A 43,952-nucleotide genomic window follows, 5' to 3' on the forward strand; every position below is an offset into this window, starting at 1 on the left:
TCGTCGTCGAATGCAGCAGTGACCAGCACCGGACCGAAGATCTCTTCCTGGACGATGCGCATGTCGTTTCGGCAGTGGGCGAAGATGGTTGGCTCGACGAAGAAGCCAGGGCCATCGACCGGTTGGCCGCCATAGACCAGCTCGGCACCTTCCTGCTTGCCGGTTTCGATGTACTCGGTCACGCGCTGCTTTTGCAGTGCCGAGACCAGCGGGCCGATAAAGCAGTCAGGGTCCAGGCCCGGGGCCATTTTCAGGGTGCGCGTGTAGGCGATCAGTTCACGCAGGAATTCGTCATAGACACTGCTGTGAATATAGGCCCGTGTGCCTGCATCGCATACCTGACCCGAGTTGAAAAACACGCCGTTGGCGACCGCTTGTGCAGCCGCCGGAATGTCGGCATCGGCAAACACGATGACGGGTGATTTTCCGCCGAGTTCGAGGGTCAGACGCTTCATTTCGTCCAGCGCAGCGCGGCCGACGGTACGGCCAACCGGGGTCGAGCCGGTGAAGGTCAGTTTGTCGATGCCAGGATGCGTAACCATGGCCGCACCGACCACGCTGCCGCGACCGGTGACGATGTTGATCACGCCGTCCGGTATTCCCGCTTCCTGCACCAGTTCAGCGAAACGCAAGGCCGACAGTGAGGTCAGCTCGGCGGGTTTGACAACCACAGTGCAACCTGTGGCCAGGGCCGCACCGAGTTTCCAGGCCATGGTTTGCAGCGGGAAGTTCCACGGCACGATGGCGCCGACCACGCCTACCGCTTCCTTGCGGGTATAGGCCAGGTAATTGCCCGGCAACGAAGGCTCGACGGTGCGCCCGTGGAGCTTGGTGGCCCAACCGGCGAAGTAACGCAGGGTATCGACGGTGCCCTGGATATCCACGTCCTTGGCGAAGGCAACGGATTTGCCCATGTCAATGGACTCGATTTCCGCCAGTTCAGCGGAGTTCAGTTCAATAAGGTCCGCCAGGCGCTGCATCATGCGCTCGCGTTCTGCCGGTTTGGTCTGACGCCAGGCGCCGCCGTCGAACTGGGCACGGGCCGCTTGCACGGCGCGGTCCAGGTCATCGGTGGTGCCCATGGGAATACGGGTGATCAAGCCTTCGGTCGAAGGTTCGATGACGTCGGACGTCTGGCCATCGCTGGCTTCGACCCAAGCGCCGCCGATAAACATTTTCTGGACCTTGCTGAGAAAGGTCTGGGTGGCTTCGCTGACACCGAATTTTTGCAGGTATTGTTTGACGATCGTGTCCATTTTTATTCTCTCTGCACGGCAGTCTGATACTGCGGGGCTTGGTGGTTTCGATGATCAGACCGGGGTCGTTTCGCTCTCGGCGGCACGCACCTTGGCCCGCTCGTGGAAGATGAAACCGATGCTGTTGAGCAGCAGTTGCGCGGCAAGAATCGACGTCATGCCGGTTGGGTCATAAACCGGTGCCACTTCCACCAGGTCCATGCCAACGATGTTGCCTTGGCTGCGTTTGGCCAGGGCCTGGATGATTTCCAGCACTTCGTAGTAGAGGAAGCCGCCGTGGCTCGGGGTGCCAGTCCCAGGAGCGATGGACGGGTCGAAACCGTCGATGTCGATCGTGATGTAGTAGTTGATGTTCTGCGGAATCAGCGCCAGGACACCTTCGACCCCCAGGCGGCGCACATCACGTACCGAGAGAATCTTCGAACCTGCCTCGTGGGCCGCTTCGTAGTCATCGCGGTTGGAGGACGACACGTTGCGAATGCCCATTTGGGTCATGCCTACGATGTGGTTCATTTCCGACGCGCGGCGCAGCGGGTTGCCGTGGCCGTAGCGAACGCCGTGGCGCTCGTCGACGAAATCCAGATGTGCATCGAAGTGGATGATATGGATCGGACCGCGGCCTTCGAACGCCTTGATCACCGGAGCGTGCACCGAGTGGTCGCCGCCGAGTACAACCGGCATGACACCGGCATCGAGGATTTTGCGCACCGCGTATTCGGTGTTCCTGTTGCTAGTGGCCATATCGGTGTGAACGATATCGGCGTCACCGACGTCGACCATGCGCACGTCCGACGCGGTCAGGTACATCACGTCATCTTCGTGGTCGTAAGCGCCAGCGTGGCCGAAGGAAAACAGCGTCGACGCTTCACGAATCCCTCGTGGTCCAAAGCGTGCACCGGACCGCCACTGGGTGCCCATGTCGTTGGGCACGCCGAGCACCGCGACGTCGGCATCCAGCGCGTCCCAATCGGTGCACACAGGGGATTTGCCAAAGGTGCAATGACCCACGAATGGCAGGTTCAGGCGACCGGATTCATAACCGTTGTTCGACATTTCTAGCCTCTCCATTTTTTGTATTCGGCTTGGCGGACTGCCAGGCGACCGCCGTTGGAGTGACTATGGGCGCAGGTTTTCTTGGAAAAAATGCTAAACATCAGATATTCATATCGGCATTACCGATGCATCCACACGCGGGAGCGCCCCAGTGATTCAACTGCACGATGTCGATCTGAAATTGCTCAGAGTGTTTGCCACAATTGTCCGCTGTGGCGGGTTCTCCGCCGCGCAGGCGGCGTTGAACGCCGGGCAGTCGACCATCAGCGAACAGATGACCCATCTGGAAACCCGACTCGGGGTCAAACTGTGCCAGCGCGGCCGCAGTGGCTTTCGTCTGACCGAGCAAGGAGTGGCAATCCATGAAGCCACCCAACGCCTGCTCTCGGCGGTGGAAAACTTCTGCATGGACGCCGACGTGCTCAAGCAACACATCAGCGGCAAGCTCAACCTGGGGATCATCGACACCACGATTACCGACCCCGACTCGCCGATCCCGCGTACCACCCAACGTTTCGTTTCCAGGGGCCATGACGTGCACCTGAACGTCTACGTGGGTACTCCGGCTGAACTCGAAGAGCGGGTGCTCGACGGCCGACTCCACCTGGCCATCGGGCACTTCCCGATCCATGTGCCCGGCCTTCAGCACTCACCGCTGTACCAGGAGGCGCTAGGGTTGTATTGCGGGAGGCGTCACCCGCTGTATGGCAACAAGGCCGAAGGTGACGAATTGCTCGAAGAGATCAGCTCGGGGCGGATTGTCGTGCGCGGCTACATGCAGCAATACGACCTGGAGCACCTGGGCGTCAGCAAGGCGGCAGCCACCGTGGACAACATCGAGGCGTCGGCGATCCTGATCATCTCCGGCGCCTACGTGGGCTTTCTGCCCGAGCACTTTGCGACCCAATGGCTCAAGTCCGGCGAGATGCACCAGCTGGCCCCCGCCAGCATGCGCCTTAGGTCGCCGTTCGACGTGATCACCCGACGCGGCACCGCACCACCACCGATCCTGCAAGCCTTCCTGGAAGACCTGGCCACCAGTGCGCGTTCAACCGGTAACGCATGACGTGACGCTCGCCATATCCAAATTTCGACCGGCATATTGATTTTAGTTCGCCAACCTTGCAGGCCCGCCATGCGCATCCACGTCACCTTCATCGACCGCGTCGGTATCACCCAGGAAGTCCTGGCCTTGCACGGAGGACTCAGTTTCAACCTGGACGCCGTGTAGATGGTGCAACCGAACCTTTACATCGACGCGTCAACCCTGGGCTCCGATGTGCTGGAAGAAATGCGCGACGCCTTCCTCGGGATGAGCGGCGGTTTAATGTTGATGTCCACTTTTCCAGAGTGCCGGTAAACGGGAATGGCCTTTTATGGTCGATGGGCATCGCCTCACTCTCGGTAGCGCTGTAGCGAATCGGTATTGCGCCGGACGTCAACGCCAGACGGATGACTTATCGGGTATCGCTCGATACCCTTACCTACCGTCGCCTGACGGTTTCCAGGTCAAACCCCACTTCACCCAGGCGAGCATGTCATGAAATCCCCCGCAGGTTTGCTGCTGTCGGCTATCGAGTTGGACCGTGCCAATGCCATTCCCCTGTACCGCCAACTGTATCTGCAGATTCGCAAACAGATACTTAACGGCAGGATCCAGGGGGGGGTGCGCCTGCCGTCGACCCGGACCTTGAGCAACGAGTTGGGATTGTCGCGGATCACCATTCTCAATGCTTTCGATCAACTGATTGCCGAAGGTTTCCTGGCCTCGCGCACTGGCGCCGGTACGTATGTCGGCACTGAGTGGGAAAACCGAGGTATCGAGGATGAGCAACAGCGCCAGCCACCTCGCCTGTCCGACCTGAGCCAGTCGATGCTGTCGCTGCGCAGCGATCATTTTCGCGGGGTTTCCTATGCCGATTGGGACCCCGCGGCCCCGACCTCCTTTCTGCCTAGCCACAGCACCTATGACGCATTCCCGCAGGCGATCTGGCGGCGCCTGATGAACCGTCATCTGCTCAAGCCAACCAAGACCATTCTGGGTTATGGCGAGTTGCAAGGCTTGCAGGCGTTTCGCACAGCGATTGCCGAATACGTATTCGATGCTCGTGGCATCGACTGCAGTGCCGGGCAAGTGGTGATCGTTTCCGGCGCGCAGCAAGCGTTCAACCTGCTGGGCATGCTGCTGCTCAATCCGCAGGACAGCGTCTGGATGGAGGATCCGGGGCACATCGCCGCGCGCATTGCGTTGCAGGCCCAGGGGGCTCAGGTGATTCCGTTGCGTATCGATGAACAGGGGATCGATGTCCAGCAAGGACTGACCGAGTGCCCTGATGCCCGAATGGTGTTTTGTACGCCTTCACGCCAGCATCCTTTGGGTGTCACCCTGAGTTATGCGCGGCGCCAGGCACTCATCGACTGGGCCGCGCAGCATCAGAGCTGGATCATCGAGGACGATTGCGACAGTGAGTTTCGCTACAGTGGCCGACTCCTCCCGGCGCTCTATGCAATGGACCAGATGGCTCGGGTGATCTACGTCGGAACGTTCAGCAAAGTTCTCTTTCCGTCACTGAGACTGGGTTACGTGATTCTGCCGCAGACCCTTGTCGAACCCTTCTGCACCTTGCGCGCGGTCATGGATCGCAGTCCGCCCACACTGCTTCAGGCGACAACTGCGGACTTCATGGGTGAAGGCCACTTCCTGGGGCACATACGCCGCATGCGTGCGCTGTACAAGGCGCGCCAGCAGGCATTGATCGAACAGCTTGAAAAGCAGATTGGCAGCTTTTTCAGGATTACCCCTACGGAAGCTGGCATGCACCTGATCGCCTGGCTGCCCCCCGAACTCAGTGACACTGACATTGCCCGGCAACTGGCCCAACACAACATCCACACCTACGCCTTGAGCGACTACCGCATCAAGCATTCCCTGTCACCGGCCCTGTTGATCGGCTTTGCCGGCACGCCTGAAGACCAGGCCCGGGAGCGTGTCGAAGCGCTGGCCCGGGCCTTGCGCACATTGGGTTATCTGCCGCCGAGCACTTGATGCCAGGCAAGTGGTCTTATCAATTAACTGATAATGGATCTATCGAGAGTTCCTGACTGGCGCGATAAAGGCTGCGCCGGTAGACCCGGTGTCTGAACCAGGAACGACTCTAATGAACAATAAGATCCAGGAACGATTCAACGCCTTGCTGAGCCATAAGGTGGTCGAGTACGGGGCTGTTCCCGTGCTGACGGACGCACTGGCCCGGCGGCTACTTGGGCGTCTCGGGCAATTGCGCCTGTTTGCCCACGCCTACCCGCTGCTGACCAATCTCACCCATGGTCGTGTCACCCCTGCCGATCTGCTGGACTTCGCTTACCGGCATGAACTGCAAGGCCTGAGCCTGCACTTGCTCGACGGTGAAGAGAATAGCCTGAGCCAGATGTCGCCCGTGCAGCTCCATGCGTTTGCCGCCAAGGCCAAAGCGCTGGGACTGGATGTGCACCTGGAAATCAGTAGCACGCTGAAAAAGGATGTCGATCAGGTGATCGCCATCGCCAGGGTCCTAGGGGTGCGCAATATCCGTGTTTACTCACGCTATGAGGGCACCCTGTCGCGGGTCATGGACATTATTGAGACCGACCTGCACTACCTCGCGCAACAGGCCGACGAACACGATCTGTACTTTGACTTCGAGCAACATGAAGAACTCAAGAGCGGTGAAATCGCGCAACTGCTCAACCGCCTCAACCACCCTCGCCTGCATGCCCTGTTCGACTTCGGCAACATGATCAATGCCTGCGAACAGCCCCTGCAGGCCCTGCGCAACCTAGCGCCGCACATCCGTCAGACCCATCTCAAGGGTGTGCGCATCGTCCCCGAGCAAAACGGCTTCGGCCATTACGGCGTTTTGCAGGGCAGCGACGAGGACGATCTGCCCAGCGCCCGCATGCTGTTCGAGCTGTTGATGCTGGGGGAACCAACCCCGCAGGTGATCGCATTCATTCTCGAGCAAGAAAACCACTACGTGGCCCCGGCCTTCCGTCAGAGCCTTGAGGCGGCCGATCCCTTCATTGCCTACCGAGAGATGAGCGAAACGCCGCTTCCGAATGGTTACTCGCTTGAACGAATGCTGGCCGATGAACACCGTTGGGCGAACAACCAGGTCGCCTATGTCCGTAGCTTGCTAGCCGAATTGCGCACCTTGGCCGAACTGACCCTGGCCACCCATTCCAACGCCTGAACCTGACGACCCGATTACGCCCGGAGAACAATAATGACAGCTCAAAACAAGGCCAAATGGCTCAGGTTCCTGATCCTCATCCTCGGTGGCGGCACCATCTACAAGCTGGCGAACCTCAAAGACGCTTTCTATGTACCCATGCAGGAATTCATGGGCTTGAGCCACACTGAAATCGGTATGCTGCTGAGCGCCAACGCGATAGTCGCTACTGCACTGTTTGTGATTGGCGGCCTGCTCGCCGATCGCTACGACACGCGCAAACTGATCCCTCTCGGCCTGATCGGGACCGGTAGCCTGGGGTTGTACCTGGCGACCTTTCCGCCTTTCAGCAACTTGCTGATCGTGTTCAGTCTGTTGGCCATCTGTGCCGACTGCCTGTTCTGGCCATCGCTGCTCAAAGCCATCCGCAACCTGGGTGACGATAAGGAGCAAGGCCGACTGTTCGGCCTGCTCGAAGGCGGGCGTGGCGTGGTTGATACTCTGGTGGCCTTTTCCGCCCTGGGTGTGTTCGTCGCCATGGGCTCGGGTGAAACCGGCCTGAAATCGGCGATCCTGTTCTACTCGGTCATCGACATTCTGGCCGGCACCCTGACCTGGTTCCTGCTTAAGGGCGGTAACACGCAGTCGGTGACCAAACCGAAGAACGGTCTGGCGAACCTGATGGAGGCGATCAAGGTACCGGGAATCTGGCTGGTCAGCCTCAACGTGTTCATGGTCTACATCGTCTACTGCGGCCTGACCTATTTCATTCCCTACCTCAAGGAAATGTACGGGTTGCCCGTAGCTTTGGTGGGCGCCTACGGCATCATCAACCAGTACTTCCTGAAAATCCTCGGCGGGCCTGCCGGCGGTTTCATTGCCGACAAGCAGTTCAAGAGCACCAGCCGCTACCTGAAGTGGGCATTCCTGGCACTGCTGCCGCTAATGGGCGTGATCATGCTGATTCCAAAAAGCCCGGGATTCATCTATGCAGGCATGGCCGCCACCCTGTCCTTCGCCCTGATCGTGTTCTCCATGCGCGGCGTGTTCTGGGCCCCCATGGGTGAAGTTGGCATTCCCCAGCACATTACCGGCTCGGCCTTTGGCATCGGTTGCCTGATCGGCTATGCACCCGGCATGTTTGCCTATGTCATCTATGGCGCGATCCTCGACCAATTCCCCGGTCAACAGGGTTACAACTATGTCTTCTCCCTGATGAGTGTGCTGGCTATTGCGGGCTTCATGGTGTCCAGCCTGCTCTATCAAGCGGTGCGCAAAAAATCCATGGCCACTGGCGGGATGAGCGCGGCGCAAGCCTGATCATCGCTATGGAATCCAGAAGGAGGGATCGTCTACCACGCCAATCCCTCCTTCTGGCTACAACTCAGGAATGAACTGGCGATGAATAGCGCGCAATCGGGATAACGCGTTACAGCGGCGGAACTTTTTTCATCTATCGAGTTCTGCCGCCCCCTTGGAAATGTAGAGCGGGACCTTATCCTATGATTTCGCGTTGTGTATGGACCAAGCCCGACGAGCCAGGCCTTAGAGCCCTTCACCGGCAATATAGAAAACCGCGCCTTGCTGCACCTCAAGACCATTTTATCGTTTATCGGAAAGAAACCCGTCTGTTGCTCAGTTAGGCGACTTCTGCCGCTCCCACCCTTGAGCAGCGTTGCTCTTGAGTGAATGACATTGCGCCTGCTGCGGGCTTTGGTGTGTCAGGGAGTGTGTCCTGGACTCCCCCGTCGACCTTCCCCCGGCATCCCCGACAATTGGGGGGGGAGCAGTCCAGCCGGGCTTGCAACGCTCATCAGCAGTCTTACACCTTGAAACAACAGCTACAGTCATGGTAAATGATAAGAATTATCATTAAGTTCATTCCAATGGCTCAAATCGCGCTCGCTTCTGCCAATGCTCGACAGACGGTATTGCACAGCCTTTTCGGTGACCACCATGGTTGGTTGTTGAATCGTCTACGTGCGCGGCTGGGCTGTTCCCATGATGCTGCTGACATCGCTGCTGAAGTATTTGTTCAGGTTGTTGCATTGCCTGAACCGCAGGCAATCCGCGAACCTCGCGCACTCCTTACGACAATCGCCAAGCGATTGATGTACGACAGTTGGCGCAGGCGCGATCTGGAACGCGCTTATCTGGAAGTGTTGGCTTTGCAACCCGAAGCATTCGAACCCTCCCCTGAAGTCCGGGCACTGGCGATTGAAGCTCTGCTTGAAATCGACGCCTTACTCTCAGGCCTTTCGTCACGGGCCCGCACTGCATTTCTGTGCAGCCAGGTGGACGGTATGAAGTACGCCGACATTGCCGAGTTGATAGGGGTATCGACAATTCGGGTACGCCAATATGTAGCCAAGGGTTTGAAGCTGTGCTGCCAGAATCTGATTCACGAGTGAAACGCGCACCTTCTGCCATCGAGGAAGCCATCGAATGGACGGCCTGCATGCGTTCAGGCGAAGTCCTGGATGATGAACAAAAGGCGTTCGAAGCCTGGATCGCCAACGCGGCGAATGCGCAGGCATGGGAGAGAGTGCAGACCCACCTGGGGACAACCTTTTTACCGCTTGCACGTAACTCGGACTCGAAGGTACGCAGGGTTCTGCAGTCGCCAGATCCGCAACGACGCCGCTTGCTTCGGGGCGCCCTGGTTCTTGGCGGAGTCGGTGTCGGCGCGACACTGATTGGCCGGCAGAGCAAGCTGTTCACAAGTATGGGGGCCGACTTGAGTACAACCACTGCGCAACGTCGTGACTTCAAACTGCCGGATGGCAGCACGCTGGTTCTGGACGCGCGCAGTGCGGTGGATATCGATTTTACTGCCAGCCAGCGAAACGTGATGTTGCGTAAAGGGAAACTGGTCATAGAGGCCAGCGACGATCCCAGGCCACTTGTTGTGCGCACATCACATGGATTTGCACGCAGCTCTGACGCACGGTTTATGGTCTCGCTGCAAGACGACACCACTCATGTGTGGGCAATGACTTCCAGCCTCTGCGTGGGTCTGCTCGAGGGGCAATGCTCGTTGCTCAAGAGCGGAGCGGGTGCCCGTCTCAATTCAAGGGCTATCCAGCCACTTGCCGCTAATCGCAAAGGGGAAACCAGTTGGGAGAGCGGCAGGCTCAGTGTCGATGATTGGGCGCTGGGAGAAGTCATTCAGGCATTGCAGCCCTATCGGCGCGGGGTGTTACGCATTGATCCGGCGGCCGCACAGCTTCGTGTCTCCGGTTTGTTCTCCCTGGATAACAGTGAACGTGCACTGGCCTCGCTGGAGCAAATCCTGCCTGTGCGCATAGAGCAATACCTGGGGTTTTGGACCCGGATCGAACTGCGCGGCTAATTATTTTCAAGTGGCCCTATATCGCTTTTTCAATCTCGTTGGACATAGGAATTAACCGCTAATAAAAGCGGAGCCGCCAACACGGAGTTACCCATGTCCAATCGCTTTAACACTGCGTTCAGGCTGACGCCTGTGTGTTTGTCTTTTTTGCTTATCCTGGGTCACGCTTCGACCAGCCACGCGCAATCACCTGCAACGGGCAGCGCATCTCAACAACACTTCGACTTGCCTGCAGACACCCTGGTGGGGACACTCGATCGCATCGCCCGCCAGAGCGGCAACGAAATCATTTATGCCCCGAATCTCGTCGACGGGCTCCGTGCTCCGGCCATCAAGGGAACAATGAATGCAGAGCAGGCTGCACAGCTTGCGATTGAAGGCAGTGGATTGTCCGTACGCACGACTGCGGGTGGCGCCTTGACGCTGGACCCACTGGGTAGCATGACGTTGCCGGCGCAGGCGATTGTTGGAATGCAGACCGAGGCACCGACCGTATCGGTAGGAACCAAAGTCCCGCTGCATCTGCGAGAGGTGCCTCAAACGATCAACGTCATCGGCCAGGAGCGTATTCAGAAGCAAAACCTCTACACCCTCGAAGATGCACTGGGCAAGGTGGGCGGTGTCACCGTTCAGCGTATCGACGCCAGCCGCCTGAGTTTTTTCTCCCGCGGTTTTGAAATGACCTCACTGCAGTTGGACGGTACGCCGACTACCATGGACAACAGGGTTTTTTTATCGCCCGACCTGACCATGTACGACCGCGTTGAAGTACTCAAGGGTCCATCTGGCAGCCTGACTGGCGCCGGCGGTCCTGGCGGCAGTATCAACCTGGTGCGCAAACGGCCGTCGGCCGAGACGGCGGTTTCAACAGAGATCAGCGCCGGCTCCTGGGATGACTACCGTGGCATGGTCGATGTCACCGGCCCGCTGACAGAGAGCGGTAATGTACGCGCACGCCTGGTGCTCAGCGAGCACAAGAAAGGCTTCTACTACGACGGTGGCGGCAAGCGCGAATCGAATCAAGCCTACGGCATCGTCGATATAGACCTGACGCCAGATACGGTCTGGACCATTGGTGCCAGCAACCAGAACACCGACATCCGTGGCGCCCAGCGCTCCCTGCCTGCCTATCGCTACACCAACGCTGCCGGTGAGGCCGCAATGTCGCTGCCAAACGTGTCGCGCAAGAATTTTTACGGTGAAGACTGGAACCGGGACTATTTCTGGAGCACCGCTGTTTTCACCGAAATCGAGCACCAGCTGGGGGATGGCTGGAAAACCAAACTCTCCCTGCGACACGCCGACAACAACTACGACTTGACCCAAGCTTACGCACGCAATGGTGGGGGCATAGACCCCGCCGACAATCTGGTGTCCATGAACTCGATCATGTTTGATTATCGAGAGAAACAAGACGAGGCCGACATCTACGTCGACGGCCCGTTCAACTTCCTTGGGCGTGAACACACGATGCTGGTAGGCGCCAACTATTCGCGCTCCGAGTTTGCATCGAACGGCGGTTATTACTCGGACTTCCTGGGTGATGTCGACCTCTACGACCCCCAGCCTGACTTTGCCTATCCGGCCTTTGCCGAATCGGACAAGTTGCCGACCAGCGTTGCCAACACCCGCGCAAAAGCGATTTACAGCAACGTCCGCTTGAGCCTGGCCGACCCTCTGACGCTGGTGCTTGGCGGGCGCGTGACCTGGCTTGAGATGCACCGCAGCCAGCACCAGCCCCAGGCTGGTTCACCGGCGCAAAAGAACGCAGAGAGCGTGTCGCAGAAGTTCACTCCGTTTTACGGGCTGATCTACGACCTCAACGATAACTACTCGCTGTATGCCAACTACTCCGGGGTATTCCAGCCGCAAGCCGTCAGCAACCTGGACGTTAATAACAAGATACTCAAACCACTGGAAGGCAAGCAGCACGAACTGGGGATCAAGGCCGAATTCCTCGATGGCGCGTTGAACGCCTCGCTGGCAGCGTTCCAGATCGAAGAAGAGAACCGCGCGATTCCGGACATGAACGATCCTAGTTTTCTGGCCGTGGTTGCCAGCGGCAAGGCTCGCACCCGCGGATTCGAGGCTGAGGTGAATGGGCAAATGACCCCTGACTGGTTCCTTAGCGCGAACTTCACCCATACCTACAAACGTTATGACAGCCCCAACGAGCAACTGCAGACCTACCTGCCGAAAAACATGCTGCGGGTCTGGAGCCTATACAAACTGCCCGGCGAGTTGGAAAAGTGGAGTGTCCAGGGTGGTGCCAGCATCGTCAGCGAGACCTACAACAAACTGGATGTCCCTGGCATCGGCATGGACGGCACCAAACTTCGTCAGAGCGGGTACGCCTTGTACGATGCGGGCATTGGCTATCAGATCACGCAAAATCTCTCTGCTGATCTGCTCGCTACCAACCTGACCGACAAGAAATATTTCCAGCGCATCAACACCTTCCAGGACGGGAATATCTTCGGAGACCCCCGTGCTGTGTCCATAACCCTGCGCGCCAAGTTTTAATTGCAGCAGCCCATCAGTTACCCGGCATGGTTTTTTTTTGAGTCGGCCACAGGGTCCGCGATCAGGGAGGCAGTGGTGAGACGAACCGCAGGAAAACATCCGGGGCTACTGCGCAGCGTGTGGCTGGTGCTGGTGTTGCTGCTCAGTTACCTCTCATGCTGGGAACTGAACCGATTCTTGGCGTTGTGCCTGGTGCACGCCCATGTCCAGCCCAGTGAAGCGGTGCTGATCAGTTCGATCGCCTGCTTTGCACTCTTTCCTTGGCTGGTGCTGTGGCTGTTCAGCGCACCGCGTGGAACGCGCAATTGCGTACGGGTGGCGAGTGCATCGCTTGTGATGTGGACAAGCACTTTTTTCATGGAGGCAGGCGTCTGATGTTCACCCGTGTTCGTCAAGCGCTGCTGTGGATGCATCGAATAATCGGAATCGGTTTTTCCGGACTGCTGCTGATCGCATTTTTCATGGGCAGCCTGGCGGTGTATGACCGTGAGCTGGACAGTTGGATGTTGCCGCAGATTCGCCTGGCATCGGTTGACACCCCACTGTCACTGGACCAGCGAGTGGTCCCCCACGTTGCCAGCTTGACCCAGGGCAAACCGCTGCTGCAGTGGTACGTGGAACTGCCTGACAAGCGCCGACCGGTGATTCGATTTCAAGCATGGACCCAGGACCGTCAGGGATTGAGTCGCTTTTTGGCGCCAGGAGAAGACCGAGTGCTGCCGGAGGCCGGAAGCCGCGGCGGCGATTTTTTTTACCGGTTGCATTACACCCTCAACATCAACTTCTGGAGCATCGGTACGCGTCTGGTTGGCCTTGCCGCCATGCTGGGGCTAATCGCGCTGATTGCTGGCGTATGCATCCATACACGCCTGTTTCAGGACCTGTTCACGCTACGGGTAGACAAATTACCCAGGCGGTTGTTGGACATGCACAACCTGACCGGTGTGTTTGCCCTGCCTTTTCACTTCATCATCCTGTTGTCGGGGCTTTTGATCCTGTTCCCGCTGTACCTTCCTGCCGGCATCCTGGCGGTGTATCAGGACCAGCCCTATCAGTTTGGCCAGGAGGCGGACGCAGCGTACAGTCGCCCGGCACTGGGTACACCGGGGTCATTGGCCTCGCTGGATCAGATGATGGCGCAAGCGCGATTGCATTGGGGCAATGGTGAACCGGCGTTTGTCAGGGTCTGGCACCCTGGAGATGCCAATGCCTACGTTGAGGTCAGCCGCTCGTTGGCTGACCGCATGAGTCAGGATGGGCAAACCCTGTACTTCGATGGCGCCAGCGCACATCTGCTGCACGAATCCCGATTGCCTGCAGCGGCCGCGACCTTCAAGTTTCTGGCCGGGTTGCACGTAACCCACTTTCAGCAACCGTGGCTGCGCGCCTTGTATTTTTTTGCAGGTTTGAGTGGTTGCGTGATGCTCGGCAGCGGCCTGCTGTACTGGCTGGAAAAGCGCCGCCTGCAGCAGGCTGCCGGGCGGTGGAGCGTGGTATCGATGACGCTGTTCAGCAGCGCGATGATCACTGGAATGCCATTGGCCACCCTGGCCATGCTGGTGGCCAATCGATTGCTACCTATCGGCCTGGCTGACCGTGCGAACTGGGAAATCACCCTTTTCTACTGGGTCTGGTTACTGGCGATCATGCATACCCTGTGGGCTATCCGGCGTTCAGCACAATCGCGCGCGCCCTGGGCAGAGCACCTGCTGGTGATCAGCGCAATGGCGCTGCTGGCAGTGTTCTCCAATGCCTGGAGCACGGGCGACCATCCATTGCAGTCGATGAAGCGGGGGCTCCCGGCGGTGGCGGGCGTGGATCTGGCATTAATGCTCATCGCGTTGCTCGCGGGAGTCATTGGTTGGCGCCTGCTCCGTCGCAAGCGCCTGACAAGGTGAAAAATGGCTGACTGGCTATCGGATATCGCGGCGTTCGGCTTAATGATAATGGGGCTCAGCGCGCTAGCACTCAGTCAAATCCCCCACTCTCGCAGGATCACGCTTACCCGCAAGAGTCCCACAACACGAGTATTGCGTTGCGGCGCAACGCTGTTACTGGCCTTGAGTCTGCTGTTGAGCCTGACAAACCAGGGAGTTGTCATGGGAGCGGTAATCTGGACGCTGGCGATTACACCGTCAGGTATTGGCGTGACGATGATCCTCTGCTGGTACACACATCAGAGAAAAGAGTAGTCAGGCGCTTGCAGCTTAAATACCTCAAGAACACTTGAACCGCTCTTAAAAAAAGCGCCAGCACAACAGGCACGTCAAGACCATCGAATCACTGCAGCGACCAGAAACAAAAAACCCCCGAAGCCATCAGGCATCAGGGGTTTTCTATGTAGTGGTGCCCAGAGACGGAATCGAACCGCCGACACGGGGATTTTCAATCCCCTGCTCTACCGACTGAGCTATCTGGGCAAGGCCGTAATTAAACGTTCTTTACAGCAGAGACGTCAAGCAACAAATAAAAAAAGATCAATGAATACCATCGGTTACGATTATCCGCCGTTGGGATACAACTCCCCGTCAACCAGCCTGGACACTGCACGGTGCAAGCGTTTCAACAACGCCTGGATTCTGCTGGCAGACTCTGTACTCAAGGGCTCACGCAACAAACCGATTTCGCACTCATTACAGGCCGCCGCTAAAGCGACAGCGCCTACCGTGGCAAAAGAGCCATGCATACGGTGTACATGATTGAGCAATTTCGATGTATTGGCTTCTTGCAAAGCCTGCTGCGCCTGCGCCAGATCTTGATGCATGGTGGTGATAAACAATCGGTGCATGCTCGGTGAAAGCGTAATCCAGTCTTCAAGATCATCTTTTTGCACAACCTCTTCGCCAGCCTGCAACGTGGGCGGCTGCGGTTGTGCTGACCGGGAACAGTAGACTGACAAGGTCTGGCGCAAGGTTGTCAGACTCAGCGGTTTGACCAGCCAGACGTTCATCCCGGCCTTCAGGCATTGCTCTCCCTCCTCTCGCATCGCATTGGCTGTGACACCAATAATCGGCACCAGAGGGTCAAGCTCGCGCAAGCGGCGTGTCAGCTGATAGCCATCGAGCCTGGGCATGTTGACGTCGGTGATCACCAAATCGAACGACGCCTCATTCCAGCGCAACAAGGCTTGCTCACCATCCTCAGCCAACGTCACTTGCACGCCCAACGCCTTAAGCTGCTCCTTGAGAATCTCCCGGTTGACGGGATTGTCTTCCGCCACCAGAACGCTCAGGTCCAGGCGCCCAAGGGGTCGCTGCACACTGGAGATCGTCTGTTGCACGGTGCCGTGTGCAACCTGCATCAGCGTTCTGGCAATGGCACGAATGTCATAGGCATTGATCTCCCAGCCACGCTCTGTCTTTTGCGGCTGGCTACGGCCCGTTTCGGTTGCAATCACACGCTCACCCGACCAGGGCAGCGAGAGCTGCGGGTCAGGATCAACATCCAGCAAAATGGCCTGGCTGTCCGGGGTATCCGTTGCCGGAAATACTTGAGCACGCGCCCCCCAACGGCTTAACCAGTCGACCAGAAGCTGTCCGATATCATTGCGCGGAGTACGCACATAGACACTCACACCCTCAAGGTCGATATCGGCGCTGTTATCCAGCGAGCCTGCAATAACCGGCAAATTCGTATGCAACGAGAAACTGCTGCCCAGCCCCGGCTCACTGACCACCCGCAACGTGGCACCCATCATCTCGCTCAGTCGGGCACAAATAGACAGGCCCAGCCCGGCCCCCCCTGCACGCTCACTGCCACCCACCTGCGAAAAGGGCTTGAACAGGCGAGTCAGTTGCTCCTCGCTGATCCCCACGCCGGTATCGGAAACCTGCCACTGCAATGACGCCTGGCCGTGCTCAATACCGACCACCTTGAGCCTGAAGACAACCCAGCCGGTCTCGGTGAACTTGATCGCGTTACTTAGCAGGTTGTCGATGATTTGCCGGATACGCACCGCGTCTGCGCACAAGAGTGGTGGCAAGGTCGCGTCGGCACAGGCGAATATTTTCAATCCCTTGTTGCTCGCAGCAGCCGAATAACTGCGCACGCAATCTTCGAATAAATCCAGAGGGCAGAATGTTTGAGCATCGACCGCCATTTGTCCGGACTCGATCTTGGACACGTCCAGCACATCGCTGATCAACTGAAACAAAACCGCTGATGAGCGCTGAATGGTGTGCAGGTATTCATGCTGGCGCTCACTCAGGGGCGTTAGTTCAAGGAGTTCAAGATTGCCAAGCACCCCATACAGAGGCGTGCGAATTTCATGGCTCATGGTGGCCAGGAACAGGGTTTTAGCCTTGCTGGCTTCGTCGGCCGAACGACGTGCCTGCTCCATCAAGTTGGCGTCATCCACATGCCGGGTGATGTCGTTGAAACCGCAGAGCACTACGTCTTTGCCTTTGTAACGGGTGAAGGCGAAACAGGCCTGAAGATGACGTCCCGAAACTTCGAGCTGTATCTCGCCCAACTCGTGTTCACCATAATCGCGCTTCAACAAGGCAATGAGTTCAGGGGTCCCCTGCCATTGCTGCGCCCGCTTATTTTCCAGTAATACGATCCCGGTACCGCGCTCAACCACACACAGGCCTACGGGTGCGTTATCAAGCATGACCCGGTTGAATTCTTCGCTTTCAGTCAGGGATTGGTTGGACCGCTGTGCGGGCTCGATAATTTGCATGCGATACCAGCGGTTGACGCGCCAGCCAATCAATACAAACAGCAGAAGCAGGCCAACAGCTCCCGCCAAAGGCCATTTGGCATAGCCAAAAAAATTCTGATAGCTGATTGCATACAACCCAATCCAGGGCGTAGCCCCACCCGAACTCAACTTGAAGCGCAGACCGTTGCGGGTAATGCTCAAGCCCAGCGGTAACTCCTCGACGTCCTGAACCTCACCCAGCAACACATCACCCGCAGGCGAGATCAAAGTCAGGCGACTGTTGGTGGGGTGCATCAACAAACGCTCCAGATCACTGATGTCGCTGACATCCAGCAAGGCACTCAGAATGACCGAGTCATTGCCCTCACCCCCCGGCGGCATAAAGTGACGGGACAGGTTAAGACCGATAGCGCCCACAATGTACCTGCGCTTTTGAATCAGCCCCTGTGGGGCTCTTAACCAGATCAGCTCATCACCGCCGAGCTCATGGCTGTGCGCTACAAGCTCATCGTACAAACGCTTGGACACGTCGAAAAAGTTGTTTTTGAGGAGTATGGGGTACTGCCGGGTGCCATCAATTCCGGGCACCGCAATGGTGAATTGATCGCTGGGAGAAAACACAAATACCTGCGGTGCCACATAGTGTGAATCAGACCAGTAAGCCGTGAACAAATCGGTCAACTGCACACCAAACGAGTAAACACCCTGCATATCTTCATGGGTGTACTTGTCTCGCTGGCTCACCGTGAAGGGCAATGACTTGGCCGTGTCGCGGTTCTGGAACAAACGCTCATCCCCCTGACGGATGAGTGCCAGGTGCGAGCTAGGCTGGTTGTCTATCAGCAGGTTTTCGTTGGACTGGCTGTAGCTCTGTGCGGCAATACGTAAAAAGGCTTCATGTTCATGAATGCTTTCCATCAGCCGTGCGAAGTGAAAATCGGTCTTCTCGCCCTCTTCCTTCAACACCCGGTTCACAGCCCAATAACTCATGCTCACCAATAGCAGGGCAAGCCCGGTCAACAGGAGCAGCAGTTTGTTCAGTCGCAGTGAGCTCAGTGCCAATGCACCGAGGCGTGCCTTTTCTTGCTTCATGATTATTGCCGCTCTAGCAGGAACTTTGCGGGTCAAGGATACAGAGACAGCCAGAACAGGAATCGTCTGATGGGGTCCAGCCACTTCTAATTGCATCCTGTGTAACACCTGCTGCGGCAAGCCGTGAACAGGAGGGGGCAATAAAAAATGGGTAACACACATCACACGTCTGGAGAGGTCATCTCACATGTTTCAAAAAATCGGTAAATACACTGCGCTTTGTGGTTCTTCGCTACTGATCGCCATGGCTGCCGCTACCGCGCAAGCCGCTGATGGCCAGGTTGAGTTCACTGGCACCATCAACGACAACGCTTGCACCATCAACAGCGAAAGCGTGAAAAAAGCCGTTGATATGGGTCAGGTTCGCATCGCCGACTTCCCGAACACCGTGGGCGCTGTCGCCACTGCCGGTGCCACACCGTTCTCGATCTCGCTGGAAAACTGCAGCGGTTCAACCCTGAAAAACGCTTCCATCAAGTTTAGCGGCCAGCAGTCCGGCACTGATGCAACCGTGCTGGGCATGACCGGTGAAAACCAGGTGAGCGGCGTCGGCATCCAGATCAACGATGCCCGTACAGGTAACAAGTTGCCATTGAACACTGCCAGCAACGATTACGTATTGCGTCCACAGTCCAACACGTTTGACTTCACCGCGTCCTATGTACGTCTGGTTGCCGACACCGAAGCGTCGGAAGACACCCCAGGTGTACGCGGTATCGGTACCGGTAAAGTCAACGCATTGGCCAGCTTCGACGTTACCTACAAGTAATTCATGTTTTTAACGAGAGAGCTCGCGGCTTATCGCGAGCTCTGGCGTTAACAAGAGGACACCTTCATGCGTTTAAAAGTTGCAGCCTTTTTGGCTCTGGCAGCGGGCTTCTGGCTGCCTCAGGTTCAGGCAGGCGTCAATGTGGGCTCCACGCGCGTTGTGTATCAAAGCAAGGAGAAGGAAGCCAACCTGGTACTTTCAAACTCGGGCGATGACGGCGTGCCCTATCTGGTTCAGTCGTGGGTCAGCCCATTCGACAATCGCGATGCAAGCGCGGACGAATTTATTGTCACCCCGCCCCTGTTTCGCCTGGACGCCAAGGGCCAGAACATTTTGCGGGTGATTGCCACCAATGCGCAGAACCTGCCCAGTGATAAAGAAAGTCTGTTTTTGCTCAATGTCAAAGCCATCCCAGCCAAGAGTGAAGAGCAGCGTAATCAAAACGTGCTGCAAATCGCACTCAAGACCACGATCAAATTGTTTTATCGCCCCGCAAACTTGAAAGGCACATTGCCCGAAGCGGTAGAGAAACTTCAGTGGGGTACGCAAGGTGGAAAACTGACGGTGCATAACCCGTCGGGTTTCAACGTTGTGGTCAGTGAGCTGTTGATCAACAACACCGCCAGCAAAGACATACCCGAAGTGATCAAGCCGGGCAGCACGGTGACCACCGGCACGGCCATCAAGAACAGCGACTCGCTGGTACTCAGCTACATCAACGAGTACGGCAGCACGGTCAAGGCAGCTCCCGTTACCCCGCACTGATGACTGAATAATCCGTCGACTGGAAGGACTCCCTCATGCTGCGACTGCGCATGTGCGCTTTCGCGCGCAGAATAAAGTGTTGGAGCATCGTCACCCTGGGCGCTGCAGGCCTGACATCGAACGTGGTCCATGCCGACTACAGCTTCGATTCTTCCTTTCTGGAAATTGGCGGCGGTAATGCTTCGACCGAAGTGGCCGAGCAAGTAAAAGCCATGAGTCAGGGGCAACTGCCTGGTATTTACCGGGTTGACCTGTCAGTGGACGACCGGCTTGTTGAGCAACGCGACCTGCATTTTATTCGCGAGACAGCGAGCCAGGTTTCGACTCCAAACGGCCTGTTCCCCTGCTTCAGTCTTCAAGGCCTGACAGATTTGGGTGTTGATCCGGCACGTCTGAAAAACGCCGACATCAGCACTGACAATTGCGTGTATTTCAACCGTGACCTTACCGGGGTCACCTATGACTACGACTTCAACAAGCAGCATCTGAATCTGCAAGTTCCCCAGGCCTATATCGGCAGCGTTCCTTTCGAGACACGCCGCAAAACCTGGAGCGACGGCGAGCAGGTGGCTTTTGCCAATTACAGTTTTTCCGGCAGTAACTACGAGAACCAGTTCGGTAGTCGTCAATCACAGTTCGGCAGTGTGCACAGCGGGTTCAATAGTGGCGCGTGGCGCTTTCGTAACTTCTCCACCTGGCAAAAAAACACCCAGATCGATGGTAACTGGAAGTCCGTAGACACGTATGTGCAGCGTGACCTGGGTAACCTGATGGCCATCGCCACGGTGGGTGAGAGCGCAACCGACAGTGATTTGTTTGACACTATTTCTTACCGGGGCGTGGGTATTGCCTCTGATCTGGACATGCTGCCCGACGACGCGCGCAACTTCGCACCCGTAGTGCGCGGAGTTGCCAATGGCCGCTCGCTGGTGACGTTGCGCCAGCGCGGTTACGTGATCAGTGAGCAATGGGTACCTTCAGGCCCGTTCGCCCTCAAAGACCTGTACTCGACCTCCGGCAACGGCGATATCGAAGTCACCATTGAGGGTCCCAATGGCGAGCGCCAGGTGTACATCCAGTCGTTCTCGTCCGTGCCGTACATGCTGCGAGAAGGCCAGCAAAGCTACGCCGTGACCGCAGGCCAGTATCGCCCGGCCGATGGCGCGCAGAACTCGCCAAAGCCAGAGTTTGTCCAGGGCACCTATCGCCGCGGGCTGACCGAAGGCACCACACTGTTTGGCGGTAGCATCGTCAGCGAACAGTACAAATCGGCGCTGCTGGGTTTTGCCCACGACTTTGCGGGCTTTGGTGCCATTTCACTGGACGTGACCCATGCCATCAGCGACGACATGGGCACCGACGCCAAGACTTTGAGCGGGCAGTCCTATCGCTTTCGTTACTCCAAGTCCATTGACCTGACCGATACCAGTTTCAGCCTGATCGGCTACCGCTACTCCACCAGCGGTTATTACAGCTTTAACGAGGCGATCAACGCACGCTCCAACAACTCACTCGCGCCCTATGCGGATGAAATGCAGAACAGCAGTGCAATGTTTTCACCGTACTTGACCGGCCACATGAAAAGCAGCTTTACCGCCAATGTGTCGCAACAATTTGGCACCTATGGCGGCATGTACGCCAACCTGACCAAAACCGATTACTGGAACCGGGCCAAGAGCAATACGTCCGTTCAGTTGGGCTACAGCTTCAGTGTCGGCAGCGCCTCTTACAACCTGGGCCTGGCACAGAACAGCGGCACCGGTGATGACATTCGCAGCGTATCGCTGAGCGTCAGCCTGCCGTTGGGCAACCCGGGCAGCAGCAGCCGGATCGGTTTCAGCACCAACCAGGATTCGGGCGGTAATGCCAGCCGCAACGCCACCTTCAGCGGCTCGCAGCTCAAGGACGATGCCCTGTCTTACAACCTGGGCATCAACCAGCAAGTCAGTGATGACGATCGTGTGCTCGGTGGTTCGGTGGCGGCCCGTTACAACGCGGCCAATGCCATCTGGCACGGTTCATACAACAAGGATCAAAACACACGCCAGACGGACTACGGCGTGGAAGGTGCGGTGGTGGCCATACGCAACACAGTGATGTTCACCCAGCCATTGGGCGAGACCAACATCATCGTTGCCACACCCGGTGCCGCCGATGTGGGCGTGCTGACCAAAAGCGGGATCAAGACCAACGGCAGCGGCTACACGATTATCCCTTCGGCCCAGCCGTACAGGAAAAACAAGGTATCGCTCAACACCGACTCGCTCTCGGACAACACCGATATCGCCAACCTGGTCCAGGAAGTCACCCCCAACCGTGGAGCCTTTGTGCTGGCCAATTTCGAGACCCACAACGGCCGTCGCCTGCTGGTCACCGTCAGTGCAAGCAATGGCAAGCCAGCACCTTTTGCCGCAGAAGCGCAGCTCTATGACCTCAACGGCACCTTGCTGAGCAGTGCGATGGTTGCCGACAAGGGCCGGGTATTCATGACCGGCGTACCCGACAAGGCGCGGCTGATGATCAACGTCAACGGCCAGCCGTGGTGCACCAAAGACCTGGATCTCAATACTTACAACCTGTCAGAGACAGGCATCGGACAACTGCACGTCAGTTGCGATGCAAAACCTGCAGACACCCCAAGGACTCCCGATGCGTGATTCAACCGTCAAATCATCTCGCCTGAGCCTTTTCAAAGGTAGCTTGTTGCTACTGTGCATGCTGCTCAGCCTGGTCAGCCAACAGGCCTTTGCGTTGATCCAAAACAACCTCGCGTGCACGGCTACGGGTACCACCGGCATTATTCAACTGGGCGATCTGGCGCCATCAACGAACTACACCGCCAACATGACTGCCAACTGCCGGGTTACACGTTGGTACCCCTATGGTGCTTCATTGCAGCACAGCCAGTTCTACAACTCTGGCAGAGGCAGCAAGGTTCAAGTGTTCCATACCAACTCGGGCTTGATGGTGCCTGAGCTTCCGATAGGGACTGCGAGCAGTACATGCATGCCTTCAAGCTGCGTTCAATTATTTGTAGGTAACACCTTTTCCTACAATGTGCTGCTTCTTGGAACAGCCCCCGTGACCCCCGGCGACTATATGGTCAGCGTTTCGCTCACAGACACCTCAATCCGAGGTTATGAAGCCTACGGCGACTACCTGCAGACGGTCATTCTCAGCTTCCGGGTCATCCAGCCCGCCTGCTCGATGGGCTCGGCAAAAACCCTCAACCTGCCCTTCGGCACACTCAGCAGCAACGACTTTGCCAGCTCCCAGCAAATCGCCAATGTCACGATGAACTGCACTCGCGGTACTCAGGCGACTGCCACGCTGGTGCCTACCCAGGCCGCCATCAGCGGCAGCCCGGGGGTCTCTGCCACCACCCTCGCAGGGCTGTCGATGGCGGCCACCTGGGCCGACAACAACACCGCAGTCACCTTCAACAGTCCCCGTACGCTGCCGCTCACAACCGGTACCAACACCATTCGCCTGGGCTTTCGGCCACGTCTGAACACCAGCGTTTCGCCAACCGGCAATTTCTCCAGTCAGTACACCCTCAACATCACCTATCTCTGATCAGGCGCAGGAACTCAACCATGAAAATATCCACGTCGATGACCGCTGCACTTTTTGCGGGCTTGCTCTGCACAGCCGCCAACGCCGCCACTGACACCGTGACCATCAACCTGAGCGGGACTCTGACGCGCCCGCCCTGCACCCTGACCAGCAACAAGACGCTGACCGCCAACTTCGGCAGCCTGCGTTATGACCAGGTTGCCGATGCCGGGCTGATAGATATCCCCCTCATCATGACCTGCCCGGCCAACTCGGTTCTGGCCGTCAGCATTCTGGCTGCCCGCACGATTCAGGGCTCAACCACACAAGCGGCAACGGGCAAAGCCAATCTGGGTTATTCACTGCTCTGGAACAGCGACAGCACGGCTGCCAACATTACCGGGGTCAAACGAAACCTGACCAACCAGAGCGGTACGGTCGACCTGAGCCTGAAAGCAAAATTGATTGCTCTGGGCGCGCTGACTGAGGGCGCATTCAGCACCTCAGCGGTCATCAGTATCGAGTACCTGTGAGGTGTCCATGCTCGCCAGAGTGAGCCTGTGGGTGGCACTGCTGTCTACTGCTGCGCTGCTGTACAGTTCGGCCAGCCGCGCACAGGATGGCGCCCTGATTGAAGTGCTCGGCACGCTGATAAAACCGCCCTGCACGGCTAATTTCCCGACGTCGCAGAATGTCGATATCCCCAAGACGAACCTGAATTCACTGAACTCGGACATCACCGACTGGACCGATGTGACCCTTGATTTCCAATGCATCAAGGGCAGTCAGGTGCACTTGCGCTTCAGTGCGGGCAATGGCTCTTTTGACAGCAACACGCTGCGCACTACGCTCGACAGGCTGGGCCTCAGAACACGCTTGAGCGACATGAGCAGTACGTTGAAAGTGGTGGATTTGAAGCTGGACGAACAACTGATATTTCCGGTTGAAGGCACCCGGCTCAAACTTCAGCTATCTGTACGCCCCGTAAAAGCCGGGCAAGAACTGCCAGCCATCGGTAGCTACAGCTCAACGCTGTTGATGGAAATGATCTATTTGTAACGCCGAACAATCAGGCGAACAGGTTGGCTTTGACACACAGGATCAGCAGCGCCTGATCGTTGTCGACATTAAGCTTGCGCATTGCCGAAATCTTCAGGGTACTGATGGTTTTAATGCTGCGATTCAAGCTCTGGGCAACCTCACCCACACTCACCCCCGTTGCGAACAGGCGCAAGACTTCAAACTCCTTGACCGTCAATTGGCTGAGCATTTGCGAAATACCCGCTTCATCCTCACTTGGAGCACCCTCAAGGGTGTCTTGCTGATAATGCCCATCACGGTAAAACGCATCCAGCGCGACCAGGATTTGCTCAAGCCCTGCGCTCTTGGAAATAACCCCGCTGATGCCTAACCCATACAACCAGCTCAGAACCTGTGGATTGGAGATGACCGTCAGGATCAATACGCGCGGCTCGGGGAAATGTCTGCGCAGATACTCCACCAACCGGGTACCGTCACCGTATTGCTCGTCACCCGGCATGTTGTAGTCAGTAATGATGACGTCAGGGTTCAATTGCGAAATCTTGTCGATCAACTCTGAGGAGCTCATGGCCTCGCCCACGACCTTGAACCGCGAGTCACGCTCAATAATTTCGCGTACCCCCATCAATACGATCGGGTGATCGTCAGCCAGTAAGACTTTCATTTGCGGCATGGCGTGCATGACTCCAGGTCGGCAGCGACTACAGGTTCCACAGATCGGCCTTGATGCAGTAAGTGATCAAGGCATGGTCATTCTGTACCTCCAGCTTGCGCATCGCCGACACTTTCTGGGTGCTGACCGTTTTGACGCTGCGCTCGAGTTGCCGGGCAATGTCACCCACACTGCTTCCTGCTACAACCAGGCGCAGTACCTCAACTTCGCGGGGCGACAGCGTAGAGAAACGCTCATCGATAACCTTGACGTTGTTCAATACGGACGTGGCAGGCACAGCAGGTGCGTTGTAGGTCCGATCATTGGCCAAGGCATTGAGTGCCTTGCCGATTTCTTCACGGATATGGCTTTTGGCAATCACCCCCGCCACCCCCATTTCCAGCAAGCGCGAAATAATCAGCTGGTTGCTCACCATCGTCAGCACCAGGATCTTCACTGCCGGAAATTGCTCACTGAGGTACTCGATCAGTTGTAGACCGTCGCCATAGATTTCATCACCTGGCATATTGAAATCGGTTATCACCAGGGCAGGTTGATGCAACGACAGCTGCTCGACCAATTGCGAAGAACTCAGCGCCTCGCCTGCCAGAATGAAACGTTCATCACGTTGAATCACTTCCCGAAGCCCCAGCAACACCACTGGATGATCATCGGCAATCACTACCTTTAACTCGCGCATTGCCTGGCTCCAAGTAATAAGGGCACGCACAACTTTGCAGGAACTGGTGTGCTCCTGCAGAGGGCGGTGCCCATCAGTGATGACTCAAGCTATCCCCATGATGGCTTAGAGCTATCCTCGAGCAAAAGAGTTTCAAAGTCGGTGCACGATACGGCTGCGCAAATCAGAAAACCCTGCGCCTGGTCACACTCGATACTGCGCAGGAAGGCAAGCTCTGCCTGTGTCTCCACACCTTCTGCAACCACGGTCAGGCCCAGCTTTTGACTTAACTCCACGAGACTGCGCAGTGCCGAAGCCAGGTTTTCATTTTCAACACAGCCATGCACCAGCGAGCGGTCTATTTTGAGCTCACTGAAGGGCGTTGAAACCAGGTTGAAATAGGAGCTGAACCCCTTGCCGAAGTCATCCTGAGCCAAACCAAAGCCCATCATGCGCAAGCGACAGGCGCCAGCGTAGTAATTGCTGAGTTCTTCAGTGGTTGAGCTTTCCATCAACTCAAAAACAATACTGCGCGGCTCTGCGCCATCCGCCACCACGTAATCGCGCAAGTTGTCGGCCAGGTCGTGGTTATCCAGCAAATGCGTTGGCAAGTTGATGGATACCGGGATATCCCAGCCTTGCTCGCGCCATTTCCTTTGCGCCACCAAGGTTTGCTCCAGCATCAGCCACAACAGCCGCTCTTCCAACCCCTGGGCAATCAGGATGGAGAGAAAGTCTTTGGGCAATAACAGGCCAGCCTCGGGGTGCGCCCAGCGCACCAGTGCTTCAGCACTGAGAATATTGCCGTTGCGCAGTGATTTTTTGGGCTGGAACCAGGCCTGGATCTGGCCATTACCCATCGCCATTTCGATTTTATGCGGGTCGACCTCTATGGCCAGCGCGGGGTTCAGTTCCCCATTGACCCGAAAAATTGCCATCCGCTCTTTCAAACGCATCACTGCATTGAATTCGACCGGCTTGGAGATCAATCCGACGACGCAAATCCCCAGGTTTTTCGCCGCCAGCCCCGCACTGATCAGCATTCGACGTGATGAGGCGCTCATCAGCGCAAGTGCCGGTCGTTTTTTCAACCCGGCAACTTTCTGGATCAATTGCACGCCATCCATGCCGGGCATCAGTAAATCGCTAAGCAACAAGTCATAGTCATTGCGCGCCAGGCACTTCAATGCACCCTCGCCGTCCCAAACAGTGTCAACTGCAAAGCCACCCACTTCATTGAAAACATTCAGCAGGTATTCATGCTGAAAAGGATGATCCTCAACGACCAGTACACGATAGGGTTTCACTGGACCCTCCTTTAGAAGTGTTGAAGACAGTTGTATAGGGCATGTAACGTAAAAGGCTTGATCAGGCATTGATTCATCCCGGCGCTCAGGCAGCGCTCACCTTCGTCACGCATGGCATTGGCTGTAGCGCCGATGATCGGCTGCGTCATATTCATCGCCCGCAGTCGGCTAGCCAGCTCATAACCATTCATTCTCGGCATGTTGACGTCAGTCAGTACCAGATCAAACTTGCCTTCCTGCCAGAGCTCCAGCGCCTGGATGCCATCGCTGGCCAAGCTCACGGTGCAACCCAGTTCTTCGAGCTGATCACGCAATATGAGCTGATTGATCACATTGTCTTCCGCGACGAGAATGTGTAAGTCGAGTTTGAGCTCGGCCTTGGCGGCGCCAGCCTCAAGCGGGCCCCCGACGTGCCTGCCCTGAGCCTTGGAAATGGCCCGATAAACGTCCTGCAGACTGTTGAGGTCCGCTTGCCAGCAAGGGTTTTCTGAAGTGTGGACGGCTGCCAGATCGCTGGCGGCTATCACCAAGGGCCCTCTCCATGTGGGCTCCAGTGATTGCTGGGCAGAGCCTGGATGCAGCTCCAGCATGACCGAATCATCGGCGACGGCGCCCTGTTTGGGCGCCCCTAAATGCGCCCTTGCGCCCCAGCGGCGTAACCAGGCGCAGTAACACTCAGCCAGCTCGCGCAAGGGCGAAACCACATACACCGTACTGGGCAACAGCTCGCCCGGGAGGCCCAAACGCGTAGCATCCTTGACCTGTACCAAGGGTAGATGCAGGGTAAAACTGCTGCCCAAGCCCGGCTCGCTGACCAAACGCATGGTACCGTTCATCAAGTGCATGAGGCGCTTGCAGATGGACAGTCCCAAGCCTGTTCCGGCAACCACATTTTGTGCCGACTCCACCTGATAAAAAGGTTCGAACAGATGGGCCTGTTCTTCATGGGCGATGCCTTTACCCGTGTCCGAAACCTGCCAATGCAGCATCACGCGCTCATCATCGCGGCTGTCCATTCTGAGGCGCAGAACGATTTTTCCGTAGTCAGTGAATTTCAGCGCGTTGTTGAGCAAATTGTTCAAAATCTGGCGAATGCGGGTGACATCGCCACTGAGCCATTCAGGCACGGTCGAATCAATCAGGGCAAACAACTGCAGCCCCTTGGCCTGGGCCGCGCCACTGTAGCCTTGAACCACTTCCTCTATCAGCTCCATCGGGTTGAACGTGTTGAGTTCAAGCTGCAATTGGCCTGCTTCGATTCGTGACACATCCAGCACGTCGCAAATCAGCTGCAATAAATTACCGGATGAGCGCTCGATGGCTTTCAAGTAGTTGTTCTGCTGCTCGTTGAGGTCAGTACGCGCCAGCAACTCGAGCGTACCCAGTACGCCGTACAAGGGGGTACGGATTTCATGACTCATGGTCGCCAGAAACAAGGTCTTGGCTTCATTGGCCCGATCCGCCAATTGCCGGGCACGCTCCAGGGTCACTTCAATCTGTTTGCGTGCGCTGATGTCGCTGAACGCACAAATCAGTACGTCCTGACCGTTGTAGCGCGTCGGGGCAAAAGCCAGGTACAGAAGACGACCATCCGCCATTTCAATTTCATCGCTATTGCGCGAGTCCTGCTGATCGAATGCACGCGCAATCCAGCAATGACATAACTTGCCACGCTCGCTACTGCCCCCCAGCCACTGTTGCGACAATGAATTTTCAAGCACCACCGTGCCGTCTGTGCGGCGAATGACACATAGCGCAATAGGCGCAACCTGCAACACGGCGCGACTGAAAGCCTCACTTTCAATCAGTGCCTGAATGCGGTTTTCGCCCGGGGTAATCAAGCGCCGATCAATACGCATGATCAGCAAGTGCAGCCCTAAACAGACCGCAATGAATAGCAGCACACACCCCAGCAAAGGCCAGCCCAATACGGGCAGCAAAGAGTGAATATCCACGGCATAGACAATTTGCCAGCCTGAATAGCCCAGTTTTTTCCTGATGGCCAAGCTGTCTGGAAACCAGCCAGAGCCAATAAAGCCAAAAGAATTTTGGGGTTCGAGGGTGTGCAATGAATCCACCAGGGTGGATTGTGCCGCATTGGTGAAAATGATCTGCCCCTGACTGCCCAGCAACATAAAGTCGCCTGCGCTTTCACTGCGCAATGCCTCCACCAGATCCGGCACCTCGACCTCAATGCCCAACCAGCCCGAGGCTGTATTGCGGCTATCGAGCCGTGTGAACAAGTAAAACGGCGAATCCAGCACTTTATTGTCAGTCAGCCACAGATCTTCATCATTGGAATCCCCACGACCACCTTCATCTGCCAGCCGCTGCAAGACAACATTGGGCAGGGGTTCCTGACGGGACGAAAGATCAAACAGACGCACCACTTGGGGTTCATCCGTTTGCGGTACATAGAGCAGATTGACTTTGCTTTCGTGCAAATAGTCCATCATCCGCCGGGTAAGCCAAAGGCTCCAATGGCCGGTTTCACTGGCCAGACTGATGTTTATCTCTTCTTCGGGATCAACACTGACAAACGCTTTGTCTCCGTTTTTATCAGGCACAGTCGCCAGCATCAGACTCTTGAGCAAGGTCTGACGGCTGACGAAAAAATCCTGGGCATTGAACACAGCCTCGTTCATAAAGCTGCGGCGCTGGGAAACCTCTTCATTAAAAACCGAACGCAGATAAACGAACGAACCTGCAAAGACCGCAACGATCAGGCCAACGGCAAATAAATGGAGAAGTTTTCGAGCGGCTTGGGGGGTCGATTTCATGCCGCAAGCCTGAGGCTGGGGCATGAAAAAAATAATCAGACAATTCCTGAAACCGCGCAAAACCTGTAGTCACTGACGAGGAACGAAGGCTGCGATCAGCGACTACAAGGGCAGACGTTTTTTCTACAAAGTCCGCACAGCACTCAAGTCCATACGCCCGTCCTTCAATGGCGGGCACCAGTAATAGCCGCCATTAAGCGGGCGGCTGTAGCGATACAGCCCGTCGATGATGCCGTCTTCCATACCGCTCATACGACGCAGCTGAACTTCAAAGGCGTTCAGGGTGCGACCGAAGGCGACGAACATCAGGCCGGACTTGCCGTTTTCTGTCCACGGCATGGAGCGGCGCACGATAAAGGCTTCTGGCGAGAAGCTTTCTTGTGCCGTGCGTTTGACGTGGGCGGAGTCTGGAGCATCGTCCAGTTCTTCGTTGTCGCTCATGCGACGGCCCATGATGTTGTCCTGCTCCTCGGACGGCAGTGCGGCGAAGCCGTTCAGGTCATGCTGCCACTGCTGGATGGCAACAAAGCTGCCACCGTCCAGCCCTGCGCCAGCGTTCGCAACGATAGCGGCGTCGACAGCCGCTTCATCCACCGGGTTTTCTGTACCGTCTTCGTAGCCGGTCAGGTCACGGTCGGAGCCGTAACGGAAGCCTTCGGTCACTTGCAGCAGGTTGAAGGCAGGCGCCAGCGCCGCTTCGATGGCCTGGCTGCGATGCAGCAACTCACCACGGTCATCGCCCAGCAACCACAACCACAGGGCGTGTTGGGTCGACGGGTTTTCAACCATGGCGTTGAGTGCCGGAAACACGCGAAGCCCCGGGACTTTCGCGCCAAGTGCCAATACCAGCGGCGAGCCCAGACCCGCCACGACGCTTTTGCCGTCCACCCACGCAGACAAAACGTCCAGTGCAGCCGGCAATGCTTCTACTGACTTGAGGGCGAAAAACATATAGCGCGCCTGTGAAGGCACCGGTTTGGCAAGAATGCCTGGCTGGTAAAAGCTCATAGAAACTCCTTTTGGAAAGGAAAGAGTTTACCCCTCACCGGCATCTTTTCGGACAGCAGCGGTTATTTTTATCGCACAGATGACGCTTGGCTCAAAACCCATCGAAAAATCAGCGGATGAATGACTGCGCCTCGCAAGTCGCTCATGCTGGCGGTATCACAATCATAAGAAACCGAGGTACTTCCCATGGCCGCCGAGATTGCAGACAGCCGTTCTGCCCGCTTTGCCCTTCGCTGCTCGAACTTTGCCGAGCGCTGGTTCCCCGACTCGTGGGTGTTCGCCGCAGTTGCGGTGATCACAGTGACACTGGCCACTTTGTTTATGGGCGCCAAGCCCACCGATGCCGCGATGGCCTTTGGTGACGGATTCTGGAGCCTGATCCCGTTCACCATGCAAATGGCCTTCGTGGTCATTGGCGGCTATGTCGTGGCCAGCTCGCCCCCCGCCGTCAAGCTCATCGACAAACTGGCACAAGTGCCAAAAAACGGGCGTCAGGCCGTGTGCTGGGTGGCGCTGATTTCGATGGTCGCCTCGTTGCTCAACTGGGGGCTGTCGCTGGTGTTTGGCGGCTTGCTGGTGCGGGCGCTGGCACGTCGCACCAACCTGCGCATGGACTATCGCGCCGCCGGGGCTGCGGCCTATTTGGGGCTGGGTGCGGTGTGGGCACTGGGCTTGTCGTCTTCGGCCGCTCAGTTACAGGCCAACCCGGCCAGCCTGCCGCCGTCGATTCTTGCAATCACGGGGGTTATCCCCTTCACCGAGACGATCTTTCTTTGGCAATCAGGCGTGTTGCTGGCAGCCCTGGTCGTGGTGTCGCTCATCGTAGCCTACGCGACCGCGCCCGGCCCTGAGTCTGCCCGTGACGCTGCGGCCTGCGGCATTGACCCAAGCTTCAGCTCGCCAAAGTTGCCCCCGCGCACACGACCCGGCGAGTGGCTGGAGTACAGCCCGCTGTTGACCATTTTGCTGGTACTGCTGGCAGCGGGCTGGTTGTTCCATGAGTTTTCGACCAAACCTGCGATCAGCGCCATCTCCGGACTCAACACCTACAACTTTCTGTTTTTGATGCTCGGGGCTTTGCTGCACTGGCGGCCGCGCAGTTTTCTGAATGCGGTGACCAGCGCCGTGCCGACCACCACCGGGGTGATGATTCAGTTCCCGCTGTACGGTTCGATTGCGGCGCTGATGACAGTGGTCAAGGGAACTGACGGGCAAACCCTGGCCCATCACATCTCGACATTTTTTGTGCAGATCGCATCCCATGACACCTATGCGCTCTTGATGGGTGTCTATTCGGCGATTTTGGGGTTTTTCATTCCGTCGGGGGGCGGCAAGTGGATTATCGAAGCGCCCTATGTGATGCAAGTGGCCAATGACCTGGGGTACCACCTGGGTTGGGCTGTTCAGATTTACAACGCAGCCGAAGCGCTGCCCAACTTGATCAACCCGTTCTACATGCTGCCGCTGCTGGGCGTGCTGGGCCTGAAAGCGCGAGACTTGATCGGCTTTTCGTTTGTGCAGTTACTGGTGCACGCACCCCTGGTGCTGTTTTTGCTGTGGGCGCTGGGGACGACCCTGACGTATACGCCGCCAGTGATGCCGTAACCAAATGTGGGAGCGGACTTGCTCGCGATTCAGGCGGCGCGGTCATGCAGGAAAACCGCGTCGATACCATCGCGAGCAAGCCCGCTCCCACGGGTCAGGCATGCAACCTCAGATCGAACCCAGTGGACGCAGACGATACTGCGGCGGCAACTGGTCAAGACCGCTGATCGTGGTGTTCAGGCTTTTCCAGCGACCGTCCTTGATCCCGTAAATGCACCCGTGAACTGACAGCTTCTGCCCGCGATGCCAGGCATTTTGCACAATGTTGGTGTGACCGACGTTGGCCACTTGCTGGATCACGTTCAGCTCACACAGACGGTCTACCCGCTCTTCCTCGGTCGGCAACAGCGCCAGCACTTCGCGGTTTTCGTAATACAGGTCGCGAATGGAGCGCAGCCAACCATCGATCAGGCCCAGTTGCTGGTCCTTCATGGATGCGCGTACGCCGCCACAGCCATAGTGGCCGGTCACCAGAATATGTTTGACCTTCAACACATCGACCGCGTACTGGATCACCGACAGACAGTTCAAGTCAGTGTGCAGCACGACATTGGCCACGTTACGGTGCACAAAGAGATCACCGGGCAACATGCCGACAATTTCGTTGGCCGGTACACGGGCATCCGAACAACCAATCCACAGGTACTCAGGCGTTTGCTGGCGAGCCAGCTTGGCGAAGAAGTCAGGATCTTCCTGCTTGATCGCATCGGCCCAGCGCTCGTTGTTATCAATCAGATCTTGTAGTTCGTTCATGCTGTGAAGCCTCAAGAGTTGATGCGCTGCTTTGACAACCGACCTGCGGTCGAGGTCACGTCGTTCATCAATGTCATTCCGGCGGTCGGTCGGGTGGAATCTTCAACAATGGCTACAGTCATCGTATTAAGGCCCCATACGATGAGGAATTACCATGAATGATTCACGCCGCCCTTACGGGGCACCGCAACCCGCGCCCATAGACGATATAGAAGACGCCATGGGCTCCGTCGAGCCACTGAATTTTGATGACGACGACACGTACGAGCCCATCAGTGACCTGTTTATCAACGATGAAAAAGTCAAACACAGGGCGGTGCTGGATGATGAACTGGACTTGGGCCTCAATGACGACGACCTTGAGCAGGAGATGCTCATCCGCGAAGACGGTGCCCGCGATGCCAAGGAAGCCGCCCAGAGCCCGAACGGCGCTGCTGACTGGGATTTGAGCCTGGTCGACGAGGACGAAATAGGCGCCGGAAAAGGGCTGGATGAGGCAGAACTGGCGGAAATTGACCCGGTAGGACGCAAGCCTTGAAAGGTAAACCCTGTGGGAGCGGGCTTGCTCGCGATCGGATCAACACGGTTTGCCTGATAAACCGCAACGCCAGCATCGCGAGCAAGCCCGCGCCCACCTAACGACTTTTCGCCGTCAGTCGACCAGGGTGCAGGCCATCACCACCGCATCTTCACGACCACCTACCGCAGGGTAGTAGTCGCGGCGGCGGCCGATTTCGTTGAAGCCATAACGCTCATACAACTTGAACGCGGCCGTGTTGCTGTCACGCAGTTCGAGGAAGCATTCACGGGCTTCGTGCTGGTAGGCAATGGACATCAGGTGCTCAAGCAACTTGAGTCCCAGGCCTCGGCCCTGGCTTTCGGGCTTGACGGTGATGTTCAGCAAATGAGCTTCGTCGAGGATGATTTGCACCACGCCATGCCCCACTTGCTGCTCACCTTCAAACATCAGCCAGATGTGGTACTTGCCCAGACCGTCGAGAAAAATACCTCGGGTCCAGGGATGGCTGAAGGCGGCGTATTCAATTTTCAATACGGCATCAAGGTCCGCCTCGGTCATCGGGCGGAACGTTACGGCATCACTCATCGTTTTGTTTCCAGCGCGCCATCAGCTGGCGCATGGCTTGCCACACATCCGCTTTGCGTTGTGGCTCATCCATTAAAAGTTCAAGACCCGGCAACGCCCATGCGCAGCCCAGTCCTTCGATGTGGAGTTCGCGGTTGAACGCCTGTGCATCGGTCTCACCGGCAAAGCGCACGGCCGGCAGCCCCACCAGCCACAAACAGGCGCACTCGGCCTCTTCGAGGCGGGCCATGACAAAGCCCTGCACGAATTCGCGTGCAGCCTCAGGCCCCTGATCGACATTGCCACGGCGCAGCAACGGCCAGCGCACCGGCTCGCCAATGATCTGCGGACTATCGGGCAGCCCCGCCGCGCGCAGCATGTCCTTCAACAATAAATAGGCCGGATCACGACTCTGGAATGCACTGCCTGTGGGTAACTCCACCAGCACCAGGCATCGCCCGGCACGCAGCAATTGCAAGGCAAAGCGTGGCGGTGGCAGTTGCACGACCTTGGCCGGCACAGGCGCCGATTCAGCCTCAACCACGGGTTTGCTGACAGGCCGGCTGACCGAAGGCCGGGGCACTTCGATTTTTGGACGCTCCGCAGGTTTGCCCGGCGCGACCGCAGCCTTGACCACAGGTCGCGTGATGACAGGCTCGGCCGGTGGTTCGGGAAGTACCAGCAGCTCTGGCCGCGAAGGGGCGGCAAACGGCAGTTCAGTGCGCGGCAACCAGCTGACCACTTGCATGGCAGTCAAAAAAGCGCGGCGGCGGGACTCGTTCAACAAAGGTCGGCCATCTGTGGATAACTAAAGAGGGGGGATTCTACCGCCCTTCTGCCCTTCCCGCCTGCAGTTGATCCGCCAAGTGATGACTCGACCGCACGTTGCAGTACAATCGCGGCCTTTACTTGCCAATTGACTGGCCCTCCCATGATCGAACCCAAGCGCGTTTTACGTGCCCTCGCCGAGCACTGGGCACTCCTTGAGCCTTTGTGTGAACACTTCGACCAAGGCACCTTGAGCCTCAACGAACTGCGCCTGCAACTGGCCGCTCATCAGGTGGACAGCACACCACAAGACATCACCACCGTGCTCGACAGCTGGATCCGTCTGGACATACTGGTGCCAGTCGCAAAAAGCCCGAACCGCTTCGAGCTCAACGCGCAAATCCACGATTTTCTGGCGTATCTGAGGCACGAACATCGCCTTGGCCTGTGCCTGGAAATCGAAGCTTACCTGCGCCATCTGGAGCGTTTGGCCGGATATATCCAGGATGCGTTCGACATCCGTGACGGCCATGATCTGGCACGCCAGCTGCGCCTGCTCGACATGCGTGTACGTGATGTACTGAAGAAACTGGCGAACGATGAGCAAGCGTTGGTCGCCGTAGCCGAGCGGGCCAAGACCAGCGACCGGCAGATCCCGCTGCGCCAGCGCTACGCCGAAGTACTGGCGACGTGGGATGAGTATGTCGAACCCATGATTCAACTGGTCAACGCCGACGGCGCTTTTGAGCAAGGCGTACGCAAGGTTGAAATCGTGCTGCTGCGCATGCTCAGCGAGCAGCAACGACTCGGCCACCTGGTGGACGACGACATGCTGTTGCGCACCCATGCGCGCATCCTCGAAATGCAGACCAGCGCCCAGATGACCCTGCGCCATGCCCGTGAACTGCTACTGCCGCTGCGTGAAGAAGCCCGCCGGCATAACGCCGTAACCCGCGGTGCAGCGCTGGCGCTGGCAGCCATCCGGCGCAAGGGACTGGACGCGGTGCCTCAAGCCTCGATGCCGATGTTCACTCGCCCGCAAAGCACCTTCTTGGGCAGCGCCAGTCAGGTCGAGGCTTATGTCTATGCCCTGGCCCGCTTCGAGCCCAAACCCGCGAAATTCCCCAAGGCCCATAAAGTCCACCGGGGCGAAACACCCAAGGCCCCGCGCACGGTCAAGGAAATGCTCGACCGCTGCAGCGACGCGCTGCCGATGCCGGACTTGATGAACTGGCTGCTGGCACAAGAGCCGGACGGCGACACCGACGAATTGCTGTACTGGTTCTCCCGCCTGTCCCGTGAAAAACGCTTCGTGCGCGAACGCCTTGAGCGTCGCGATTACCACACCCACGAACATCGGGTCAGCCTGCGCTCATTCGCTTTGCTTTCTCACAGCGAAGATGCGACCCAGACCTCTGCGAGCCCCCTGCATGCATCTTGATCTTTCTGAACTGTCCCAGCTGGCACCGATTTTTCGTGAGCTGTTCAAGGGCTATCACGTCAGTCGCCGGGATCCTGAACTGTACGCGCAACTGTCGAACTTCCAGGATCAATACCGCACGCTGTTCAAAGCGCTGGGCTTTGAACTGGTGTGTGACACCCGCGGCTTCTATTACTTCGTACCCGAGACCGCCACTGCCCAGGTGAACAAGACCGCACAGCGTCTGGCGCTGTTCACCTTCATCATCGTCGAGCATCTGGCCGATCAGGGCCGCGACCCGATTGCCGTACTCGACGGAGGCAGCCTGGGCCGCGACGAGTTGCCCGCCTTGCTTGAAAAGTACCGCGACCTGTTTGTACAGGCCGAAGTCACCACCCATGAAGAGCTGGAAGAAAAGATCATGCGCCGCATGACCCAGCTCGGCTTTGCCAGTGAAGAACCCGGCATCTACCGCTTTCTGCCACCGATGCACCGGTTTCTGGATGTGTGCCTGTCGGTGCAGCAAGACCGCGATCTGGCAGCCAGCCTGCACAGCATCCTGCCTTTGCCGACACCGGTTCTGGTCGATGACGACATTGACGACGAAGCGGCTCTGGCCCGCGCCATCGCGGATGAACAACAGGAGATGGACGCATGAGCCAGGAACGCTACGGCATACGCCGCTTTGCCTTGCTGAACACCGCTGGATACAGCCTGGGCCTGTTCCCGCTGGAACATCCGCTGTCGGTATACGGGGCGAACAACCTCGGTAAATCCGCATCGATCAACGCTTTGCAGTTCCCGATTCTGGCGCGCATGTCAGACATGAGCTTTGGCAAATACAGCCTGGAGCAATCGCGGCGCTTCTACTTTGCCTCTGATACCAGCTACATCCTGGTCGAAGTCTCACTGCCCCACGGTCCCCATGTGATCGGTGTAGTGGGACGCGGGCCCGGCGGTGGCTTCGGGCACCAGTTTTTCGCCTATGCGGGCAAGCTGGACCTGGCTCACTACCAAAAAGACGACACCTGCCTGCGCCAGAAAGAACTGTTCAATAACCTTGAGCGCAATGGCCTCAAAGCCTACGAACTCAAGCCTGATGAACTACGTCGTTTGCTGGTGGGTGGGCATACCTCTATTCCGCTGGATCTGACACTGATCCCCCTGCGCTCCACAAGTGAACAGAGCCTCAAAACGTTCCGCGCACTGTTTATCAACCTGCTGCATATGCGCGAAATCACCGCTGCCAAGCTCAAGCAGCTGTTTCTCGATGCGTTTGAACACAGTCTGCGCTCGGGTAGCGTTGACTACATCGCCGCGTGTGAAGAAGCTTTTCGCGATGTGCGACGTATGGAGCAGGACTACAACGCACTGGTCGGCGCCGGGCCCTTGGTTGAGTCACTGGCTGCCGGCGTTCGTCAGCGCGACCTGTTGCGCGGCAAGCTGCATCGCCTGTCGCCGCTGCTGGACTCTTTGCTCGGCACCTGGCAGGACTACGCCGGGGCTCGCAAGGAAGAGCTGCTGATTCAGTCCGAGCACTACCGCAACGAGCAGGACGCCCTGCAAAACGATCAGCGCAGCAGCACCCAGGAGCTGATGCGCCTGGAGCGGGAAATCGCCGGTACTCAACGCTGGCTGGGCGAGTTGTCGGTGCTCAAGCACCGCTTTGCCCTGGTTGACGACGTGAAGGTACTGGAGCAGCAACTGCTGAGTGCCAAGGACGCCCATGACGAACTGGCAGGCGCGCTGGCGCAATCACGCCAGTTCAGTGCCGAGGATCTGGACGAGCGTTTGCGCGACCTGGAAAAACGCCTCAAGTCCGTCAAACAACAACTCGATCACGCCGATAACAACAGTTATGCCCGCCTGCGCGAAGAGTTTTCGCAGCAGGATGTGGAGCGCCTGATGCGCCTGTTCAACAGCGCCCTGTTCAGCTTGCCGTTGGGCGAGCACGGGATTGCGCTGGATGACAGCGATGCCTGGGTCAAGTCGCTGGAATTGATTCTCGACGGTTTCAAGGGCGAGCGCTTTGAGGCCCCGGGCCTGTCCATCGACCTCAGCCACATTGAGCCTCCTGCCCTGCAGGCGCTGGCTGACCGGGCGGCATTGCGCGAGCAGAAAGAGCGTCTGGAAAAAGAACTCAAGCAACTGAAAACCCAGCAAGCCGTCACGTCGGATCGCGCCGCGAGCAAAACCGAAGCCGAGTCGTTGTATCAGCAAGTGCTGGATGCGCAGAAGGCCCTTGAAGACTTCCGCCGTAGTCAGACGCTGGGTGCCGAGGAAGGCGAAAAGCTTGAGCAACTGGCCCAGGCCGAAGCCGCGCAAGACGAGCTGAAGCGCTCCAGCGATGCCTTTACCGAGCGCGTGCAGCAATTGTCTGCCAAGTTGCAGTTGGTCGGGCGCCAGATCGGTGACATGGAAGCCAAGCAGCGAACCCTGGATGACAGCTTGCGTCGACGCCAATTACTGCCCGCTGACTTGCCCTTCGGTACGCCGTTTATGGACCCGGTCGATGACTCGATGGACAACCTGCTGCCATTGCTCAACGACTATCAGGACAGCTGGCAGGGCCTGTTGCGCTGCGATGGCCAGATCGAAGCCCTGTATGCGCAGGTGCGCCTCAAAGGCGTGGCCAAGTTCGACAGCGAAGACGATATGGAGCGGCGCCTGCAGTTGTTGATCAACGCTTACGCACACCGCACCGAAGAAGCGTTGACCCTGGGCAAGGCGCGCCGGGCGGCAGTGACTGACATCGCCCGTACACTACGCAACATCCGCAGCGACTACGACAGCCTTGAGCATCAACTGGCACTGTTCAACCGCGAGATCAACAAGCGCCAGGTGTCCAACCTCAAGAGCTTCCGCATTGTGCTGGCCCCCAACAAGGAGGCGCTCAAGCATATCGATCAGATTATCCACAGCGCCGGTCAGTACGAAGAAGGCGAAACCCTGTCGGTGTTCGACCTCAGCCAGAGTGCCGAGCAGGACAACAAGAACGAAGAGGCCAAGGAATATCTGGCGCGACTGGTAGCAGCCAACCACAACCAGTTGGGGCTCAAGGACTTGTTTGAGCTGGCGTTCGAGATCACCAAGGTCAATGGCCAGCCGGTGATCCATACCGATATCGACGGGGCGGCATCCAACGGTACGACCATGACGATCAAGGCGCTGACCAACATGTATTTGTTGCTGCACTTGATGGATCGCGATCAAGCGGGCCGTATCCGCTTGCCGTACTACCTGGACGAAGCCGCGGACATTGACGAGAAAAACCAGACTGCCTTGTTGGAAACCAGCTTGCAGCTGGGCTTCGTGCCAATTCTGGCCAGCGTGAAACCCCAGGTCTGCGCCCATGTGGCGATTGACCTTGAAGGCGGTAGCGGGCCTAACGGGATTTACATCGATGAAGACGACTGGAAGTACATTCGTCGCCATGATGAGGTCAAGCCTGATGCGGTGGCCGCTGTGCAAGAGCCTGAACTGGATGAAGTCTGAGGCTCAATTCTGGACATAAAAAAACCGCGATCACTGATCGCGGTTTTTTTTGGTGCTTATTTGCCTAGCTGGATCTTCGGCGCCCATTGCAGCCACTCGTCTTCGAACTTGTCGAAGAGCGGGAAGGTTTGCTCGGGGCGGGCCTGATTACCCATCTTGTCATCACCCGGGGTAGCGAATGCAATGCCGCCCTGGACCAGGGTTTCCAGCGACTCGGTACGAATCGTTGCCCCTTTGAACAGGCCGAAGTCGACACCAAAACCGCTGGTGTTCCAGAAGCGGCTACCGGTGCGCACCAACGGCGCGTAACGGGGCTCGATCAGGATGTGTACCAGCACGCGATCGGCGGTGCTACCCAGCTCATAGCCCGTCACCTTGCCCACGGTGACTTCGCGGTAGGTAACAGGCACGCCCTCTTTGAGCGAGCCACGGCGGGCAGCGCTCAAAACAAGGCTCAACCCGGCCTGGGGAACGGCAGCATCCGGTGCCTGCTCCAGCGCTACAAAGCTGGTCTGGCGGCCCAGTTGCTTGATTGCGGGCTGCACTTCCAGGTACTGGCCTGTCACCAGGGTTTCGAGGTTCGCCGTTTTCATCAGCCCCAATTCTGGCTTGACCACCCAGAACTGGCTGCCGACCCGCGCAATGCGCTCCGGGACTTCGGTAATGCGCGCCTTGAGCATGACCGACTGCAAATCCTGGCTCAGGTCGACGCTTTCGATCTTGCCCACATCCAGCCCCTTGAAACGAATAGGTGTGCCCTCTCGCAGCCCATCGGCACGAGCCACCTTGATCGTAACGGCTACACCCTGCTGCATCGCGGCATCACGGTCAGTAAACAGGCGGAAGCGCGGGATCCGTTTTTGCAGCGGCGCGGTGGCCTCCGGGGTTTCAAAAGCAATCCCGCCAGCCATCAGGCTTTGCAGGGATTCACTCTTGACCTGAATCCCGCCGGTCAGGCCGCCGGTGAGCGTGATACCGCTGGCATTCCAGAAGCGAGTCGAGGCATTGACCAGGTTTTCGTATTCCTTCTCGATATGTACCCCAATCACGAGCTGCTTTTTCGTGCGAGAGAACTGATAGCTCTGCACTGAACCGACTTTGACCTGCTTGTAGAGAATCGGGCTGCCAACATCCAGCGAACCCAGGTTCTCGGTAAAGAGCACCATGTGCAGGCCCGGCGAACGCAGGTCCAGCGGTGGCGCTTTTGGCCGTGCGACAAATTCACGCTCGGGGGTGCTGCCCTTGTCACCCGGACGAATGGCGATGTAGTTACCCTTTACCAATGCCTCCAGCCCGGTGATACCGGCCAGGGAGATCGACGGCTTGACCACCCAGAACTGAGTCCCTTGCACCAGATAGTCTTCGGCCAACGGGTCGAGGGTCAGCTCGGCGCTAGCGCTGGTCAGGTCCGGATCGACCTTGAGGCCCTTGAGGCTGCCGACCTGTATGCCTTTGTACATGACCGGTGTGCGACCCGCCTGCAGGCCCTCGAAGTCGCTGAGCTTAACTTTGACCTTGATCCCGGCCTGGGCGGCATCGAAATCCTCATAGAGCCTGAACGGCAGGTTCGAGTCGGTAGGCGGGCTGTCTTTGCGGTTTTCAGGAGTAGCGAACGCAATACCACCCGCGACGATGCTGGCAAGGGACTCGCTGCGCAGCTTCACACCTGACAGGTTGGCGTCGATGCTGATCCCGCTGGCATTCCAGAAACGCGTGTGTTTGCGCACAAGATTGGCGTAGGTAGGCTCGATAAAGACTTTGATCTCGACCGTACTCTGGTCTTCCGAGAGCACGTAGCTTTTGATCTGGCCGACCTGGATTTGCTTATAGAAAACCGGGCTGCCACGGTTCAGCGAGCCGAGACGCTCAGCCTTGAGGGTCAGGTGAAGGCCGGGCACAGCATCTGACAGGGGCGGCTCTTGCGACAGTGCCTTGAACTTGCGCGCAGGCTCTCCATCGGAAGGACTCACGGCGATGTAGTTACCCGAGACCAGGGTTTCGAGCCCCGTGATACCGGCCAATGACACGCTGGGCTTGACCAGCCAGAAGCGGGTGTTGGTCTTCAGGTATTGCTCGACGTCCTTGTCCATCTCGACCGTGGCAATTACACCCTTGTTCGGACCGTCTTCATCCAGGGCCAGGGTCTTGACCTTGCCCACAGGCATGCCTTTGTAGACCACTTCGGTCTTGTTGGCGACGATGCCTTCACCACTTTCAAAGCGCACTTGAATATCGATGCCGGTTTGGCTGTAGGCACGCCACCCCAGCCAGCCACCAATGATCAGGGCAATAAGCGGGAGGATCCAGATCGCCGACCAGTTCGAAGCCGGGCGGGTTTTAGCGGTAGGCAAGTCACTCATGGTCGTCGTCCGACTCCGTATTGTCCCAAATCAGTCGGGGATCAAAAGTTACAGCTGCAAGCATCGTCAGCACCACCACACTGGCAAAAGCCACCGCGCCCAGATTGGCCTCGATGCTGGCTATGCGTCCAAAGTTCACCACGGCCACCAAAATGGCGATGACGAAAATATCCAACATTGACCAACGGCCAATGAACTCAATAAAGCGATACATGATGATACGTTGCCGCGCAGACAACGGTTGATGGCGCTGCACGGAAAACAACAGCAAGGCAATGCCGACCAGCTTGAAAGTGGGCACCAGAATACTTGCCACAAACACGACGGCCGCAATCGGAATCATGCCGTGCTGCACCAGCTCGATGACACCCGCCATGATAGTGCTCGGGGAGCCTTGGCCCAATGAATTGACGGTCATGATCGGCAGCAGGTTGGCCGGAATGTAGAGAATGGCCGAGGTCAGCAGTAATGCCCAGGTGCGCATCAGGCTGTCAGGGCGACGCGCATGGACCAGTGCGCCGCAGCGAGTGCAGGTCTGCTCGTCGGTTTCGGGGTCTTGCCTGTTGAGTTCGTGACACTCGCCACAGATCAAGATACCCGCATCAATCGCCCGCATGAACATCCTCCCCGGACAATGCCTGCCAAATCTGGTGAGGTGACATCACAACCTCCAGCCAAACCTGTACCAGCAATAAGCTCACAAAACAGACCAAACCCAGGCCAAGGCTCAGCTCAGCCAGATCGGCCAGTTTCACAATCGCCACCAGCACCCCCATCAGGTACACCTCAAGCATGCCCCAGTCACGCAAGTGATGATAAATGCGGTAAATGAGCAACCCGTAGCTGCGCCCTACATTCCAGCGAATGCTGAGCAGCACGGCGAGCTGGCAGAGCAACTTGAGTAGCGGAATCCCCATACTGCACAGGAACACCACCACCGCTATGCCTTGCATGCCGGTGTTGAACAAACCAAGCACACCACTCCAGACCGTGTCTTGCGACGCCTGGCCCAGCAGGTTGAGCTGCATGATGGGTAAAAAGTTCGCAGGTATGTAGAGCAACAATGCGGCGATCACAAGCGCAAGGCTGCGTTCGACCACCTTGTACCTGTGAGCATAGAGTTCGTAACCGCAGCGCGGGCATTGGGCTTTCTCACCGAGAGCAAGATGCGGCTTGCGCATCAACAAATCGCACTCATGACAGGCCACCAACTCGTCCAGCGGTAATTCTGACACCCCGCGGGGGTCAACCGGATCTGGCATAAAGGGAGTCTCTGGCTCAGAAATTGACTGAGTCTATTCTAGTGCGCGGACTACAAAATAACTGTGCATATTTGTAGGACTTTAGATGCAGCCGAACTGAAGAGCGGTTTAGCCGGGTTTTGGACTTACCACCACTTTTCTCGGCCCAAAAACAAACCCCCTGTCTGCGTTAGCAGACAGGGGGTTTGGAATTTAATCTTGACGATGACCTACTCTCACATGGGGAAACCCCACACTACCATCGGCGATGCATCGTTTCACTTCTGAGTTCGGGATGGGATCAGGTGGTTCCAATGCTCTATGGTCGTCAAGAAATTCGGTAGCCAGGTCGTTCACCTTTCGGTTCACGCTCCAGCGAATGGGTATGTAATAGTCTGGTGTTTTGTGAGTCGCAAACTTTCGGTTTGTATCGTCTTCACACACCGCAATCTGGTCTCTTCGACGCAAATTGCTTGGGTGTTATATGGTCAAGCCTCACGGGCAATTAGTATTGGTTAGCTCA

The 43,952-nt window shown here is 57.3% G+C and carries 35 protein-coding genes, 1 tRNA gene, 1 rRNA gene and 1 pseudogene (1 of these 38 cut by a window edge); 22 read left to right on the top strand and 16 right to left on the bottom strand.

Annotation, left to right across the window (positions count from 1 at the left end):
* Nucleotides 1-1,256: the 5' portion of an aldehyde dehydrogenase family protein gene (locus AACY07_RS03005; protein ID WP_339473393.1), read on the bottom strand. 253 nt of this gene lie to the left of the window's left edge; the window shows 1,256 of its 1,509 coding nt (coding positions 1-1,256); its start codon is at nt 1,254-1,256; its stop codon lies beyond the left edge, outside the window.
* A gap of 54 nt (nt 1,257-1,310) precedes the next feature.
* Complete coding sequence (gene speB / locus AACY07_RS03010) at nt 1,311-2,309, bottom strand: agmatinase (protein WP_339473394.1); 999 nt, start codon at nt 2,307-2,309, stop codon at nt 1,311-1,313.
* Between the two features lie 151 nt (nt 2,310-2,460).
* Between speB and AACY07_RS03015 the strand changes: the two genes are divergently transcribed.
* The 11 genes and pseudogenes from AACY07_RS03015 (at nt 2,461) to AACY07_RS24280 (ending at nt 14,584) form a co-directional block, all read left to right on the top strand.
* A complete protein-coding gene (locus AACY07_RS03015) occupies nt 2,461-3,375 on the top strand; it encodes a LysR family transcriptional regulator (protein ID WP_133076437.1) in 915 nt (304 codons plus the stop codon).
* A 69-nt stretch (nt 3,376-3,444) separates the two neighbouring features.
* Nucleotides 3,445-3,630, top strand: a pseudogene (locus AACY07_RS03020) (Fis family transcriptional regulator); the annotation flags it as partial.
* A gap of 219 nt (nt 3,631-3,849) precedes the next feature.
* A complete protein-coding gene (gene pdxR / locus AACY07_RS03025) occupies nt 3,850-5,355 on the top strand; it encodes a MocR-like pyridoxine biosynthesis transcription factor PdxR (RefSeq protein WP_339473395.1) in 1,506 nt (501 codons plus the stop codon).
* Nucleotides 5,356-5,467: 112 nt separating this feature from the next.
* Nucleotides 5,468-6,538 (top strand): sugar phosphate isomerase/epimerase family protein, encoded by a 1,071-nt coding sequence (locus AACY07_RS03030; RefSeq protein WP_133076439.1) that lies wholly within the window; start codon nt 5,468-5,470, stop codon nt 6,536-6,538.
* Between the two features lie 33 nt (nt 6,539-6,571).
* Nucleotides 6,572-7,837, top strand: a complete 1,266-nt coding sequence (locus AACY07_RS03035; RefSeq protein WP_339473396.1) for an MFS transporter — start codon at nt 6,572-6,574, stop codon at nt 7,835-7,837.
* A 566-nt stretch (nt 7,838-8,403) separates the two neighbouring features.
* Nucleotides 8,404-8,928, top strand: a complete 525-nt coding sequence (locus AACY07_RS03040) for a sigma-70 family RNA polymerase sigma factor (RefSeq protein WP_133076473.1) — start codon at nt 8,404-8,406, stop codon at nt 8,926-8,928.
* Nucleotides 8,925-9,869: a FecR domain-containing protein gene (locus AACY07_RS03045; RefSeq protein ID WP_339473398.1), complete on the top strand. Its 945-nt coding sequence runs from the start codon at nt 8,925-8,927 to the stop codon at nt 9,867-9,869. The genes AACY07_RS03040 and AACY07_RS03045 overlap by 4 nt, the downstream gene beginning before the upstream one ends.
* A 93-nt stretch (nt 9,870-9,962) precedes the next feature.
* On the top strand, nt 9,963-12,392 hold the full coding sequence (locus AACY07_RS03050) for a TonB-dependent siderophore receptor (protein WP_339473400.1): 2,430 nt from the start codon (nt 9,963-9,965) through the stop codon (nt 12,390-12,392).
* Nucleotides 12,393-12,467: 75 nt separating this feature from the next.
* Nucleotides 12,468-12,767: a hypothetical protein gene (locus AACY07_RS03055; protein WP_326397349.1), complete on the top strand. Its 300-nt coding sequence runs from the start codon at nt 12,468-12,470 to the stop codon at nt 12,765-12,767.
* A complete protein-coding gene (locus tag AACY07_RS03060) occupies nt 12,767-14,290 on the top strand; it encodes a PepSY-associated TM helix domain-containing protein (protein ID WP_339473403.1) in 1,524 nt (507 codons plus the stop codon). Before AACY07_RS03055 ends, AACY07_RS03060 begins: the two co-directional genes overlap by 1 nt.
* A gap of 3 nt (nt 14,291-14,293) precedes the next feature.
* The gene (locus tag AACY07_RS24280; protein WP_445261343.1) at nt 14,294-14,584 is read left to right on the top strand and encodes a DUF3325 family protein; all 291 of its coding nucleotides are present in this window, start codon (nt 14,294-14,296) and stop codon (nt 14,582-14,584) included.
* Between the two features lie 152 nt (nt 14,585-14,736).
* On the opposite strand, the gene AACY07_RS03065 is transcribed toward AACY07_RS24280, so the two are convergent.
* Both AACY07_RS03065 and AACY07_RS03070 read right to left on the bottom strand, forming a co-directional pair.
* Nucleotides 14,737-14,812: transfer RNA gene (locus tag AACY07_RS03065), tRNA-Phe, on the bottom strand.
* A gap of 80 nt (nt 14,813-14,892) precedes the next feature.
* Nucleotides 14,893-18,147, bottom strand: a complete 3,255-nt coding sequence (locus AACY07_RS03070; RefSeq protein WP_339473405.1) for a hybrid sensor histidine kinase/response regulator — start codon at nt 18,145-18,147, stop codon at nt 14,893-14,895.
* Between the two features lie 187 nt (nt 18,148-18,334).
* Here AACY07_RS03070 and AACY07_RS03075 point away from each other — a divergent pair, with 187 nt between their 5' ends.
* The 6 genes from AACY07_RS03075 to AACY07_RS03100 all read left to right on the top strand — a co-directional run bounded on the left by AACY07_RS03075 (nt 18,335) and on the right by AACY07_RS03100 (nt 24,295).
* Nucleotides 18,335-18,916 (top strand): fimbrial protein, encoded by a 582-nt coding sequence (locus AACY07_RS03075; RefSeq protein ID WP_046809090.1) that lies wholly within the window; start codon nt 18,335-18,337, stop codon nt 18,914-18,916.
* A gap of 66 nt (nt 18,917-18,982) precedes the next feature.
* Complete coding sequence (locus AACY07_RS03080; RefSeq protein WP_046809089.1) at nt 18,983-19,681, top strand: fimbrial biogenesis chaperone; 699 nt, start codon at nt 18,983-18,985, stop codon at nt 19,679-19,681.
* A gap of 35 nt (nt 19,682-19,716) precedes the next feature.
* Entirely contained in the window at nt 19,717-22,338 is a 2,622-nt protein-coding gene (locus AACY07_RS03085) for a fimbria/pilus outer membrane usher protein (RefSeq protein WP_339473406.1), read from the top strand.
* Nucleotides 22,331-23,257, top strand: a complete 927-nt coding sequence (locus tag AACY07_RS03090) for a fimbrial protein (protein WP_339473408.1) — start codon at nt 22,331-22,333, stop codon at nt 23,255-23,257. The genes AACY07_RS03085 and AACY07_RS03090 overlap by 8 nt, the downstream gene beginning before the upstream one ends.
* A gap of 20 nt (nt 23,258-23,277) precedes the next feature.
* Nucleotides 23,278-23,769, top strand: coding sequence for a fimbrial protein (locus tag AACY07_RS03095; protein ID WP_133076449.1), 492 nt, complete (start codon nt 23,278-23,280; stop codon nt 23,767-23,769).
* A gap of 7 nt (nt 23,770-23,776) precedes the next feature.
* Nucleotides 23,777-24,295 carry a fimbrial protein gene (locus tag AACY07_RS03100; RefSeq protein ID WP_326397344.1) on the top strand — a complete coding sequence of 173 codons (519 nt, stop codon included), beginning with the start codon at nt 23,777-23,779 and terminating at the stop codon, nt 24,293-24,295.
* Between the two features lie 10 nt (nt 24,296-24,305).
* Here the strand turns inward: AACY07_RS03100 and AACY07_RS03105 are convergent, their stop codons facing one another.
* The 5 genes from AACY07_RS03105 to AACY07_RS03125 all read right to left on the bottom strand — a co-directional run bounded on the left by AACY07_RS03105 (nt 24,306) and on the right by AACY07_RS03125 (nt 30,703).
* Nucleotides 24,306-24,950 carry a response regulator gene (locus AACY07_RS03105; RefSeq protein WP_046809084.1) on the bottom strand — a complete coding sequence of 215 codons (645 nt, stop codon included), beginning with the start codon at nt 24,948-24,950 and terminating at the stop codon, nt 24,306-24,308.
* A 28-nt stretch (nt 24,951-24,978) separates the two neighbouring features.
* Entirely contained in the window at nt 24,979-25,629 is a 651-nt protein-coding gene (locus AACY07_RS03110; RefSeq protein ID WP_339473409.1) for a response regulator, read from the bottom strand.
* 89 nt (nt 25,630-25,718) lie between these two features.
* Nucleotides 25,719-26,915 carry an EAL domain-containing response regulator gene (locus AACY07_RS03115; RefSeq protein WP_339473410.1) on the bottom strand — a complete coding sequence of 399 codons (1,197 nt, stop codon included), beginning with the start codon at nt 26,913-26,915 and terminating at the stop codon, nt 25,719-25,721.
* 11 nt (nt 26,916-26,926) lie between these two features.
* A complete protein-coding gene (locus AACY07_RS03120) occupies nt 26,927-29,695 on the bottom strand; it encodes an ATP-binding protein (RefSeq protein WP_339473412.1) in 2,769 nt (922 codons plus the stop codon).
* 123 nt (nt 29,696-29,818) lie between these two features.
* Nucleotides 29,819-30,703 carry a Dyp-type peroxidase gene (locus tag AACY07_RS03125; protein WP_339473414.1) on the bottom strand — a complete coding sequence of 295 codons (885 nt, stop codon included), beginning with the start codon at nt 30,701-30,703 and terminating at the stop codon, nt 29,819-29,821.
* Between the two features lie 186 nt (nt 30,704-30,889).
* Between AACY07_RS03125 and AACY07_RS03130 the strand changes: the two genes are divergently transcribed.
* Nucleotides 30,890-32,308 (top strand): short-chain fatty acid transporter, encoded by a 1,419-nt coding sequence (locus AACY07_RS03130; protein WP_339473415.1) that lies wholly within the window; start codon nt 30,890-30,892, stop codon nt 32,306-32,308.
* 108 nt (nt 32,309-32,416) lie between these two features.
* On the opposite strand, the gene can is transcribed toward AACY07_RS03130, so the two are convergent.
* Nucleotides 32,417-33,061: a carbonate dehydratase gene (gene can / locus AACY07_RS03135; RefSeq protein WP_019825187.1), complete on the bottom strand. Its 645-nt coding sequence runs from the start codon at nt 33,059-33,061 to the stop codon at nt 32,417-32,419.
* A 154-nt stretch (nt 33,062-33,215) separates the two neighbouring features.
* Between can and AACY07_RS03140 the strand changes: the two genes are divergently transcribed.
* Entirely contained in the window at nt 33,216-33,599 is a 384-nt protein-coding gene (locus AACY07_RS03140; protein WP_339473417.1) for a serine kinase/phosphatase, read from the top strand.
* Nucleotides 33,600-33,713: 114 nt separating this feature from the next.
* Here AACY07_RS03140 and rimI read toward each other — a convergent pair whose 3' ends face one another.
* Together rimI and AACY07_RS03150 are read right to left on the bottom strand one after the other, a co-directional pair.
* Nucleotides 33,714-34,166 (bottom strand): ribosomal protein S18-alanine N-acetyltransferase, encoded by a 453-nt coding sequence (gene rimI / locus AACY07_RS03145; RefSeq protein WP_016781701.1) that lies wholly within the window; start codon nt 34,164-34,166, stop codon nt 33,714-33,716.
* The gene (locus tag AACY07_RS03150; RefSeq protein ID WP_339473418.1) at nt 34,159-34,932 is read right to left on the bottom strand and encodes an energy transducer TonB; all 774 of its coding nucleotides are present in this window, start codon (nt 34,930-34,932) and stop codon (nt 34,159-34,161) included. The genes rimI and AACY07_RS03150 overlap by 8 nt, the downstream gene beginning before the upstream one ends.
* Nucleotides 34,933-35,076: 144 nt before the next feature.
* On the opposite strand from AACY07_RS03150, the gene mksB reads away from it, so the two are divergent.
* Genes mksB through mksF form a run of 3 tightly spaced genes read left to right on the top strand, consistent with a single transcriptional unit; the run spans nt 35,077 to nt 39,828 of the window.
* The gene (mksB, locus tag AACY07_RS03155; RefSeq protein ID WP_133076457.1) at nt 35,077-36,354 is read left to right on the top strand and encodes an Mks condensin complex protein MksB; all 1,278 of its coding nucleotides are present in this window, start codon (nt 35,077-35,079) and stop codon (nt 36,352-36,354) included.
* A complete protein-coding gene (mksE, locus tag AACY07_RS03160) occupies nt 36,344-36,991 on the top strand; it encodes an Mks condensin complex protein MksE (RefSeq protein ID WP_133076458.1) in 648 nt (215 codons plus the stop codon). Before mksB ends, mksE begins: the two co-directional genes overlap by 11 nt.
* A complete protein-coding gene (gene mksF / locus AACY07_RS03165; RefSeq protein WP_339473421.1) occupies nt 36,988-39,828 on the top strand; it encodes an Mks condensin complex protein MksF in 2,841 nt (946 codons plus the stop codon). The genes mksE and mksF overlap by 4 nt, the downstream gene beginning before the upstream one ends.
* A gap of 56 nt (nt 39,829-39,884) precedes the next feature.
* On the opposite strand, the gene AACY07_RS03170 is transcribed toward mksF, so the two are convergent.
* From AACY07_RS03170 to rrf, 4 genes are all read right to left on the bottom strand, one after another.
* Entirely contained in the window at nt 39,885-42,188 is a 2,304-nt protein-coding gene (locus AACY07_RS03170) for a PqiB family protein (RefSeq protein WP_339473422.1), read from the bottom strand.
* The gene (locus AACY07_RS03175; RefSeq protein WP_095003217.1) at nt 42,181-42,804 is read right to left on the bottom strand and encodes a paraquat-inducible protein A; all 624 of its coding nucleotides are present in this window, start codon (nt 42,802-42,804) and stop codon (nt 42,181-42,183) included. Before AACY07_RS03175 ends, AACY07_RS03170 begins: the two co-directional genes overlap by 8 nt.
* A complete protein-coding gene (locus AACY07_RS03180) occupies nt 42,791-43,450 on the bottom strand; it encodes a paraquat-inducible protein A (RefSeq protein WP_326427380.1) in 660 nt (219 codons plus the stop codon). The genes AACY07_RS03175 and AACY07_RS03180 overlap by 14 nt, the downstream gene beginning before the upstream one ends.
* Before the next feature lie 196 nt (nt 43,451-43,646).
* A 5S ribosomal RNA gene (gene rrf, locus AACY07_RS03185) occupies nt 43,647-43,762 on the bottom strand.
* Between the last annotated feature and the right edge of the window lie 190 nt (nt 43,763-43,952).

The sequence above is a fragment of the Pseudomonas sp. RL_5y_Pfl2_69 genome (genome assembly GCF_963970465.1).
GTDB lineage: Bacteria > Pseudomonadota > Gammaproteobacteria > Pseudomonadales > Pseudomonadaceae > Aquipseudomonas.

Coding starts and splice junctions, on each gene's coding strand:
- AACY07_RS03090 (WP_339473408.1), top strand. CDS start 22,331: ATGCGTGATTCAACCGTCAAATCATCTCGCCTGAGCCTTTTCAAAGGT.
- AACY07_RS03080 (WP_046809089.1), top strand. CDS start 18,983: ATGCGTTTAAAAGTTGCAGCCTTTTTGGCTCTGGCAGCGGGCTTCTGG.
- AACY07_RS03125 (WP_339473414.1), bottom strand. CDS start 30,703: ATGAGCTTTTACCAGCCAGGCATTCTTGCCAAACCGGTGCCTTCACAG.
- mksE (WP_133076458.1), top strand. CDS start 36,344: ATGCATCTTGATCTTTCTGAACTGTCCCAGCTGGCACCGATTTTTCGT.
- AACY07_RS03180 (WP_326427380.1), bottom strand. CDS start 43,450: ATGCCAGATCCGGTTGACCCCCGCGGGGTGTCAGAATTACCGCTGGAC.
- mksF (WP_339473421.1), top strand. CDS start 36,988: ATGAGCCAGGAACGCTACGGCATACGCCGCTTTGCCTTGCTGAACACC.
- pdxR (WP_339473395.1), top strand. CDS start 3,850: ATGAAATCCCCCGCAGGTTTGCTGCTGTCGGCTATCGAGTTGGACCGT.
- mksB (WP_133076457.1), top strand. CDS start 35,077: ATGATCGAACCCAAGCGCGTTTTACGTGCCCTCGCCGAGCACTGGGCA.
- AACY07_RS03035 (WP_339473396.1), top strand. CDS start 6,572: ATGACAGCTCAAAACAAGGCCAAATGGCTCAGGTTCCTGATCCTCATC.
- AACY07_RS03040 (WP_133076473.1), top strand. CDS start 8,404: ATGGCTCAAATCGCGCTCGCTTCTGCCAATGCTCGACAGACGGTATTG.
- AACY07_RS03085 (WP_339473406.1), top strand. CDS start 19,717: ATGCTGCGACTGCGCATGTGCGCTTTCGCGCGCAGAATAAAGTGTTGG.
- AACY07_RS24280 (WP_445261343.1), top strand. CDS start 14,294: ATGGCTGACTGGCTATCGGATATCGCGGCGTTCGGCTTAATGATAATG.
- AACY07_RS03030 (WP_133076439.1), top strand. CDS start 5,468: ATGAACAATAAGATCCAGGAACGATTCAACGCCTTGCTGAGCCATAAG.
- AACY07_RS03075 (WP_046809090.1), top strand. CDS start 18,335: ATGTTTCAAAAAATCGGTAAATACACTGCGCTTTGTGGTTCTTCGCTA.
- rimI (WP_016781701.1), bottom strand. CDS start 34,166: ATGAGTGATGCCGTAACGTTCCGCCCGATGACCGAGGCGGACCTTGAT.
- AACY07_RS03050 (WP_339473400.1), top strand. CDS start 9,963: ATGTCCAATCGCTTTAACACTGCGTTCAGGCTGACGCCTGTGTGTTTG.
- AACY07_RS03070 (WP_339473405.1), bottom strand. CDS start 18,147: ATGAAGCAAGAAAAGGCACGCCTCGGTGCATTGGCACTGAGCTCACTG.
- AACY07_RS03095 (WP_133076449.1), top strand. CDS start 23,278: ATGAAAATATCCACGTCGATGACCGCTGCACTTTTTGCGGGCTTGCTC.
- can (WP_019825187.1), bottom strand. CDS start 33,061: ATGAACGAACTACAAGATCTGATTGATAACAACGAGCGCTGGGCCGAT.
- AACY07_RS03110 (WP_339473409.1), bottom strand. CDS start 25,629: ATGCGCGAGTTAAAGGTAGTGATTGCCGATGATCATCCAGTGGTGTTG.
- AACY07_RS03105 (WP_046809084.1), bottom strand. CDS start 24,950: ATGCCGCAAATGAAAGTCTTACTGGCTGACGATCACCCGATCGTATTG.
- speB (WP_339473394.1), bottom strand. CDS start 2,309: ATGTCGAACAACGGTTATGAATCCGGTCGCCTGAACCTGCCATTCGTG.
- AACY07_RS03060 (WP_339473403.1), top strand. CDS start 12,767: ATGTTCACCCGTGTTCGTCAAGCGCTGCTGTGGATGCATCGAATAATC.
- AACY07_RS03100 (WP_326397344.1), top strand. CDS start 23,777: ATGCTCGCCAGAGTGAGCCTGTGGGTGGCACTGCTGTCTACTGCTGCG.
- AACY07_RS03130 (WP_339473415.1), top strand. CDS start 30,890: ATGGCCGCCGAGATTGCAGACAGCCGTTCTGCCCGCTTTGCCCTTCGC.
- AACY07_RS03140 (WP_339473417.1), top strand. CDS start 33,216: ATGAATGATTCACGCCGCCCTTACGGGGCACCGCAACCCGCGCCCATA.
- AACY07_RS03170 (WP_339473422.1), bottom strand. CDS start 42,188: ATGAGTGACTTGCCTACCGCTAAAACCCGCCCGGCTTCGAACTGGTCG.
- AACY07_RS03175 (WP_095003217.1), bottom strand. CDS start 42,804: ATGCGGGCGATTGATGCGGGTATCTTGATCTGTGGCGAGTGTCACGAA.
- AACY07_RS03120 (WP_339473412.1), bottom strand. CDS start 29,695: ATGAAATCGACCCCCCAAGCCGCTCGAAAACTTCTCCATTTATTTGCC.